The following is a 47089-nucleotide window of genomic DNA, read 5'->3' as shown; positions in this document are numbered from 1 at the left end:
GCAGAACCCTGCTCGGTGGTCTAAAGGCATCCGAAATTGGGACCCCGTGGGGGCCGTTTTCCTTAATCCTGAGCCTGCGCCGGAAATCATACTCGCCGCAGCTTAAAACTCAGCAGAGGCGACAACTACCTTGACACCCGCCGACACATCACCTGCGTGGACCTGCGTGGACCTGCGTGGACCTGCGTGGACCTGCCTAGACTTGCCCAGACTCGCCTGGGCGCCTAGCTTGCGTGGATTTGTGTGGATTTGGCGCAAGGGGCGCAAGGGGCGTGCGCGTGGGAGGGGCTGGGTGAGGGTGTGAAACGTGGGCGGTAACTGCAACACGGGGCGGCTCTCCCTCTGGTGGGAGGGAGAGCGCAGACCGCGATCTAGAAGGAATGCCCGTGGGGGGAGTAGGTGAGCGCCTGGAAAGCCGCCAGCCCCAGGATGGCAAGGGTGCCCAGTACGGAAAGAACCATCAGCATGCGGTGCACGGAGCTCTCTTTCCGTTGCTGCTGGTAGCCGAGGAGCTTGCCGAGGAGGACACCACCTAAAACGCCGCCGCCATGCCCCCAGTTGTTGATGCCGGGCATCACGAGCCCAAAGAGGACCAGGGAGATCAGCCACCCGTTGACCTCTTTGGAAACGGCCATCCCGTAGCGCCCGCCGCTGCTCTTCCCGAAGTAGTAGAGGGCGCCGATCAGGCCGCAGACGGAGGCGGAGGCTCCTATGGTGAAGGCAATCCCGGCCAGACAGGAGACGAGGTAACCCAACACACCGCTGAAGGTATAGATGATGAACATCCGGCTGGGACCGTACTCCATCGCCACCCAGGGGCCGATCTGGCGCAGGGCCATCATGTTGAACAGCAGGTGCAGGATGCCGCCGTGGAGATAGCTCGCCGAAACGAGGGTCCAGTAGCCGCCGATTTCCATCGGGACGGTCCCGGTCGCCCCCAACAGGAGGAGGCTTCGCTCCCCCGGAGAAAGAAAGCCAAAGGGGTTGAGGCTCATCCCCATGCCCCCCATCCTGTTATGGCTGATGGCCAGGGAGAGGACGAAGAAGATCACGTTGACGGTGATGATCGCCTTGACGAGCCCCTGGCCGTCGGGATCGACCCGGTTCAGGTCGGCCAGGGAGGCAAAAATGCCGGGGCGGCGGGCTCCGCACCAGGGGCAGCGGGCATCCGAGCTTCCGATGAGCCGGCCGCAATGTGAACAGTAGATGGCACGTCTGGGCATGTCGTTTCCTTCCTCGGCCCTTTCGAAGATCAGGTCGCTTCGAGCAGCAATAAAGCCGGATCCTCAAGGTAGTGGAGTACCTTTCCGAGGAAGCGGGCGGCATAGGCGCCGTCGGTGGCGCGGTGGTCAAAGGTGAGCGAAAGGGGGAGGATCTTCCGGATGGCAATCTTCCCGTGGTGGACCCATGGACGCTCGACGATGCGGCCGAACCCCAGGATGGCGACGTCTGGCCAGTTGATGATGGGGGTCGCGAAGGTCCCCCCGAAGTGGCCGTAGTTGGTGATGGTGAAGCTGCTGCCGCGGAGTTCCTCGAGGGCGATGGTCCGCTCCCGCGCCTTTCTGCCCAGCTCCTGCACTGCCTCGGCCAGCTCGATGATGCTCTTCTTGTCCACGTCCCGGATGACGGGTACCATGAGTCCCTCGGGGGTGTCAACCGCGATCCCGAAGTTGTACTCCTTCTTGAGACAGATGACCTCGGCCTCTTCGTCGATGGAGGCGTTCAGAAGCGGGTACTCGCGCAGGGCGTGCTGGGCCGCCTTTATGAAGAAGGGGAGGAAGGTGAGGTGGGCGCCACGGGATTCGACCACGCCCTGTTCCCGCATCCTCATCTCCCAGATCTCGGTTATGTCGGCCTCCTCCATACTGGTCACGAATGCGGTCAACCGTTGGGAGGCGAGCACGTTGCGGGCGATGGTCTTTCTCAGCCCCCGCAGCGGAAGCCCCTCTCCGGGACAGGCCGCCGGGACGGTGAGCGCCTCCGCCGTCTCTTCACGGTGATGCGTTTCCCCCTTCGCTTCCAGATCCTCCGGCCGGATGCAGCCGCGCGGCCCGCTCCCCCGGACGGTCCGGAGATCGATCCCGCGTTCCCGCGCGATCCGGCGCACCATGGGGGTGGCCAGACCTTCGAAGGGGCCAGTTGCGGGCCCCTCCTCGCCCTCGGCGGCGGGGGGCGAGGGCGCGGAACCATCCCCCCTCGGCACGGCGGGAGCCGAGGGAGCGTGTTCCTCCGCCTCCGGAAGCGATCCGACGATCCCTACCGACGGCCGGCGGGGCGGCTCTCCCCCTTCCCTTCCGACCTCACCCTCCTCGATCGAGAGCAGTGTTTCCCCAACCTTTACCGTCTCCCCCTCCTTGCGGTGGATCCGCACGATCCGGCCGGCCCGCGGGGAAGGAACCTCGACCACGGCCTTGTCGGTCTCCACCTCGAGCACCGCCTGGTGCTGCGTCACCCGGTCTCCCTCAGAAACCAGCCACTTGCGCAGTTCCACCTCGGCGATACCTTCGCCCAGATCGGGGAGTTTGAAATCAAAGGCCATGGATTCTCCTGTCGTCACCTAACCGGGTTGTTAAAGGTACTGGGAATTGTTGCCGGTCGCTGCATCCTTTACGCCCCCCTCCTGTCCCGCCCCTTCCCTGACGGTGGCGGGGGCGGGACGGGGGAGTGCCTAGTATTTGAGGACTTCTTCGACGGCGGCCTGGATCTGCTGTATCGAGGGAAGGTAGTGGTCGATCAGCTTGGCCAGGGGGACCGGGACGTCGGGGGCGGCCACCCGCTTGACCGGCCCCCGCAGAAAGAGGATCCCCGCGTCGGCCAGGGTCGCCGCTATCTCGGCCCCGACCCCGCAGGTCAGCGCCGCCTCGTGAACGATCACCGCCCGGCCGGTCTTCTTCACGGAGGCGAGTACGCTCTCCATGTCGAGGGGATTCAAGGTCAACATGTCGATGACTTCGGCATCGAACCCGGCAACCGCTTTCAGCACCCGCTCCAGCATGCTTCCCCAGGCGACAACGGTGACCTCGCGCCCCGGCCGCGCCACCCTGGCCCGGCCGAGCTCCACGAGGTATTCCCCCTCCGGGACCTCCTCCTTGATCATCCGGTAAAGCCGGGTCGGCTCCAGGAAGAGGACCGGGTCCGGGTCGCGCAGGGAGGCGAGCAAAAGCCCCTTCGCGTTGTACGGGCCGGAGGGGACCACCACCTTGAGACCGGGGGATTGGCAGAAGAGGGCCTCGGTGCTTTCTTCGTGAAGCTCGGGGGCCTTGATGCCGCCGCCGTAGGGGGTGCGAACCACCATGGGACAGCCGAAGCGCCCCCGCGAGCGGGAGCGCAGGCGTGCCCCGTGGGCGAAGAGCTGCTCAAAGGCGGAGTAGGTGAACCCCATGAACTGGATCTCGGGGACCGGCCTCAGGCCGCAAGCGGCCATGCCGATGGCGGCACCCATGATCCCGGATTCGCTGAGCGGGGTGTCCAGCACCCGCTCCGGGCCGAAACGATCCTGGAGCCCCTCGGTGACCCGGAAGACCCCCCCGTCGCGCCCGACATCCTCGCCGATGATCACCACCCGGTCGTCCCGCGCCATCTCCTGGGCCAGCGCCTGGTTGATGGCCTGTACCATGTTCAGCTGGGCCATGTCAGCGCTCCTTCCTTTGCCGCTGCTGGCGGAGGGTGAGTTCAGCCAGGGCACCGTCGAAAAGCTCGGCAGGATTCGGGGGAGGGATTTCCTCCATCTCCCGGACCGCCTGGTCGATGGCGGCGGTAGCCCACCCCCGGACCTCGCCGGCGGCCTCCGGTGTCCAGCGGCCTCGCGATTCCAGGTAACGCTCCATCCTCAAGAGGGGATCCCGGCTCCGCCACTTTTCCACCTCCTCCGGCGAGCGGTAGCGGCCGGCATCGTCGGCGGTGGTGTGATCCGCCATGCGGTAGGTCAGGCACTCGACCATGGTCGGTCCCTCCCCGCGCCGCGCCTTCTCGAGCGCACCGGAAACCGCGGCATAGATCGCCAGTACGTCGTTACCGTCGACCTGGATCCCCTCGAATCCGTACCCGACCGCCTTCTGGGCGAGCGTCGCCGAGGCGGTCTGCCCCTTCACGGGAACGGAGATGGCCCACTGGTTGTTCTGGCAGATGAAGACCACGGGTAGCCGGTAGACCCCGGCCATGTTCATCGCCTCGTGGAAGTCCCCCTTGGAAGTGGCGCCATCGCCGAAAAAGACCGCCACCGCGACCGGCTCGCGCCGATAGCGGACCGCCAGGGCGGCCCCCACCGCATGGGGGAGCTGGCTTCCCACCGCCACGCAGAAGGGGAAGATCCTGAACTGTTCGGGGATCCGCTGGGCCCGTTCATCGCCGGTCCAGTACTGGAGGAGCTGCGGGATCGGGAAGCCCAAGGTGAGATGCACCCCCATCTCCCGGAAGGAGGGGAAGATCCAGTCTTCCTTGGTGAGGGCGAAGGCGCTTCCGACCTGGGTGGCCTCCTGCCCCTTCACCGGTGGGTAGGTCCCCATCCGTCCTTCCCGCTGCAGGGAGACCGCCCGCTCATCGAAGACGCGGGTGAGCACCATGAAGCGGTACATCTCCCAGAGTCGATCGTCGGATAGCGGAGGAAGGAGGGCCAGATCCACGTCGCCGGAGGGGTCGAGGATGGCAAGCTGGCGTACCTGGAACGTCGCGATTACCGTGTCTGGCATGGTCAGGGCTCTCAGGGGGGATTTGTCGTGCTGTGCAAAAAGTGTATCACACCGTCATCGATAGCAAAGAGAGTAATGATAACGCCCTGATAGAGTCCCGCCCACTGAATGAGGGCCGCAGAGTGCTCCCTATGACTGACGCCGCTTGGCGGCAAACCGTGAGTAGAGGGCGGGAACCAGTGCGAAGAGGCCTAAAAGGGCGAAGGAACCAAGCACCCGCGGCGAGACGACGTCCCCCAGGGAGTGGATGCCGGCCAGCCCCGCGCCGGCGTTCACGTAGACGAAGCCGCCGGGGATGATGCCGATCAGGGTAGCCGCGGCGAAGGTCCCGAGCCTGATCCTGGTGAGCCCGGCGGCCAGGTTGATGAGGAAGAAGGGAAAGAGCGGCACCAGCCTCAGGAACAGGAGGTAGTTGAAGCCGCGGAGCTCAAGTTCCCTGTTGAGCCCCTCCAGGCGGGGTCCGAAGCGGTGGAGCACGGTGTCGCGCAAGAGATAACGAGCCACCAGGAAGGCGAGGGTTGCCCCGATGGTGGCAGCCGCCACCGCGTAGACGGTCCCGAGGAAGGAGCCGAAAAGGGCGCCGGCGGCAAGGGAAAGGATGGCGGCGCCGGGGAGGGAAAGGGCGGTCTGGAGGATGTAGATGGCGGCAAAGGCTGCCACGGTGAGGACCGGATGGGCGTCGTTGTAGCGGGTCACCGCCTCGCGGTTGGCCTTCAGCGACTCCAGGGTCAGGTATCGCCCGAGGTCGAAGTAGAAGAAGAGCCCCACCGAAAGCAGGGCGATCACGAGCAGGATGACTTTCTTTACCGGCAAGGGATTACTCCATTCTAGCGCCGCTGCCAGCGAAGCCAGGCAACCAGCAGCTTCTTCAGCCGGGGGGTGAGCCGGCTGCGGTTGTAGAGGTCGGCCAGTTTCCTGACGGCCTCGGCCTGGGTGGGATAGGGATGGATGGTCCTCCCGATGGCGGAGAGACCCGCCCCGGAGCCGATGGCCAGCGACAGCTCGTTGAGCATCTCTCCGGCGTGGCGCGCCACCAGGGTCGCCCCGAGGATGCGATCGCTCCCCTTCTTCAGGTGAACCCGGGCGAACCCCTCGGTCTCGCCGTCGAGGACCGCACGATCGACTCCGGCAAGGGGGACCGTCAGTGTGGCGACCTCGACCCCGCGGGCCGCCTCCTCCTCCGGGTAGCTTCCCACGTGGGCGATTTCGGGATCGGTGTAGGTGCACCAGGGGACGCTCAGCCGCGAGTTTCGCTGGCGTCCATGAAAAAGTGCGTTGGCGATCACGATCCTTGCCTGGGCGTCGGCCAGGTGGGTGAACTTCAGCCCCGGGCAGACGTCGCCCGCCGCGTACACGCGCCGGTTGGTCGTTCTCAAGAAGTCATCGACCACGACACCGCTTCGGCCGCAGGCGATCCCCGCGCTCTCAAGCCCCAGCCCCTCCAGGTTCGGGAGACGCCCGGCCCCCACCAGGATGGCATCGACCTCCAGCTCGACCCGTTCCCCTTCCCTCTCCAGGACCAGGGCCTTGCCCCCTTCCCGGCTCGCGACGGATGCGATGGTCGTGCGGAAGCGGACGTCGATCCCTTCGCGAAGGAAAGAGCGCAGCAGGAGCCCGGCGGCATCGGCGTCCTCCCGGGGAAGGAGCCGGCCGCCACGCTCGAGGATGGTGACCCGGCACCCGAACCGGGCGAAGACCTGGGCAAGCTCGCAGCCGATGGGACCGGCACCGATCACCGCCAGCCGCGGGGGGAGCGAAGTGAGGGTGAACACGGTCTCGTTGGTGAGATAGCCGGTGTCGGCGAGCCCCGGGATGTCGGGGGCGGCGGGTCGCCCTCCGGTGCAGAGCGCGGCGCGGGCGAAGAGGAGCCGGCGCCCGTCCACCTCGACCTCGTCTGGGGCGATGAAGCTTCCGCGGCCGAAGAAGACGTCCACCCCCAGTTCGTCCCGGAATCTCCGGGCGGAATCGTGGGGGCTCAGCTCCGCGCGCAGGCGGCGCATCCGCTCGACGGCTCTGCCGAAGGCGGCTTCACCCGCCCCACGCTCCGGGGGTGCTCCTCCCTGCGATTCCCAAAAAATCCGGGAGGAGTGGATGAGCGCCTTGGATGGAACACAGCCGACGTTCAGGCAGTCGCCCCCCAGCAGGTGGCGCTCGACGAGCGCGACCCTGGCGCCAAGCCCCGCGGCCCCGGCGGCGCAGACCAGGCCAGCGGTTCCCCCGCCGACCACGACCAGGTTGTAGCGCCCTGCCGGGACGGGGTTGACCCAGTCGGGGGGGTGGACGTTAGCGGTGAGGGTCCGGTTCTCTTCGGTGTCCGGTTGCACAAGGATCGGGTCGCTCATCGGGACCTCGGATACGTTGGGGGACAATAACGCAGTGGATGGCGGTTAACAACTGCTTTCTTATTAATGATATCACCCCATGCTCCCCCGCCTATGCAAACGCCAGAGGCTCGCGCGGTACCGTACGGCGGCAGCAACGATGAAGGCCTTTTCAATGGGGGGAATAATTGGGGTTAGTGAAGGAGGAGGAGGGGGAGGAGGGAAGGCGGTGTGGGAAAGGGAGGGGCCACGGGCGGGGGGGAAGTGGGGAAGAGAGCAGGGGGTGGGCAAAGGAAATAAAAAAAGGACGGCCCGGAGGCCGTCCATCAGAGTTCATTTGATGGCAACTGGTTTGGTGAGGATCAGGATGATCAGCTGGCCTTGAAGAGGGCGTAGGTGGCCATGCGGTCGGCGGAGAAGCTGACGTCGCCGGTGGCGGTCACCGTGGCGCTCGCCAGCTGGATCCAGGTTCCGGTGGTGGCGTCGTACCGGCAGACGATGACCGCTTGGCCGGTGGCCGCAGAACCGGCCGAAATTGTCACCGACAGGGCGGGAAGGACGCTGCTGACAGCTCCCGCCTCGACGGTCAGGTAGCTCAGGAACCCGGCCGGGGCGGTTCCCCTCGCGGTGGCCGAGAGGTTGCTCTCGTCGGCGGAATAGCTCACCTTGGTGTCGGTGGTACCGGAAACGACCGCGTGGCCGGCATCCTCCAGCAGGGTATGCCCAGCCAGCACCACCTGGTTACCGGAGGGGGCAGCGAGCGGCACCGCAGCCGCACCGGTGTACCCCCAGGAGTCGCTGGCCAGGGTACCCGTGGCCGCCACTATGGTGGTCGGCGGGGAGGGGGGGACGGTTCCGGCCACTCCGCTGTCCCGATCCCCCATCCCGCAACCGGCGAGTCCGGCGACCACCAGGGCCGCGAGAGCGAGTTTGGTCGCTTTCTTCATGTTGGTATCTCCCGGCCGCGGCTAGAACTTCAGCCTGAGCCCTACGGTGGCGTTGTGGCTGGCCAGCTTCAAGTCGGTGGAATTCGGCCAGTCCTTGCTGAGGGAGGCCCGGCTGGTCCCGAAGTAGCGATAGCCGACATCCAGCGACAGCCTGCGATTCAAGGCCACGTCCATCCCCCCCCCCAGCTGGTAGGCGAAGGCCACCGCGTCGTCGGAGTTGAAGATGTGGTAGTTGAGGGCGCCGGTGTTGGCGTCCACCCCCTTGGCGGTGCTGACGCTCACCGAGGAGAAGCCCATCCCGCCACCGAGGTAGGGGGTCACCGGGCTCTGGTTGTGGACGTCGAAGAAGCTGTTGAGCATGGCCGAGAAGGCGCCCACATGGCCGTCCACGTTGACGTAGTGGGTGCCGTAGGTGGCCTCGGAGACGTTGTTCATCTCACCCTCCTTGTAGGAGAGCTCCCCCTCCACCCTCACGAAGCCGAAATCGTACCCGGCGGTCCCCCCGATGTTGATGCCGGGATCGAACTGCACCAGGGCGGACTTGGTGGTGACCGGGTTGTAGGCGGTGGTGGTGATCGTGGTGTCCTGCGGGGTGGACGAACCGACAAAGAAAGAGAGGTATCCGCCGGGGTCGGGGGCATTGGCGAAGCTGACGACAGGTAGAGCCGCCACCGCCACGAAAGCGCAGAGCGCCGCAAGTTTTCTGCTGATGTTCATTGACCTTTCTCCTTGACTGGTTGAGGTTTGCCTCCCCTCGCCCCACGCAGTGGAGCGGACGAACGGGAGAAACGGCAGTATCTGAAGCGGACTCTGTCCCGACAACACCGTCGGCGGAAACCGAGGTGACAAGCCGGGCGCACTGCTCCCCATCGGGTGCCCCCCATGCGGGCGCACCTTTCCCTTGAGCCCGGAGGCGAATCCGAGGCGAAATGGTCCTGGACCGGCCGGCGAGGCCTGGCCCGGAGGGGAATGACGGGTGGGTGAGATCGGCTACTGCAATGGTCCTGCGTCTAGACCCGGAGGGGGGGAAGGTCGGGAGGGTGGTGGTGCCGGGTGAGGGCTGGGTGCAAGAACTGATTAAATGGCAACGTAACAGAGAAGCCGACGAAAGCGGGGCGAATTATAGTCATCTTCCTGTCACAATGGAACCATTTTTTTCGTAAAATCAGTCAATTAGATTCATCGAACAGTCACAAGGAAAAGGGGAGCACTGTCATTATACAACTTTAATTTTAAAGGAAGGCACAAAGGAAAGCTTGCGGGGATGAAGTTACCGTTGAATTGCGCTATCATTTTCATCATCATAACCTTTAGGGGTGCGATTAAGCCTTTCGAGGTGATCATGAGAAGCCGTAAAGCTGTACCAGACCCCACGGCCACCAGACGCCTGACCCACGCGCAACTGAAACCGATGGCAGATGAGGCACGTAAGGGGGCGCCTTTGTGTGAGTCGTGCGAGGATCTAACCAGGGCCCTCCAGCGCTATACGGACCTTTATGAATTCGCCCCGGTCGGCTACTTCACCCTCGACCGCAGCGGTGTCATCCGCGGTGCCAACATGGCCGCAGCCCGCTTGGTCGGCCGGGACCAGGGGACCCTGTTGGGGTGGAAGTTCGACCGCCTGGTCACCGAGGAGACCCGCGCCGAGTTCGACTCCCTGCTGGAACGGATCTCCCACGGGGAGGGCAGCGGCACCTGCGAAGTTTCCCTGCTCCCCAAAGAAGACAAACCGCTCATCGCCCGCATCGAGGCGACCAGCTGCGTGCAGGGGCTCGAGTTCCGGCTGGCGGTCCTCGACATCACCGACCGCCGGCGCTCGGAAGATGCCCTGCTGGTCTCCGAGGCGCGCTACCGGCGCCTCTTCGAGACCGCCAAGGACGGCATCATGGTGGTGGATGCCGAAACCGGCGAGATCAACGAGGTCAACCCGTTTCTGGGCGAGATGCTGGCCATCCCGCGCGAGGAGCTGCTCGGAAGAAAGCTCTGGGAGATCGAACATTTCTCCGGCTTCGCCGGCTCCCGCGACCACTTCGAAGCCCTCCAGCACCGCGAGTATCTCCACCACCAGGACCTCCCGATCCGGACCAGGGACGGCCGCCAGATCGTGGTCGAGGTGATGAGCACCAGCTACCAGGTGACCGATCACCGGGTGATCCAGTACAACATCAGGGACATCACCATCCGCAAGCAGGCCGAGGAGGCGCTGCTCAAAAGCGAGGAGCAGTGCCGCACCCTGATCAGCAACATCAACGAGTACGTCTACAGCGTCCGCTTCGAAAACGGAGCCATCCGCTCGGTCTATCACAGCCCCAAGTGCCTGGAGATCACCGGCTACACCCCCGAGGATTACTACGAGAACCCGTCGCTCTGGTTCACCATGATCCACCCGGACGACCGGGAGGTCGTGATCGGCTTCCTCAACGAAATCTTCGCCGGCAACGACCACGAGCCGATCCGGCACCGCATCATCCACAAAAACGGCAGCGAGCGGTGGATCCTCAACAACTGCGCCGTGCAGAGAAGCAGCACCGACCCTCAGGCCATCTCGCGGCTGGACGGGTTCATCCTCGACATCACCGACATCAAGCAGGCCGAGGAGAACATCTTCTTCCTGGCCCACCACGACCCGCTCACCAAGCTCCCCAACCGGAGCACCCTCTACGCCCGCATCGAGCAGGTCCTCTCGGTAGCCCAGAAGGCGAGACGCAACGTGGCGCTGCTCTTCCTCGACATCGACGGGTTCAAGCAGATCAACGACACCATGGGGCACGACGTCGGCGACACGCTGTTGCAGTCGATCGCCCGCAGGCTGAGCGACTGCACGCGCTCGTGCGACGTGGTGGCGCGGCTGGGGGGGGACGAGTTCGTGATCGTGCTTTGGGACTGCGGGGTGTCCGAGACCACCGTGGTGGCCGAGAAGATCATCAGCACCGGTTTTTCGCTGGAGGGTAACCAGGCGGCGGTCAACACCAGCATCGGGATCAGCATCTATCCCGACGACGGGAACGACTACCTGGAGCTCTTGAAGTGCGCCGACATCGCCATGTACCACGCCAAGAAGACGGGGGGAGGCAACTTCGCCTTCTTCACCCCCAAGCTCAACCAGCAGGCCCACCAGCGCTTCGCGGTGGAGGTTGAGCTGCGGCGGGCCATCGAGCACAACGAGTTCGTGCTGTACTACCAGCCCAAGGTGGACCTCTCCACCGGGAAGTTCAGCGGCATCGAGGCGCTGATCCGCTGGCAGCACCCGGTCCGGGGGCTGATCCACCCCGAGCAGTTCATCAGGATCGCCGAGGAGAGCGGCCTTTTGACCCAGATCAGCAAATGGATCATCAAGACCGTCACCCGCCAGATCCAGCAGTGGCAGCAGCAGGGAATCTCGCCGGTGTCGGTGGCGGTGAACCTTTCGGCCACCTTCTTCCAGCACCGCGACTTCGAGGACACCATCGAGCAGGCCCTTTTGGAGACCGGGATCCCTCCCGAATCGCTCGAGCTGGAGCTCACCGAGGCGACCATCATGAGCGACCCGCAGAAGGTGCTCGGGAGCATGGCGGCCATGAAGGCGCTCGGGCTGCAGCTTTCCATCGACGACTTCGGCACCGGCTACTCGAGCCTCAGCTATCTCAAGAAACTTCCGGTCGACAAGCTGAAGATCGACCAGTCCTTCATCCACAACATCGCAAGCGACGCGGACAACGCGGCGGTGGTGCGGGCGGTGATCAGCATCGGGCGGAGCATGCAGCTCAAGGTGATCGCCGAAGGGGTCGAAAACGCCTCCCAGCTCGCCTGGCTCCAGGCGGAGGGGAGCGAGGAGGCCCAAGGGTACTACTTCAGCCACCCCATTCCGGCCCCCGCGATCACCACCCTCCTCAAACAGAGGCCAAACTTCCTGCACAACCCGAGGGGAAGGATGCAGGGAAGACATTAGCATCGGGCCTCAGGACGCCGGCGGTAGGGCCAAGCCCCCCCGGGACAAAAGTAAACCTGATCAGCGATGATCGTTCCCCCCTTTTGACTAACCAGAAAAGAGAAAAGCCGGGCGGCGGCATGGCCTGCCCGGCTTTGTTCAGGTTTCTTCGGCGTTACCGGCTCTACACCACCGGCTACTCGTCGGCGCCTTCCATGTTCATGTCCCCCATCTCCATGTCACTGCCGGGGCCACAGCCATGCGCCATCATGCCCCCTTCCCCGTGGCCGTGATGCCCCATGTGCGCCTTCTGCATCTTCTCCATCTGCTTGGTCATTTCGGCCCGCTGATGTACCATACGGTCGACGATTTCCCCAAGCATGTCCACCTTCTTATCCCGCGGGGCACGTTTCATTTCCTCAACGCGCTTCATGAGATCGGCGTCCTGGGCCTCGAGCTTCTGGGTCATCTCCTGCATCATCTTCCGGTGCTCAGGCATCATGTCGTGACCTCCCCGCTCGCAGCCGCAGCGGTGTTCGTGCATGCACCCGCACCCCTCTTTCATGCAGCCGTGCATGCCTCTGCCCTGCATCCCTCTCCCGGGCATGCCGCATCCCATCTCGTCGCACCCATGGAAGATGGCTTCGAGATGCCGGTTGACCTCCTGGGACGGGACATCGCCTTTCGCCGCCAGCTCATCGAGCTGGCGCAGATGGGTCTTCACGTCCACCAGGTGCTGGTCCATCATCTTCTGCTTGTCCGGGGTCCTCCGCTCGGGCGGCATGCCGGCCATGGCACCGGCCCGATACTTCTCCATCTGCTCGGCACCGCGCCTCATCTCGCCCACCACGGTCCGCACAACGTCGGCCGGTACCATCTCCCGCTGGCCCGCCATCCGCTGCAGGGTGCGCCCGAAGATCATGACCTCCTTGTGGTAGGCCATCATCAGCATCATCTGGGGGTCGGACTTCCCCCCCATCGCCATCGGCCCGCCTCCGGCCCCGGCACCGTCCCCCCCTCCCCTCATGTCATAGCCGTCCGCGAAGCAGGACACCGCGCCGGCGGCCAAAACGGCAATCACAAGCAGCAATCTTCTCATCGCTTCCCCCTTTGATCTGGAATCTCGGTGCCTGGCGCCTTTCCGTCCGACAGGCGGGGGGGCACCGGGTACCGGAGCAAGTTTACCAGAAAGAGCGACCGCACGCTTTCCACGGTCACAACGGGCGCCGCCCCTGAATCAGGTTGACCACGATCAGGATGACGGCAAGTACCAACAACAGGTGAATGAAGCCACCCAGGGTGTAGCTGCTGACCAGCCCCAGGAGCCACAGGATCAGCAGGATTACCACGATGGTCCAAAGCATGATCTCCTCCTTACGGGCCTCATGGGCCCGTTGGACGGTTTGCCCCGCACCCCGGGAAGGTTCCGGCGATAGGGGTGAATTGAGTCAGGCGGACTGGCCGCCGGTGGACGCTCCTCCTCTCATCTTCCCACCCGAAGTTGGGTGATGCTGTGCAAGATGCCAAAGACGTTCAGAAGCCACAGGACAACAACGATGACCACTACCGCATTGAGAATGGATTTGATGGAAGCCGCCATGGGGATGTTCGTGTTGACCAGCCACAGCAGGACTCCCACCACGATCAGCACGAGTATCACCTGGATTAAGGGCATGACGAGGTGCCTCCTTCCCCTCCGCTCATGGCATCCCTCCCGCCTGGTTGCCGGCTGCAGGCGCAGCCGGCAGAGCGACCACAGTTACCGTCGCGAGGCGGTTGCTGCCGCGCACACGGCCGATGCACCCTGTGCGGCAGGGTAATCAGCTACCGCTACTCCCTCTCGACGTGCTTCTCAACCTTGCCGACGTTTTTCTGGATCTTCCCGGCGATCTTCTCGGCGGTTCCCTCGTTTTCCAGCGATACGTTGCGGGTTATCCGGCCGGCACCTTCTTTCACTTTGCCTTTTGTTTCATGCAGCATTCCTTTCGCTGTGTCCTTTGTGCTGGATTTCATGACTATTCCTCCCGGCTTGCGCCGCACTTCACGTTGGTGGCGACGACTGCCATCGCTCTGCCGGTCCAGGCTAGCCGGCGGAAACATTAAAAAATTTTATTGTATGCTGATTCCAGGGGCAGCGCCCCTTCTCTTATGCATGCCTCATTTTAGCACGCCGGGAGGGGGGCGGGAAAGGCGACGCGCGAAGCCGGCTGCGGTCGGATCCAGGCAGGCAAGGAAACAATCGGGGGGGCCGTTGACGGCGACCACCGCCGGCATGGCGCGATGGTCGGGCGGGAGGTGCGGCATGGTGGAAGACGAAATTGCCTACATCAGGATGGAGCCGCTGGCGCCTGGCGGGCATTGCCGGTTCGTCAAAAGCCCGCACTTCAAATGCACCATCGAACTACGCGACGGCAGCACGGTGGTGAGATGCGGCACCACCGAGCAGCACGCCTTGGCCAATGCCATCGCCTGTTACAAGACGATGTCGAAGCAAAGCGCGGAGCAGCCCGCCGGTTAGCCTGGGGCGTGGCCCGCCGGTCGCCACGGGTGGGGGACGCTTGGTGATGGTGGAAGCAGGGATGAGCGGAAGTGGACTGCGAGGGTGCGTGAGGGCCTCGGCGGCCTCTCAGACGAAGACGATCTTGTTCTTCCCTTCGGTCTTGGCGCGGTACAGGCCGTCATCGGCCCGCTTCATCATGGACTCGCAGGTATCTTCCGACCGGATCAGGGTCGCGCCGATACTGGCGGTGACCCTCACGATCTGGTCCTCGTGCCGGAACTGGATGTTGGCGATGCTGCTGGCGATCCTCTCCGCCAGCGCCACCAGGTCTTCTTCCGAGATGAGCGGGATGAGGAAGGCGAACTCCTCGCCGCCGTACCTGGCCGCCACGTCGTAATCGCGCAGGTTGGCCGCGAGCGCCTTGGCAGTGGTGGAAAGGACCAGGTCGCCGAACGGATGCCCGCAGCCGTCGTTGATCAACTTGAAGTCGTCGAGGTCGATCATCATGAGCCCCAGACGCAGACCGTCGCGGCGCGAGCGGGATACCTCCTCCTCGAAACGGGAGATGAAGAAGCGGCGGTTGTGAAGGCCGGTCAGTTCGTCGGTGATGGCCGCCTCCTGCAGGCTCTTCTGCGCCAGGTCCAGCTTGATCCCGAGCCGGTTCAGCATGAGGTAGGCCGAGCCAAGGAGCAGCAAAAGCGTGCCGACGGAAAGGGATATCAGCCAGACCCGGTTCACCACCAGGTTGTGCTGGGCATCCTGGTAGGGGATGTTGATGCAGATACCGCCCCGGACGTCCCCCAGCCGATAGTTCATGTTGGAGTGACATTTAAGACAGGGCTTCTCGATGATCAGGGGGGCCATGAAACGAAGGACGGGACCGGTGGAGCCCTTTTCGAGGGACCACGCCTCGGTCTCCCCCGCTTCGAACTTCTTCAACGAGTCGTATTCGAAACGGTCGGGGGCGTTTTGCTGGTCGACCAGCCGCAGACTGGTGATGTGGTAGGTGATGCCGACGTCCTGGTTGGAGATCTTGGAAATCTCGTAGGTCATCAGGAACGGGTTCTTCAGGGTGAGTAACTTACCGTCGGTGGTGGCGAGCTCCGCCCCGACCCCCATTTCCTTCAGGAAGCGGTTGGTCTCGACCCCGTCCTTTTTCTCGACGTAGACGCCGCCGTAGTTGGCGTTCCAACGGCGCACCTTGAGGATGAGGCTCAGATAGGCCCTGGCCTGCTGCTTGACAGCGGCATCCAGCAAAGCGGCATTTCTCACGTAGAAACCCGCGTACAGCAGGATGATCACGAGCGAGATGAGAAAGCAGAGCTTTAGATAGAAGCTGGTAAAGGGGTTGCGGGTACCGATAGCATCAAAATTCATGAACATAGCCGCCACACTACAAAACAGTCACCCTACACATAACAGCACCAACGGCGAAAAAAACAAAAGCCTACCGGCACGGGGGTGGGTAGGCTCAATGGTACTGCTCCTTCGGTAGCCCCTCGATCCATTCGTGCCAATGGACAGGTAGCTTTGCGTCACTGGGTTACCCCAGCTTTGCCGTTTCGGTAGCAACCTATTCAGTTGTCATCGTCCTATACGCCGACTTTAATAACAAGTCGATCTCTTTAATATTATAACTTTTTAACTACAGCAATACCGCACCGTTACCCATGATTCTTCCCAGACTCTCATGAGTGCCGACCGCCTCCGTTTCCCGGCGAGGGGAAAACTCCCCACCTGGCCTGCGGGAGAAGAGAGGGGCCCCGGCGCAAGAAAGCAAAGGGGCGGCCCCTTTCCGTGTGGCCGGCAATAGCCGCCTACTTAAGCGCCTTTTCGTCACAGGTCCCGGTGATCCCCAGCTCGCGGCACGCCTCGTTAAGCTTCCCCTGGATCTCGGCGCTTCCCATCCCGAGTTCCTGCTTCACCTTGGCCTCGGCCGCCTGGTCCCACTCCGCCTCATGCTCGCGCAGCTCCCCGCGGTTGAAGCGGTGGTCGAAGCGGTTGAAGAAGGCGAGCGAGAGGCGGCGCCGCTCCTTGTCCCAGATGTCGGCGGCCCGGTTCTTGAGCTCCAGCAGCTCCCGTGCCTTCGCTTTGGGGCCGCCGGCAACCGGCGCCGGCTTGGCCACGGCCGGGGCGGAAGGGGCCCGGTAAAGCTCCAGCAGCCGGTCGTTCGCCTTCACCGCCAGATCACTGGTCGGGAAGCGGTCGATGATGGCCTCGTAGAGCTCCCTCGCCCTGGCGAGCTGGTCCTGGCGTTCGGCCTTCCCGGCCTGGAGGTAGAGTGATTGGGCGGTTTCGGCCGGGGCCGGAGGGGGCTCGGCCAGCGCGGTCGCCGCGGTCAGGATGATGAGAAGTAGGGTTACTGCCATGCTGCGCTTCATTGGTCTCCCCTTTACGTTGTCAGCAGCCCATTCAGTCGCCCCCCCTTGCTTCGAAGGAAGCCCCACGGGCAGTGAAGGTAACGAACAGTTAATCGGTGCTCCCGTCGGCTCCCATGAGCGGTGCCTGGCCGGGGGCGGGCAAAAGTTCCGAGACGAGCATGCTCGCCACGATGAGGCCGGCCCCGACCAGGCCGTACTCCCCCAGCACCTCGTTGCCGAAGCGGTAGGCGTAGAGCGCGGCAAAGACCGGCTCGCAGCAGAAGATGAGCGCCGTGTGGGTCGGGCTCAGCACGCGCTGCATCGAGGTCTGCACCAAAAAGGCGAAGACGGTGGCAAAGAGGGCGCAGATCGCGATGGCCCAGCCGGTACCCGGGACGAGCACCAGCACCGCTTTCCCGCGCCCGAGCGCCACCAGGAGGCTCAGGGCGAAGACGGTGCCGATCTGGACGGCGGTGAGCCAGAAGACGTCGCTTCCCCCCTTGCGGGCGAACCGGCTGGTGAAAAGGAGATGAAGGGCGACGCAGACGGCGCAGATGGCGGCCAGCAGGTCCCCCGGGTTGAAGGTGAGTCCCTTGCCGTCCGTGCAGAGCAGAAAAAGCCCGACGGCGGCGATCATCACGCCGAGGCCGACCGGGAGGGTCACCTGCTGCCGAAAGAAAAGCGCCCCCAAAAGCGGGACCAGCACCACGTTAAGGCCGGTGAGAAACCCGGTGTTGGTGGCGCTGGTGTAGCAAAGGGCGACGGTCTGGAAGGCGAAGGCGAGGAAGAGGAGGATCCCGAGGATGGCGCCGTCAACCGCGGTGGCGCGGGTGAGACACCTTCTCTTTACCAGGCAGAGGAGGACCAAAAGGACGAATCCCAGGAAGAAGCGCTGGGCGAGGAAGACGAAGACGTCGACCTTGGCTACCGCATCCTTGACCACCGTGAAGGTGACGCCCCAGAAGAAGGTGGTGACGAGCAGCAGCAACGCCGCCATCCCTTTTTTCAGCATGAATAAAACCCCGTACCCGCCGTGAAATGGCCAGTTTTGATTTCCCGAAACCTGCTTGAGCAGGAGCCCCGCCAGCCGACCGCCCTGCTTGGGGACCGGCTGCCATGCGGCCTAATGGCCTGACCGCTTTACGATACCGGAACCTTTCCGCGGCCGCGCTCCCCCAGCGAAGTCAGCGATATCACACCCCCTGCCAGCTGGACCCGGCCAACCACTGAATAAGAAAGGGGTGTCGGCAAAGTTTGCCACATTCTTATCTTTTTCGCCTTCAAAAGCAAACAAAAAGCAAATGGTTGTACCAAAGCAATTGACATTACGGCAAAAGCTGTTTACAAGTAGTCCGTTCAAACAGCCAAAACAATTGTTTATTATCTCAAGATGGAGGTCGTGTCCATGAAGAAGTTACTTCTCCTGCTGTTGCCTGTGCTTGCTCTCACCCTGTCCGTCGTCTCTCCCGCCCTTGCCGCCCGCACCATTACCGTAGCCACCGATGCCACCTGGCCTCCGATGGAGATGGTGGACGCCAACAAGAACATCGTCGGCTACGACATCGACTTCCTCAACGCTGCGGCCAAGGAAGCAGGGTTCAAGGTGGTGTTCAAGAACACCGCCTGGGACGGCATCTTCGCCGGTCTCGACTCCGGCCAGTACGACGCGGTCATCTCCTCGGTGACCATCACTCCGGAGCGTCAGAAGAAGTATGACTTCTCCCTCCCCTACATCGATGCCGGCCAGATCCTCGTGGTCCCCAAAACTGACCGCGCCACCAAGCTGGCCGACATGAAAGGGAAGAAGGTCGGCGCCCAGATCGGCACCACCGGCGCCTTCGAGATCAAGAAGATCAAAGGGGTGGAACTAAAGACCTACGACGAGATCGGCCTCGCCTTCGAAGACATGGCCGCCGGCCGCATCCAGGGTGTCGTCTGCGACGAGCCGACTGCCATCATCTACGCGCTGCAGAAAAAGGAATACAAGGAGAAGTTCAAGATCGCCGGCAAGCCCTTCACCAAGGAGGCCTACGGCATCTGCGTGAAGAAGGGGAACAAGGAGCTGGTCTCCCTGCTCAACCGCGGCATCACCGCCGTCAAGAAGAAGAAGATCGACCAGCAGCTCAAGAAGAAGTGGCTGAAGTAGTCTTCGAGGAAGGCTCCGGGGATGGGGGATGCGCGGCAACCCTCCATCCCCGTCTCGTTTGAGAGGCGGGAACCGGAGAGCTGGCAGTGCCGGATACGCAAGAGCAGTGAAGGAATCGGACCGCATGCAAGAAAACGAAGCAAAGAAGATTGAAGTAGGGGATGGCGCCGCCATTCCCACCAAGAAGGACCTCGGGCTGTTCACGGCGTGGCGCATCGCCTTTTTCGGCGCCATCGCCATCCTCGGCGGGCTTACCTATGCCAAGCCCGACCCCTATCTCGACATTCTCAAGTTCGTCCCCGACGGTATCGTGGTCACCTTCAAGGTGACCGTGGGGGCGATCCTCCTCGCGCTGGTCATCGGCCTCATCGCCGGGCTGGGGCGGGTCGCCAACAACCGCCTCGCCAACGGGCTCGCCTCCCTCTACGTGGAGGTCATCCGCGGCATTCCGCTCCTGGTCCAGATCTTTTACATCTACTACGCCCTGGGGCGCTTCGTGAAGGTCCCCGACATGCTCTCCGCCATCGTCGCCATGGCCATCTGCTACGGCGCCTACATGGGAGAGGTCTTCCGGGCCGGGATCCAGTCGATCCCCAAGGGGCAGATGGAGGCGGCGCTCACCCTGGGGATGACCCGGGGCCAGGCCATGCGCCACGTCATCGTCCCCCAGGCGTTCAAGGTGGTGCTGCCGCCGGTCGGCAACGAGTTCATCGCGCTTTTGAAAGACTCCTCGCTGGTTTCCATCCTCGCGGTGGCGGACCTCTTGCGGCGCGGCCGCGAGTTCGCCTCCGAGTCCTTCACCTACTTCGAGACCTACACGGTGATCGCGCTGATCTATCTCATCATCACCCTGTTTTTCTCGAAGCTGATCGGAATCATGGAGGAGCGCATCAATGCCGGCAGGTAATACCCGCAAGATGGTGGAAGCACGTGAGGTGGTGAAGTACTACGGAAAGTTCAAGGCCCTCGACCGCGTTTCGGTCGACGTCCGCGAAGGGGAGAAGGTGGTCATCATCGGCCCCTCCGGCTCGGGGAAGAGCACCCTTTTGCGCGCCATGAACCGCCTGGAGGAGATCGATTCCGGGAGCATGGTCGTCAACGGCGTCGACCTCTACGCCCCCAAGACCGACATCACCAAGGTACGCGAGGAGGTCGGGATGGTCTTCCAGTCCTTCAACCTCTTCCCGCACAAGACCGTGATGGAGAACCTGACCCTCGCCCAGATGGTGGTGAGAAAGCGTCCCAAGGACGAGGCGACCGAGCGCGCCTCCCGGCTTTTGGCCAAGGTGGGGCTGACCGACAAGGCCGGCGCCTACCCGGGGCGTCTTTCCGGCGGGCAGCAGCAGCGGGTGGCCATCGCCCGCTCGCTGGCCATGGATCCCAAGATGATCCTCTTCGACGAGCCGACCTCGGCGCTTGACCCGGAGATGATCGGCGAGGTGCTCGAGGTCATGAAGGACCTGGCCCGGGAGGGGATGACCATGGTGGTGGTGACCCACGAGATGGGGTTCGCGCGCGAGGTGGCCGACCGCGTCCTGTTCATGGACCGGGGCGCCGTCCTCGAGGAGGGGACTCCGGAGCACTTCTTCACCGCCCCGACCCACCCCCGGACCCAGCTGTTTTTGAATCAGATTCTGTGATTTTGCAGTTGCAACAAGGTGGCGGGCATTGGCCTCGCCACCAAATTTTCAAGGAGGGCACCATGAAACCAAGCAGTAAACTCCTGGTCCTCGCGCTCGCCGGCGCGCTGACCGCCACCGCAGCTCCGGCACTGGCGCTGGAGAACGAATTCCACGGGATGTTCCAGTTGCAGTTCGACGACTCGAACTTCAACGGGACCGGCAACCTCGACGCCGCCGGGGCACGCTACACACCCGACGGGAAGCCGGCCGACGCCCACAACGCGAACTTCTTCGAACAGCGCGCACGTCTCGCCTACATCGCCAAGGCGAACCAGGACGTGAAGCTGGTCACCAAGTTCGAGCTCGATTACTCCTACTGGGGTAACTCCAGCTACACCACCCATCGCAACCAGGGTGGCGCGCTGGGCGCCGACACCGTCAACATCGAGACCAAGAACATCTACCTCGACCTCAACAACGCCTCCCTCGCCACCAACGCCAAATTCGGTATGCAGGGGGTCGACGACGCCTTCAAGGGGATCTTCTTCTCGGCCGACATGGCCGGTCTCCTCCTCACCCACGACTGCAAGCACCTGCCGGTCACCGCGTCCGTCGGTCTCTTCCGCTGGAACGACACCACCGGCAAGATCGACCCGTTCACCGCGCTCGGCCACGACGCCCGCGACATGGCTCTCTTCGACGGCAAGTACAAGATCAACGACAACACCAAGGTAGGCCTCGCCTACTACTTCGTGAACGCCACCCACGTGAACATCATGGACGGCAACGGTGACAACCTCATCGAGGACCTCACCGCCCACACCACCGGCCTGAACTTCCAGACCAACGTCGGCCCGGTCACCCTGGACGGCTTCGCCCTCTACCAGTTCGGCCACAACGGCAGCCTCAACCAGGACTTCTTCACCACCCCGGGGGCTAACAACGCCAGCAGGCACCGCAGCGCCTGGGCCGCCAACGTCGGCGCCCGCACCAAGGTCGGCACCGGCACCCTGAGGAGCGAGTTCCTCTACGTCTCCGGCGACAACGGCAACGGCCACACCACCAACGCCTTCTACACCCCGGCCAACTTCGCCTACAGCGAGTCCGGCTTCTGGAACAACGAGATGGTCATCCTGGGCCGTGACAAAAACGGTCTCACCAACGACTCCGCCATCGTGTTCGACGCCAACAACAAGAACCAGGGTGTATACTTTGGATCGATAGGGTACGATCACCCCTGCACCGACAAGATCACCGCCAGCGTGAACGCAGGCTTCGCCGCCATCGCGAGGGCCAACCAGTACACCTCGCTGAACGCCAAGACCGGTTCCCCGAACGCTTCCAGCTACCTCGGCACCGAGCTCAACGCCGAAGCGAACTACAAGTTCAACGACGCGGTGACCTTCTCCGCCCGTGGCGGTTACGTCTTCCTGGGCGGCTACTACGACAGCGTCGCCAAGAACGGCGATACCCCGGACAACCCGTGGGACGTCAAACTGCTCGTGAACTACACCTTCTAACCGGCGGCCGCCGGGGATAACCCCGGCGGCTCTCTTCCACCACTTTTCTACAGGAGGCTGCCATGAAGAAACTTGCTGTGATGATGCTGGCTGGTCTTATGCTTGCCGCTGCACCGGTCCACGCCCAAAGCTCCCCCGACAAGGACGAATGCCTGTTGGCCGCCAAGGGGTGCGCAGGTGAGGTAGATTCCATCCAGAAGCAGGTCAAGAAGCTGCAGAAGGAGATCAAGAAGGGGAACCGGGTCTACACCAAGGAAGAGCTCCAGACGCTCAAGCGCAAGCTCGACGAGGTGTCCGCGCTCCTCAACGACCTCAACAAGCCCGGCGGAGCCGGCGGTGGCGGTGGCGGCCGTTAAAAGCCGCTGATTTTCTTTTGCGGTATCGGCAAAAATACTTTAATGTTTCGCAGTCTGTAATCTCAACAAGGAGGGAGTGCTCATGACCATGAAGAAGTGTGCGGCTCTGTTGCTGGTCGGTCTGTTGGCCGCTGGCGGCTTCGGCTGCAAGAAGAAGGAAGAAGGGGGAGCCCCGGCCGCTAGCGGCAACACCGTGAAGATCGGCTTCCTGGGTGCATTGACCGGCGACGTCGCCATGTTTGGCAAGCCGACCCTGGAAGGGATGAAGATGGCCGCCGACGAGATCAACGCAGCCGGCGGTGTCAACGGCAAGAAGATCGAGATCGTCGAGGCCGACGACCGCGGCGACAAGCAGGAAGGCGCCTCGGTCACCCAGAAGCTCATCACCCGCGACGGCGTAGCCGCCATCGTCGGTGACCCGACCACCGGCATCACCAAGGTGGCCGCCCCCATCGCCCAGAAAGCCCAGGTGGTCCTGCTCTCCGCCGGCGCCACCGGCCCGGGCGTCGTCGAAAACGGCGACTTCATCTACCGCGACACCCTGCTCGACTCCGTCGCCATCCCGGCCTGCATCGACTTCTTCTCGAAGGACCTCGGCTACAAGAAAGTCGCCGTGATCACCTCCGACAACAACGACTACTCCGTCGGCCTTTCCCAGACCTTCCGCGATGCCGCCAAAGGGAAAGGTATCCAGATCGTGGCCGACGAGAAGGTCAAAGACGGCGACAAGGACTTCTCCGCCCAGATCACCAACATCAAGGCCAAGAACCCGGACGTCATCTTCTTCTCCGGCTACTACACCGAGGGCGCCCTCATCATGAAGGAAGCCCGCAAGCAGGGGCTCAAAGCCAACATGTTCGGCGGCGACGGCCTCTTCTCTCCGAAGTTCATCGAACTCGGCGGCCCGGCCGTCGAGGGCTCCATGTGCGCCCTGGGCTTCTCGCCTGAGCAGGCCTCCCCGACGACCGCCAAGTTCGTCGAGTCCTTCAAGAAGAAGTTCAACGGCCAGGAGCCGGGTCTGTTCGACGCCCAGGGCTACGACGCCGTCATGCTGCTTGCCGACGCCATGAAGCGCGCCCAGAGCAACGATCCGAAGGTCTTCAAGGCCGCTCTCGGCCAGACCAAGAACTTCGAAGGTGTCTCCGGCACCATCACCATCCGCGCCAACCGCGAGCCGATCAAGACTCCGCTGGCCCTGCTGGAAGTCAAGGGCGGCAAGTACGCCCTCAAGGCCAAGGTACCGGTCAAGATGGACTAAGCTGTAAACGCAAGGGAACTTTCCCAACGAAAAGGCCCGGCAGAGAAATCTGCCGGGCCTTTTTTTTATTGCTATAACCTCCCTCACCCGCCCTTCGGGCACCCTCTCCCCTAAAGGGGCGAGGGTAGATGTTCGGCCTTCGGGCACCCTCTCCCCTGAAGGGGCGAGGGGATTAACTATAGCTTTCGGGCAGCCCGTTTCATGAAGGGGCGAGGAAACGTAAGGCCCGCTTGGGGGTCACTTGACCTTCTGCTTCTCCATGTAGGCGCTGAAGCGGCGGACGTGCTCGCGCGCGATCCGGCGCGCCTCCTCGGAGTCCTTCCCCTCGATGGCGGCGATCAACTGCACCATGTCCTGGTGGTTCTCCCTCATGAGTTCCTCGTCCTTGGGGAGGAAGCTCTCGTAGTAGGTGTGGATGTTCCAGGAAAGGGACTCCAGCACCGAGATGAAGAGCGGGTTTCTGGTGGTCTCGGCGATCTTCAGGTGGATCTGTTCGTCGGTGGTGATGAAGCTGTCCCAGTGGTCGGGCCCCTGGGCCAGGTGCTCGGCGGCGGCCGCCAAAAGCGTCTTCAGCTTGGCCACGTCGTCGGCGTCGGCCCTGCGGGCGGCCAAGGCGGCGATGTCCCCCTCGAGCCCGATGCGGAACTCGGCGAGGTTTTGCAGGGAAACCTTCTTGTAACGGATCAAAAGCCCGAGGCTCGCGCTCACCTGCTCGGTCCCCACCCCTTTCACGATGGAGCCGCCGGCCACCCCTGTCCGGATCTCGATCAGTCCCTTCTGCTCGAGCACCCTGAGCGCCTCCCTCAACGTCCCCCGGCTCACCTGGAACCTCTCCTTGAGATCGCGCTCCGCGGGAAGCTGGTCCCCGGTCTTGAGCTTCCCGGTGACGATCGCCTCCTGGATCTGCTCGACTACATCCTGATACACCCTGCTCTGTTTTGCCTGACGGAACATCGACAAGTCCTTTCGCTGCTGCATTGATGAGGCTGCCGGTGGTACTCGGGCAACGGTACAACCTTTATATCAGGTGAAGATATCCTTTGCAATATCCAACATCTATGAGGGTAGTTGACAACCGGCTCCGATTGAGGTATCTAATGGTCCAACCATTATAACCATTCTACAGGAGTCTGCCATGCAAAGCGCGCTCAACGAGAAGATCGTCTCCCGGGGAAAAGAGTTCTTCACCACCATCAGCGGCGAGAAACCGTCGCTGTTCAACAAAGGGGCCTGGATGGGAAAGGTCATGGACTGGAGCATGCAGAACGAACAGTTCAAGGTCCAGATGTTCCGCTTCGTGGACGTATTCCCCTCGCTGACCACCAGCCGGCTTTTGACCGACCACATCCGTGAGTACTTCGGCGAGGAGAAGGATATGCCCTCGGTCCTCTCCTGGGGGGCCAAGGCGGCCGGCATGTTCGGCTCGCTGGGGGGCGCGGTGCTCAACAAGGTGCTTTCCTCCAACATCCAGGAGATGGCCCGCCAGTTCATCGTGGGGGAAAACACCAAGGAGGCGGTCAAGAACCTCGAGAAGCTGAGAAAGGACGGCTTCGCCTTCGTGGTCGACGTGCTGGGGGAGGCTACCCTCTCCGAGGCCGAGGCCGAGGCCTACACCAACACCTACCTCGAGCTTCTCGACGCGCTGAAGAAGGAGCAGGCCGGGTGGAAGCCGCTCGGCAACGGCGGCGGCTCCCTCGACTGGGGTCACGCACCCAAGGTGAACGTCGCCGTCAAGCCGACCGCCCTCTTCTGCCTCGCCAATCCCCAGGACTTCGAGGGCTCCGTGGTGGCCATCCTCGCCCGGCTGCGCCAGATCATGGTCAAGGTGGTGGACGTCGGCGGGTTCATGTGCATCGACATGGAGTCGTACCGCCACAAGGGGATCATCCTCGAGGCCTTCCGCCGTCTGAAGCTCGAGTACCGCAGCTACCCGCACCTGGGGATCGTGCTGCAGGCCTACCTGAAGGATACCGACCGCGACCTGGACGAGCTCCTCGCCTGGGCAAGAAAGGAAGGGGTGCAGATCTCCGTCCGCCTGGTTAAGGGGGCCTACTGGGACTACGAGACGGTGAAGGCGAAGCAAAACGACTGGGAGGTACCGGTCTGGACCATCAAGGCGGAAAGCGACGCCGCCTACGAGCGCCAGGCGAGAAAGATCCTGGAGAACCACGACATCTGCCACTTCGCCTGCGCCTCCCACAACATCCGCACCATCTCCTCCGTGATGGAGACCGCCCGCCAGCTGGGGGTGCCGGAGGAGCGCTACGAGTTCCAGGTCCTCTACGGGATGGCCGAGCCGGTGCGCCGCAGCATCCTCAAGGTGGCCGGCAGGATCCGCCTCTACTGCCCGTACGGCGACATGGTACCGGGGATGGGATACCTGGTGCGCCGCCTGCTGGAGAATACCGCCAACGAGTCGTTCCTCCGCCAGAGCTTCGCGGGCGACGCCGAGATCGAGCGGCTCCTCGAAGATCCGGTCCTCACCGTGAACAGGGAGAAGCAGGCGCGTCCGGTGCCCCCCTCCAACGCCTCCGAAGGGATTGCCCCCTTCAAGAACGAGGCGATGGTGGACTTCACCCGTCCCGACCACCGCGAGGCCTTCCCGAAGCAGATCGCGGCGGTGCGCGGCCAGCTCGGCAAGGTCTACCCCCTCTTCATCGACGGCAAAGAGGTCCGGATGGAGGAGGTGATCCCGACGGTCAACCCCAACCGCCCGTCCGAGGTGCTCGGCAGGGTCTGCCAGTCCGGGACCGCCGAGGTCGGCCGCGCGGTCGCCGCCGCCAAGGGGGCCTTCCCCGCCTGGCGTGACACCGCGCCCGAAAAGCGCGCCGAATACCTCCTCAAAGGGGCCGATGCCGCCCGCAAGCGCGCCTTCGAGCTCGCCGCCTGGCAGGTGCTCGAGATCGGGAAACAGTGGGACCAGGCCTACGCCGACGTCACCGAGGCGATCGACTTCCTCGAGTACTACGCCCGCGAGATGATCCGTCTCGGCAAGCCCTCCCGCGTGGGGAACGCCCCGGGCGAGCTTAACCACTACTTCTACGAGCCCAAGGGGGTGGCGGCGGTCATCGCCCCCTGGAACTTCCCGCTGGCCATCAGCATGGGTATGGTGTCGGCGGCCATCGTGGCCGGTAACACCGTGGTCTTCAAGCCCTCCGCACTCACCTCGATCATCGGCTGGCACCTGGTGGAGATCTTCCGCGAGGCGGGGCTCCCCGCCGGCGTCTTCAACTACACCCCGGGGCGCGGCTCGGTGATGGGGGACTACCTGGTCGACCACCCGGACATCAGCCTGATCGCCTTCACGGGCTCCATGGAGGTTGGCCTGAGGATCATCGAGCGGGCCGCCAAGGTCTACCCGGGGCAGCAGAACGTGAAGAAGATCGTCTGCGAGATGGGGGGCAAGAACGCCATCATCATCGACGACGACGCCGACCTCGACGAGGCGGTGCCGCACGTCCTCTACTCCGCCTTCGGTTTCCAGGGGCAGAAGTGCTCGGCCTGCTCCCGGGTCATCGTGGTGGACGCGGTCTACGACAAGTTCATCGAGCGGCTGGTCTCCATGGCCAAGGCGACCCAGGTCGGCCCCTCCGAGGACCCGACCTACTACATGGGGGCGGTAGCCGACGCCAACGCCCAGCGGACCATCATGGAGTACGCCTCCATCGGGAAGAAGGAGGGGCACCTCCTCTACGAGAGCCCGGTTCCGCAGGGTGAGGGATACTACGTCCCGATGACCATCATCGGCGGCATCCGCCCCGAGCACCGGATCGCCCAGGAGGAGATCTTCGGACCGGTGCTGGCGGTCATGCGGGTCAAGGACTTCGACCAGGCGATCGAGTGGGCCAACTCCACCCGCTTCGCCCTCACCGGCGGGGTCTTCAGCCGCAGCCCGGAACACCTCGATAAGGCCCGCCGCGAGTTCAGGGTGGGGAACCTCTACCTGAACCGGAACAACACCGGTGCCCTGGTCGGGCGCCAGCCGTTCGGCGGCTCCCGGATGTCCGGGGTCGGGACCAAGGCGGGCGGCCACGACTACCTCCTGCACTTCATGGACCCGCGCGTCATCACCGAGAACACCATGCGCCGCGGCTTCGCGCCGGTGGAAGCGGGGGATGATCTGCCGTAAGACAAGTAGACCGTGATGAAAAAAGAGACGCGGATGGAGCCGGGGCATTCCCCAGGGCACCATCCGCGTTTTTTCGTTTAAATCTCCCTCACCCGGCCTTCGGCCACCCTCTCCCCTAAAGGGGCGAGGGGATTTCTACAGCATGGCCCTTTACCGGGAGGGTGAGGGAATATTCCCAAGGTCCCAGCCGCCCCTGGCGTGTTTGGTGTAAACAAAAAGATGTTTACGGAAAACCTTGACGCGGGGGTGGCATTCTGGAATAATGGCCCGCCGGTCTGACCAATAGACCCCAGCCTATGCTAATGCTACCGGAGGGAAGATGAAAAAGTTAATCCTGCTGCTCGCCGTCACCCTTATCGCCGCACTCACCATCCCGGCCCTCGCCGCCGATGGCTCCTTCAACCGGGCCAAAAGCGCCGGCAAAATCGTCATCGGCCTCGATGACGCCTTCCCTCCCATGGGCTACCGCGATGACAAAGGGAAGCTCATCGGCTTCGACATCGACGCCGCCGAAGAAGTCGGCAAGCGCCTCGGGATCAAGATCGAGTGGCAGCCGACCGCCTGGGACGGCGTGATCCACTCCTTGAACGCCAAGAAGTTCGACTGCATCTGGAACGGCATGACCATCACCGACGAGCGCGCCAAGGAAGTGGCCTTCACCAAGCCGTACATCATGGACGGCCAGATCGCCGTGGTCCGCTTCAAGGACAAGCGCTTCAAGTCCCTCAAGGACCTCAAGAAGGTGAAGGTCGGCGCCCAGAAAGGCTCCTCCGCCCTGAGTGCCGTCAAGAAACTCCCCACCGCTCCGGCTGAGCTCAAAGAGTACGAGGACAACCCGAAGGCGCTCCTCGACCTGGAAGCCGCCCGCATCGACGTGGTGGTGATGGACAACGTCACCGGCCGCGACTTCATCGCCAAGCGCCCCGGGCAGTTCAAGGTACTCCCCGGCTTCATCAGCAAGGAACCGTTCGGGGTCGCCTTCCGCAAGGAAGACACCGCGCTGCGCACCAAGGTTCAGCAGACCCTCGACAAGATGGTCAAGGACGGCACCATGGCCAAGATCTCCCGCAAGTGGTTCGCCGAGGACATCACCAACCCGAAGAAGTGGTAGCCGGAAGCTCTCCGGTATGGTACAAAGGGTCCCGTCCTCTGCGACGGGTCCCGACTTTATTCCGCACTATGTGAAGGCAGTACTATGACTCTTTTAAGCAAACCATCCGGCAGGGTCGTCATCGCGACCCTGCTTTTTTTGTGGGCGCTCGCCCTTCCCTTCGCCGCCTGCGCCGCCCCCGTGGACCCCGACCAGGTTTTCAAGCAGGCCAACGACGTCATGGCGCAGGGGGATCTCCCCGCCGCCATTGCCGAGCTCCAGAAGATCCCCAGGCCGGCCAAGGGGGAGGACGGCGAGGCGTACGTCCGAAGCCGGATGCAGATCGCCAAGCTCCAGTTCTCTCTGGGGGAGATGGACAAGGCCAGCGCCGCCGCCAAGGATGTGCTCGCCCTGTATCCCGACAACAGCGAGGCGAAGAATTTCGCCGCCTCGGTGGCCGCCGCCCGCGAACCCGGCTACGTCACCTTCTTCAAGGATTGCCTCCGCTTCCTCCCTTCCCTTCTGAAGGGGGCGGTGACGACCCTGCTCCTCGTGCTCGGCACCATGCTGATCTCCCCCCTGGGGGGCCTTTTGATCGCGCTCGGGAGGATCAGCACCTTCCGCCCGGTCTCGGCCCTTTGCTGGTTCATCATCTGGTTCTTCCGCGGAACCCCCCTTTTGCTCCAGCTCTTCTTCATCTACTACGGCCTCCCCTCGCTGGGGATCACCCTCCCCCCCGCCACCGCCGCCATCATCGGCCTCGGGCTCAACTATTCGGCCTACCTGGGTGAGATCATCCGCGGCGGGATCCAGAGCATCGACCACGGCCAGATGGAGGCCGCCAAGGCGATCGGGATGACCTACCGCCAGGCGATGCGGCGGGTCATCATCCCGCAGACCTACAAGAGGCTCATGCCCCCCATCGGCAACGAGTTCATCGCCCTCATCAAGGACACCGCCCTGGTATCCACCATCGCCATGGTGGAGCTCATGCGCTCGGCCGACCAGCTCTTCAACACCTACTTCAACGTGACGGCGCTGGTGCTGGCCGCCCTGGTCTACCTCGCCTTCACCACCCTCTTCACCTTCATCTTCGAAAAGATCGAGTACCGTGCGGGGATTTATGAACACCGATAGAAAGCCGCTCATAGAGCTTCAGGGGATCACCAAGCGCTTCAATAGCCTGACCGCCGTCAACGGGGTCTCGCTCTCCGTCTACCCCGGCGAAAAGCTCGTCATCATCGGCCCCTCCGGTTCGGGAAAATCGACCCTGCTCCGCTCAATCAACTTCCTGGAGGAGATCGACGAGGGGAGCGTCCGCTTCGAAGGGCGCGAGGCGGGCTACCACCGGCGCCACGGCAAGCTCCACCTCGACAAGCAGTCGGTGATCTGCCCCCTCAGGGCCGAGATCGGCATGGTCTTCCAGCACTTCCACCTCTTTCCCCACATGACCGTGCTCGGCAACGTCATGGAGGGGCCGCTCACCGTCCAGAAGAAGCCCGCCGCGGAGGCCCGGCAGATCGCCCTCGACATGCTCGCCAAGGTAGGTCTCTCCGACAAGCGCGACGTCTACCCCGCCACCCTTTCCGGGGGACAGAAACAGCGGGTGGCCATCGCCCGGGCGCTCGCCATGCGCCCCAAGCTCATGCTCTTCGACGAGCCGACCTCGGCGCTCGACCCGGAGCTCGTGGGGGAAGTCTTCGACACCATCCACGCCCTGGCCGACGAGGGGATGACCATGATCATCGTCACCCACCACATGGGGTTCGCGCGCGAGCTCGCCGACCGGGTGATATTCATGGAGAAGGGAAACTTCATCGCGCAGGGAACGCCGCAGGAGTTCTTCGACAACCAGGGGGGTAACGAGAGGATCAAGAGCTTTTTAAGCAGGCTGATCTAACCCGCCCCCTCGCCCCTTTAAAAGCTACCCTCACCCGGCCTTCGGCCACCCTCTCCCCTGAAGGGGCGAGGGTATGGATGGGGTCGGCCCTGGCAGTGGCAGGACGAGAGAGTGTTTTGCCGGACAAAACTCTCAAGGCCTGCCGAGTCGGGGAGCTTCGCAGGGGGCGGATAAATGGTCCAAAAATGCTAAGCATGCGAACTATCACTATAATTAAGATTAGCTTATTTTGGTAAGACCAAATAATTGTCTTGCCCAGCGGCGCCAAAACGTGGTAGAAAGCCCCGTTTGTTTAAATAGAGTATACAGTGCCGTCCGCGTCTTCATCTCTCTGTAATGTCGAGAGAAAATTGGGTTGGAAACGGAAGGCGCTGGGCGAGACGACAAAATACCGGCCAGACCGGAGACCACTCCTGACAAAGGACCGTCAATGTTCCTACAGCAACTGATTAACGGGGTAGCCCTTGGGAGCACGTACGCACTGATAGCTCTCGGCTACACCATGGTGTACGGCATCATCACCCTCATCAACTTTGCCCACGGCGAGATCTTCATGGCCGGCGCCTTCGTCGGGCTCCTCCTCATCACCTACTTCAAGCTCAACATCTTCGTGGCGATGATCCTCTCCATGAGCTTCTGCATGATCCTCGGGGTGGTGATCGAGCTGGTGGCCTACCGCAGGCTGCGCCGCTCGTCGAGGCTCTCGGCGCTCATCTCCGCCATCGGGGTTTCCATCTTCCTCTCCTCGCTGGCCCTCATGATCTTCGGCGCCGACGCCAAGGCCTTCCCGGACGATGCCTTCCCGCTCCGGCAGATCAAGATCGGCAGCGCCGAGGTCTCCACCCTCCAGCTCTCCATCATCGGCATCTCGGCCCTGTTGATGCTCGCCCTCGAGTTCATCGTCCAGAAGACCAAGATCGGCAAGGCGATGCGGGCCACTTCCGAGGATTACACCGCCGCCGCGCTGATGGGGATCAACGTCAACCGGGTCATCTCCTTCACCTTCGCCCTCGGTTCCGCACTGGCGGCCGCCGGCGGCATGCTGGTGGGCCTCCTCTTCAACGCCGTCACCTTCAACATGGGGCTCATGGCCGGCCTCAAAGCCTTCGCAGCCGCCGTCCTGGGCGGGATCGGCTCCATCCCGGGCGCCATGCTCGGAGGGGTTCTCCTCGGGGTTACCGAGGTCTTCGGGGTCGCCATCGGCTACTCCTCCTACCGGGACGCGATTGCCTTCACCATTCTCGTCCTGGTGCTCCTGCTGAAGCCCACCGGCCTCCTCGGCCAGAAAATCCAGAAAAAGGTTTAACGATATGGGTCACTTCCTTCAGAGCATCGTCGGGTCCGTCGACCCGTATACCCTCCAGATCATCGTCAACATCGGGATCGCCATCCCGCTCGCCCTCGGCCTGAACGTGATTACCGGCCTCACCGGGCAGCTCTCGCTGGGACACGCGGCGTTCATGAGCATCGGGGCGTTCATCGGCGCCATCCTCACCAACCGGCTCGGGCTCCCCTTCGAGCTGAACCTGATCCTGACCGGCCTCTTGACCGCGCTGATCGGCGTCTTGATCGGCTTCCCGATCCTGCGGCTGACCGGTGACTACCTGGCCATCTGCACCCTGGGCTTCGCCGAGATCGTCAAGGTCGTCTTCCTCAACCTGGACATCACCAACAGGGCGCTCGGCCTGCAGGTAGTGCCGGCCAAGACCTCGATCCCGATGCCGATCTACGTCTGGGTGGTCGCCATCATCTCCATCGTGTTCGTCACCTTCCTGCAGTCCTCCCGCCTGGGCCGCGCCATGAAGGCGATCCGCGAGGACGAGATCGCGGCAGAGGCCATGGGCATCAACCTGGCAATTTACAAGGTGAAGTCCTTCGCCATCGGCACCTTCCTGGCCGGTATCGGCGGCTGCCTCTACGCCCACTTCATCAACTACATCAACCCTTCCGACTTCGGCTTCCTGAAGTCGGTCGATATCCTCAGCATGGTGGTACTCGGCGGCCTGGGGAGCATCCCCGGCACCGTGTTCGGCGCCGCCGTCCTCTCCGCCGCACCGGAGTTTCTCCGCTTCATGTCGCAGTACCGGATGCTCGTCTACGGCGCGCTCTTGGTCTGTCTCATGGTCTTCCGCCCCAACGGTCTTCTGGGCGGTGTCAACTTCACCGGGATGCTGATGAAGGCGCTGGGCCGCAGGGCAAGCGAAACCCTGGCCCCGGATCCGAAGCGGCGCGAGCTGTAAGGGCCTTCGCGGCCTCACCTTACCGAAGGAATTTTTCCGCATGGCAAGCATACTGAAACTCGACAAAGTAACCATCCGCTTCGGCGGCCTCGTGGCGGTCGACAAGGTCGATCTCACCGTCGAGGAAGGGAGCATCCAGGCCCTGATCGGCCCCAACGGCGCCGGCAAGAGCACCCTCTTCAACCTGATCACCGGGATCTACGCCCCGACCGAAGGGGAGATCCGCTTCGGCGGGAACCTCATCAGCGGCAGGAAGACCCACCAGATCGCCGCCCAGGGGGTAGGCAGGACCTTCCAGAACATCCGTCTCTTCAACGAGCTGTCCGTCCTGGAAAACGTGCTGATCGGTGCCCACACCCAGGGTAACTGGGATCTCCTCGGCACCCTGATGGCGCCGACTCCCTGGATGAAGAAGAAGGAAGCCGAGCTGGTCGATCTTGCCATGGAGTGCCTCCATCGCGTGGAGCTGACCGGCAAGGCGGCCGAACTGGCCAGCAACCTCTCCTACGGGCAGCAGCGCCGCCTGGAGATCGCCCGCGCCCTGGCCCTCAGGCCGAAGATCATCCTCCTCGACGAGCCGGCCGCCGGCATGAACCCGTTCGAGAAGCAGGCGCTCATGGATATCGTGAAGAAGATCAGGGCCACCGGCGTCACCGTATTCCTGGTTGAGCACGACATGAAGTTCGTCATGGGGATCTCCGACCGGATCGCGGTCCTCGACTACGGGGTCAAAATCGCCGACGGGACACCGGAAGAGGTACGCGCCAACCCGAAGGTCATCGAAGCCTACCTCGGCAAGGCGGCGGCAGCGCACTAACGACTGCATCAACGGCATTAACTGCAGTTCCAGGTTCTACGTTCTAGGTTCTACGTTAGAATCTGACGGCAAAGCAGAAACAGTAGGGCTTGTTACCAAATATTAAGCGTCTAGGTTTTAGATTCTTGTTCTGCGGCAGTTTTTCGATCAGGTTTTCAACGTAGAACGTAGGACATAGAACGTAGAACCGGTTCTTGAGGATTCCCATGCTCGTTGTTGAACAACTTTCGGTAAATTACAAGGCGATCAAGGCCCTCACTGAGGTCAACTGCGAGGTCAAGCAGGGCGAGATCGTCGCCCTCATCGGCGCCAACGGCGCCGGGAAGACCACCATCCTCAACACCATCTCCGGTATCGTCCCCGCCGCCAGCGGGCGGATCACCTTCGAGGGTAAAGACATCACCCAGGTCCCGGCCCACGACATCGTGAAGCTCGGCATCTGCCAGGTCCCCGAGGGGCGCCGCGTCTTCTCGAAGATGAGCGTGCTGGAGAACCTGGAGATGGGCGCCTACTCGAAAAACGACAAGAAGATGATGCAGGAGGGGATCGAGCGCGCCTTCCAGATGTTCCCGCGCCTTGCCGAGCGCCGCAAGCAGCTCGCCAAGACCCTTTCCGGCGGCGAACAGCAGATGCTCGCCATGGGGCGCGCCCTGATGACCAACCCGCGCCTGCTCCTGCTCGACGAGCCCTCCATGGGCCTCGCCCCGATGCTGGTCGAGAAGATCTTCGAGGTGGTAACCGAGATCAACAAGACCGGCACCACCATCATGCTGGTCGAGCAGAACGCCCACATGGCCCTCTCCATCGCCAACCGGGCCTACGTCCTGGAGACCGGCGAGGTCGTCTTGAAAGGTGACGCCAAGGAACTGGCCGCCAACCCCGAGGTACGGAAGGCCTACCTGGGTGAATAAGGTGCCACGCCCCTCCGCACATCAACCGCTGGTGAACCCCTACTTGGCTGTCCTGGTAGGGGTTTTTGCCGTCTCCTTCTCGGCTCTCTTCGTCCGCCTCTGCAGCGCCCCGCCGCTCATCATCGCGAGCTACCGGCTCATCTTCACCTTTCTTTTGCTGCTGCCGGCCGGCCTCGCCAGCCGCTTCTCCGGCATCCGGGAGATGAATCTCCGTCAGTTCCTCCTCTCCGCAGGTAGCGGCCTCTTCCTGGCGCTCCACTTCGTCACCTGGTTCACCTCGCTCAAATACACCTCGATCGCCAGCTCGGTGGTGATCGTCACCACCCAGCCGGTCTTCGTGGTCCTGGGGTCTTGGCTCTTCTACAAGGAGAAGGTCCCCCGGAAGGCCGTTTACGGCGGCCTGCTGGCCATCTCCGGGAGCTTCGTGATCGGCGCCGGGGACTTCAGGACCGGGATGGAGGCCTTCGCCGGCGATCTGCTGGCGCTGGCCGCCGCCATCTTCATCTCCGGCTACATCCTCATCGGACGGCGGCTTCGCGGGAGCGTCGAGCTCTCCGGCTACACCCTGGTCACCTATGGCGCAAGCTCCGTGGTGCTGGCGGTAGCCACGCTGGCGGCCCGGGTCCCCTTCTATCCTTACCCCGCCACCGACTGGGCACTCTTCTTCGGGCTGGCCGCCGTCTGCACCGTCCTCGGCCACACCACCTTCAACTGGGCGCTCCGCTACGTGCAGGCGTCGGTCGTCTCGGTGAGCATCCTGGGCGAGCCGCTCGGGGCCATCGTCTGGGCCTCCATCTTCCTGAAAGAGTATCCGACCATCCGCCAGCTCATCGGGGGCTCCATCATCTTCACGGGGCTCTTCATCTTCACCCGCGTCTCCGCCCGCTTTAATAAGAGCCGGGAGGCGCTCACCGTGTCCGCGACGGAAGCATCATGAACGCCTATCTCAATTTCTTCATCAGCGTCTGGATCAAGTTCTTCTTCCTCCTCACCCCCTTCTTCGTCCTCTCGGTCTTTCTTTCCATGACCCAGGAGATGGCAGGAAGAGAACGGCGTAAACTCGCCGTGCGGGTGACCCTGGCGGTGCTTCTCGCCTGCTTCACCCTCTACTTCTTCGGCAACCACCTCTTCTCGCTGTTCGGCATCACCCTCGACTCCTTCCGGATCGGGGCTGGGGTTCTCCTCTTCCTCTCGGCGGTCCAGATGGTGCAGGGGGAGGCAGTGGCGGCGCCGGGCGAACGGCAGGACGACATCTCGGTGGTCCCGCTGGCGATTCCCATCACGGTGGGGCCCGCGACCACCGGTGCGCTGATGGTCATGGGGGCGGATCTTCAGGAGAACTGGCAGGTACTCGCGGGGTGCGCCGCGCTGGCAGCGGCGGTAGTCTGCATCGGGGTCATACTCTTTTGCGCCTCGGCTATCGAGCACGTCATCGGGAGAAAGGGGATAACCATCCTGAGCAAGCTGACCGGCCTGATGCTGGCCGCCATCGCGGCGCAGCTGGTCTTCACCGGGATCAAGAACTTCCTGCACCTCGGGTAGAGACAACGAAGGGGACTGGCTCCGTAAGGTGCCAGTCCCCTTTTTGTTCTTATTCCCTCTCCCCCCGGAGAGGGGCAGGGTGGAGGGAAGATGGCAGAGAAAAACCTCCCTCACCAGGCCTTCGGCCACCCTCTCCCCTGAAGGGGCGAGGGTATACCTAGTTACGGCCTTCGGCCACGCACTGCCCTGAGAAGGGCGGCAGGATGAAAGTTTATGGTTTCATGGCCACCGCCAACTCGCCGAGCGTCTCGATGGCCCGCTCCACCTTTTCGGACCAGTACCCCGCGTTGAGACGGATACAGTTTTGGTACTTCTGCCGGGGACTGAAGGCCGGGCCGGGGGCGATGGTGATGCCAGCCTTGAGCGCCTGCTCGTAGAGCGCCAGGGAATCAACGTAGGAGGGAAACTCCACCCAGAGGGCGAATCCACCCGCAGGGTTGGAGACCCTGGTTCCCTCCGGGAAATAGCGCCCCACGGCCTGGGTCACCTGCTGGATCTGCCGCGCGTGGATGCGCCTGAGGCTCCGCAGATGGTGATCGTAGCCGCCGTTGGCCAGGAACTCGGCGATGGCGAGCTGCGGCGGCGTGGCGTCGGCGATGGTGATCACCCCTTTCAGCCGCTCGATCTCGGCCTGATAGCGTCCCGGCGCGATCCACCCGACGCGGTAGCCGGGGGCAAGCGTCTTGGAGAAGGACGAGCAGAGGAGGACCGAGCCGTCCTTGTCGTAGGACTTGGCCACCCGCGGGCGCTCAGGGGAGAAACTGAGGTCCCCGTTCAGGTCGTCCTCGATGAGCGGCACCTCGTGCGAGGAGAGGAGCTCCACCAGTTCCTTCTTTCTCTCGTCGGGCATCAGGCACCCGAGGGGATTGGAGAAATTGGTGACCGCCAGGCAGGCGCTGATCCTGTTGTGCTCAAGCGCGTAGCGAAGGGCGTCGATGCTCATCCCGTCCCGGGGATGGGTCGGGATCTCCAGGGCTTTCAGGCCGTACAGTTCCAGCGCCTGCAGAAAGTTGTAGTAGGAAGGAGACTCGATGGCCACCGTGTCCCCTGGACGGCAGGTCGCGAGGAGCGCCAGGTTCACCGCCTCCATGCAGCCGCAGGTAGTTACGATCTGGTCGGGAGTGAGGGTACAGCCGGCGTAGACCAGGCGGCGGGCGACCTGTACCCGGAGCTTTTCGCACCCCGGCGGGCTCTCGTAGGAGACGCTCTGCTCCCGGTAGCGCCTCGCCTCGGTGGAGAGCATCCGGTTCAGGCGGTCGATGGGGAGATGCTCCGGGTTCGGGATGGCGGCCCCCAAGGGCACCAGCGAACGGTCCCGCATGTCGCGCATGATCATGCTGGAGAGTTCCTTGATGCTCACCTTGGTAGGGAGCGAGCGGGCGATGGACATGGAGGGCTCGGCGGGGATGTTCCCCCGGCGCGCGAGCACGTAGTAGCCGGACTGGGGGCGGGCCTCGATGAGACGGCGATCCTCCAGGACTCCGTACGCCTCCATCACTGTATTGATGCTGACGCTCAGCTGCCGGCTCAAGGCGCGCACCGATGGTATGCGGGAGCCGGGGCCGAAAGTTCCCTCCTCTATCAGGTGGGCCACCTTCCCGGCCACCTCCTCATAGAGCGGGACTTTCAAACTGTTAGTCTGGATCATGGTCTCCATGGCGTGACATCCTATCGCGTGAACTGACAGTGGAAAAGCAACAGTTGCCGTCATAATATACGGTTACAGTTTCTCTATTGTCAAACTGTTACGGTAACAATTGTAATTTGATGTATCTGTCACTCTCGACTTTCCTCCGCTATAGTTGCCATCATCACAATGAGGTGACCGCCGCAAAGAGCGGCAAACAAGGGGGAGAGCCATGGAAATCGTGCTCGATGACGGCGCGGTACTGGGGATTGACGGCAGGCACGGGCTCTGTGCCGTGCGATGTCTGGAAGGGGCTTTGTACGTGACCCGCACCGGCGACCCGAGGGATTACTGCCTCGGCCCGGGCGAACAGATGGAGATCGGGAAGCGGGATCACGTGGTGGTCGAAGCGTGGGGCGCAGCGCGCCTTAAATGCACCGCCGCCGATGCCAAGGCCTCACGCTCCCGCGGCGCGGAGGTGTGGCACCTGGTCGGCTCGGCATAACCGTCACGTTAAACGGTTGTCGAAACGGCAACAACTGCCCTACGTCGCGCCCCAAGCGTACCCCGCCCCTTCAAGGGGAGGGACAGGGTGAGGATGGGTGAATAAGATAAGTAGGGTGGGCACTCCGTGCCCACGCGAGTCCGAAAGAGACCGGTGGGCAGGAGGCTGCCCACCCTACAAAGGGAGAGCCGGATGGAAGCAAAGCTCAGCAAAAGCGCGCAGAAAGTACAGGACGCCCTCACCGCACTGGGCCTCTCCTGCCAGGTGGAGGAGCGTTCGTCGAGCACCCGCAGCGCCGATGAGGCGGCCCAGGTGGTCGGCTGCGACGTGGGGCAGATCGTCAAGTCCCTGCTCTTCCGCGGCGAGGTGACCGGCCAGCCGCTTTTCGTGCTTGCCAGCGGACGCAACCGGGTCTGCGTCGAAAAACTCGCGGCCCTGGCCGGTGAGCCGATCGGCAAGGCCGACGCCTCCTTCGTCCGCGAGAAGACCGGGTTCGCCATCGGCGGCGTGGCTCCCTTGGGGCATCCCGAGAAACTTGCCACCATCGTCGACGAGGACCTTTTGCAGTATCCCGAACTCTGGGCGGCGGCGGGGACCCCGGCGGCACTCTTCCGGCTCACCCCGAAGGAGCTCACCGTCATCACCGACGGCCGGGTCGCTTCGGTTCGGGAGACGACATGACCACCGTCGCATCGCTCGATAGGGATCCCGCCCGGGAGGCGAGGCTCGGGGTCATCTGCGGCCTCGCGGCTTACCTGGTCTGGGGCTTCTTCCCGATCTTCTTCAAGCTGGTCTCCCAGGTTCCGCCCCTGGAGGTCGTGGCCCACCGGGTCGTGTGGTCGCTGGTCTTCCTGACGGTCCTGGTTACCGTCAACGGCCGCTGGGGAGACATCCGTAGCGCCTTCGCAACCCGCAAGACGCTGGCCACGCTCTGCGCCACCACCGTCCTCATCGCGACCAACTGGCTGGTCTTCATCTATGCCATCGGCAAGGGGGAGGTGCTCCAGTCGAGCCTCGGCTACTTCATGACCCCGCTCGTGAACATCGTGCTCGGCTTCGTCTTTCTTCACGAGCGGATGAAGCGTGGGCAGGCCATCGGGGTCATGCTAGCCGTCGTCGGCCTCACCCTTTCGGCCCTCCGGCTGGGGACCATCCCCTGGATCGCGCTCGCCCTGGCGGCCACCTTCGGGCTCTACGGCCTGCTGCGCAAAACGGTGCCGGTCGACTCTCTGGTCGGGCTCTCGGTGGAAACCTTCCTGGCCGGTCCGGTGGCGGCGAGCTACCTGGTGTACCTGGGAGTCACCGGGCAGGGGGCCTTCCTGGCCGGATCGATGAAAGACAGCACGGTCCTCTTCCTCTCCGGGGTGGTCACTGCCGTTCCGCTTTTGATCTTCACCGCGGCAGCCAAGCGCTTAAGGCTCATGACCATCGGCTTTCTCCAGTACATCACGCCGAGCATCCATTTCCTCTTGGCAGTATGCCTCTATGGGGAGGAGTTCAACGCCACCCACCTGGTGACCTTCCTCTGCGTCTGGAGCGGCCTGGCCGTCTATTCCTGGTCCGCAATCGCCCTCGCCCGCAAGCCCGCCGTCGCGGGCGCACGCATGGAGACAGCCGTCGAATGAGCGAGGCCGCGGAGGAAACAAGCTCCGGCGCCGTGATCGCCGAGCGCTCATCATGCCTGGCGGACGGGGTGAAGGTCGCCTGGCCGATCTGTCTCGGCTTCATCCCGATCGGCCTCTCCTTCGGCGTGCTGGCGCAGAAGGCGGGGCTTGGCCCGGTACACGTGCTCCTGATGTCGACGGTCGTCTTTGCCGGGAGTTCCCAGTTCATCGCCGTCTCCATGCTGCAGGGAGGCGCCTCGGCCGCCGCCATCGTGGCCACCACCCTGGTCGTGAACCTGCGGCATCTCCTGATGAGCTCCGCCATGTCGGTACGCTTTCCCGGCGTCGGCAAGCGCTTCCTGGCCCTCTTCGCCTACGGCGTCACCGACGAGAGCTTTGCCGTCAACATGGCCTGCTTCCGCAAGGAAGGGTGGGACCGCTGGCGCGCCCTGGCGGTCAATCACATCACCAACCTCTGCTGGATCGCCAGCACCGTCGCCGGGGTCTACATCGGCGACCTGGTCCCCGCCGGCGCCTTCGGGATCGATTTTGCCCTCCCCGCCATGTTCATCTGCCTCCTGATCTTCCAGTTCCGGGAGCGGCTCCACATGGTGACCGCCCTCATCGCCGCCCTTCTCTCGGTCTCCTTATCCGTGGTCTTCACCGGGAACGGTCATGTCATCACCGCCTCCTGCGCGGCGGCCACCATCGGCTTCCTCATCAAAAGGCGGGGGAAGAGGAGGGGCGATGCCTGATACCGGTTACCTCTTGGTCATCGCCGGGATGGGGCTAGCCACCTACCTCCCCCGCATGCTCCCCCTGACCGTGCTGGCCAACCGGAAGCTTCCGCGCTGGCTGACCGACTGGCTCGATCTCATCCCGGTCTCCATCCTGAGCGCGCTCCTGGCGCCGGGGCTGGTGACCTCCGGGACCCCGCGGGTGCTCGACCTCTCCAAGCCCGACCTCCTGGCCGCCATCCCCACCATCCTCTTTGCCCTAAAGACACGGTCGCTGGCGGGAACGGTGATCGTTGGGATGGGGCTCTACTGGGCGATCACGGCCTTGAAGTAAGAAGGGTAAGCCCTTGGTGAGGGCCTAAACGTAAAAAGGCGCCGGGCATTTCTGCCGGGCGCCTTTTTTGCGCTATGGCTCTTCGGAAAGCTAATTGTCTTCGGCGAGCAGCGTCCGATCGTTCTGGAAGCTCGTACGCCTGATCTCGTGGAACTTCTCGAGGAGCCGGTCCACGGTGAGCGCCTTCTTCTCCTCCCCTTCCACGTCGAAGATGATCTCCCCCTTGTCCATCATCAGGAGCCGGTTGCCGAACTCGATGGCGTGGCTCATGTTGTGGGTGATCATCATGGCGGTGAGCTTGTACTCCTCGATGAACTTGTTGGTGAGCTCCAAAACGATCTCGGCGTTCTTGGGGTCGAGCGCCGCGGTGTGCTCATCCAGCAGGACCAGGTCCGGCTTGGAAAGAACCACCATGAGGAGAGTCAGCGCCTGGCGCTGGCCGCCCGAGAACATGGCCAGGTTTTCCTTCATCCGGTTCTCCAGCCCCATCTTGAGCTGGGTGAGCTCCTGCCTGAAGAGCTCCCGTTTCGCGTGGTTCAGGCTCCGCCTGAGCCACTTGAACCCCTTCCGGTAGGTGATCATCATGTTGTCTTCCAGGCTCATGTTGGAGGCGGTTCCCAACAGGGGATTCTGGAAGATCCTGCCGATATGCTTGGCCCTTTTGTACTCGGGCTCCCTCGTTACGTTCTTGTCGTTCAAGAAGATGGAGCCGATAGTCGGGGTGATGGTCCCGGCGATCAGGTTGAAGAGGGTAGACTTGCCGGCGCCGTTGGAGCCGATGACGGTGATGAAATCACCCTCCTTGACCTTGAGGTTGATGTTGGAGATGGCCACGTTCTCGTTGACCGTCCCCTGGCCGAAGATCATGCGTACGTCTTTTAACTCAATCATTTTTCACCACTGCCTTAGCGGGCCTCTTGAATTTCCTGCTCTGGGTCACGACCAGGAGCACGATGATCAGGATACCCTTGATAAGATTCAGATCGTTCGGCGTCATGTTGATGAGATAGCCGTAGTAGCGCCCCACGTACAGGACGCCGTGGAAGCAGATGGAACCGAGCAGCGCGCAGAGGGTGAGGACGCTGATGCGGTTGCTCTTCATGATCAGGAACTCGCCGATCATGACCGAGGCGAGACCGGAGATGATGATCCCCTGCCCGAGGCCGACGTCGGCAAAGCCCAGGTACTGGGCGGCGAAGGCGCCGGAGAGCGCCACCAGGCCGTTGGAGAGGCCGAGGCCGATCGCCTTCAAGGTCTTCGGGTTCACCCCCTGGGAGACGACCATCTGCTCGTTGTTCCCCATCGCCCCGATGGTGAGCCCCAAGTCGGTGCGGAAGAAGAGGTCGAGGAGGAACTTGAGGATGAGAGCCACCAGCACGAAGAAGACCAGCGACTGGTAGTCGTCCGGCACGATCCCGTCGAGCTTTTGGTTGACCACGGTGAGTACGGTGTCGACGTTCAGAAGCGGCACGTTGGCGCGGTTGCCGAGCACCCGGATGTTGACCGAGTAGAGCATGGTCATGGTCAGGATACCGGCCAAGAGGTTCGGCACCTTCAGGTGGTTGTGGATGAGCGCCGTAATGTAGCCGGCGATGACGCCGCCTGCGAAGGCGAGCAGGAGAGCCAGCCAGAGATTCACCCCGGCCAGGATGCAGGTGGCCATGATCGCCGCGCCGAGCGGGAACGAGCCGTCCACCGTGAGGTCAGGGAAATCGAGCACCCGGAAAGATATGAACACCCCGAGCACCATGATCCCGTAAATGAGTCCTTCTACGAAGATACCTTCAATCATGACGACGCTGTTTCCTTGTTCTTCTGCCGCTAAAAAGTCCCCCTTTGGAAAAGGGGGATTTAGGGGGATTTATTCCTCCCGGAAAACCACCAATCCCCCCGTGCCCCCCTTTGTCAAAGGGGGGAGGGAGGAGACGTTGGATTGAGCGGAGGGTTGTTACCTCAGGCGATGGGTTACTTCTTTACCAGCTTGCCGTTCTGGACGACCTTGTTGGCGGTCTTGACGAGGTTGGCCGGAACGGTCAGCCCCAGCTTCTTAGCCACGTCCAGGTTGATCAGCAGGTCGACGTCGGATGCCTTGGTCATGAAGCGGGTCGGCATCTGGTCGGGACGCTTCCCTTTGAGGATCTCGGCTACCATCTTGCCGGTGACGCGGCCCATCTTGTAGTAGTCGAAGCCCCAGGCAGCCAGCACCGGGAATTTTTCGGCGGAGCTCGGGTCGGCCGACATGACCGGCACCTTGTTCTTCATCGCGACGTCAGTCACGGCGGAGAGGGCGGAGACCACGGTGTTGTCGGTGGAGATGTAGAGGGCGTCAACCCTCCGGACGATCGCCTGTACTGCCTCTTTTACTTCCGAGGACTTGGAGACGGTGGTCTCGACGTACTCGATGTGGAGATCCTTGCAGGCCTGCTTCACGACACCCGCCAGCACCACCGCGTTCTCCTCGGAGCTGGTGTAGATGTGGCCAAGGCGCTTCACCTTCTTCATCTTGAGGAGCAGTTCGATCTGCTGTTTGACCGGGGTCATGTCGGAGACGCCGGTCACGTAGCGGGAGCTCTTGGTGAGGGACTTCACCAGACCGGCCTTGACCGGGTCGGTGACGGCGGAGAAGACGACCGGGGTGGTCTTCAGGGTGTTGACCAGGGCCTGGGCGGTGGGGGTAGCGATGCCGACCGCCACGGCGACTTTTTCGGACTTGAACTTGTTGGCGATGGAGGCGGCGGTGTTGGAGTCGCCGTTGGCATTCTGGAGGTCGTACTGGACGTTCACCTTCTCGGCGGCCAGCTCGTCCTGGATCCCTTTCTCGACGGCGTCGAGGGCGGGATGGGAAACGATCTTCGAGACTCCGATCAGAGCCTTGCCACCAGGGGCGGCAACGGCCGAAGAAACAGAGAGGGCGACTGCAAGTACGGCGGATGCCAGAGTAACTAGTTTTCTCACGGGTCAACTCCTATTCCATTGTATTTTCCAGCCAGTGATCTAAAAGGTCCTCTGGTCAGAATGTCATGCCAATCGTGCGAGAATAGCACCGCACCAGATACTGCGTCAACGGCTTTATCAGCCGCAACGAACAATTGGTTGCCGCGACCAAATAGCACGAAACTCAGGAAAAGCTGCCGGGCTTCTATCGCAACCACGACAAGGTCCAGCACCGCACGCTGCCCTTCAGCTTTCGGCTCGATGCCGGGTCCCGTTCCATCCGCAACAAAACAGCAAGGGTTGCATTCGGAGAAATTATAGTTAGTATTTGCTAATGCGTTACAGCAAACGGCCGCCCGCGCGGCGGAAGGGGGTGACACCAAATGTCCATGCTATTCATCACAATCGATCTTATGGGAAAAGATGCCGTTTTCATCAGCAACTGCTATCGCTACCACAGCGGTTTGGCCAACCTCGCGTTGTACCGGAACCCGCCCCCCGGCTTACCCAGCCTTGAGCAGGCCAAGGAGAGAATCGACGCCCTGCAATCGGCCTTTGAGGGTGGGACGACTGGTAATCGCGTGCATATCGAGTTGCGAAACATAGCTCGTCGCGACGTCACCGACATGTTCAAAAGGATCATCAGCTACTTGCAGTCCGTGGCAACCGACGAGGATATCCCCGCACTCATCCAGGCTGGTTTTGGGGTCAGGCGCTTTTTCGCCCACAAGAAATCTGCTGCAGCACCGGTAAGTTGAAACCTCCGCCGCATCGGCCGCCTGCCCTCCGACTCCCGGAGGGCAGGTGCTCCCACCACACCACCTCGCTTTACTTTGTCTTCCGGCCTCCAACGTCAGTGCGCCCTCCCCGTTTCGGCCGAATTGGTCACCAACTTTTCTCTCGACATGGTCTTGCTTGAACTCACAGGTAACAATCATTGGCTCGTCCATCGCCTAGCTTGGACTTTTGATGCTGACGGTACCTCCCGCGCTGGCCATGCTGCCTCCTGTTCAACCCGACGTCACGACTTGAGATCCCGATCACCGGTCCTGCGATGCCGATCATCAGTCCTGTAATGCCGATCATCAGTCCTGCAATGCCGATCATCAGTCCTGCAATGCCGATCATCAGTCCTGCGATACCGATCATCTGTCCTGCGATACCGATCATCAGTCCTTCGATACCTATCATCAGTCCTGCGATACCCATTGCCCCTCCTGACATCACGGTCCTCTGTCCCAAAGACCTCGACCTCAGCCTTAACCATTCCTGCCGTAGCACCGGGAAAGGTCGTTTCTGACTCCGCGAAGACGCTCGCACTTACTACCGAACCCATGGTTGAGGTGACGATCCCTTTCAGAGGAGTAAATGCAGCCATCCGACGACTCGCTGTCTGGTCCACTTCGGCAATTGTCGTCATTGAAATAGCTGAAAGAGGCAATCTCAGGACTGACCAAAGCTGTCGCAGGACCAACCATGCCTATCACAGGACCGACCATGCCTATCGCAGGACCAACCCATCCGCCACACCTGGTTTAACGCCGTGGCGAAGAGACCGGCCGGCTCCTTGAGGACGGGGAGGTCGCGGACGCTGAGTTGTAATGGCAGGGGTGGCGAGGAGTTTCTCCACCTTATGGATGGTGTGCTTTTCGGAGAGGAGCGCCACCATGTACAGATTGAGACTAAAGCTATCTGCCTCCGCCTCACGTGCCAGGCCGGCATGCAGTCGTTTCGGAAGGCGAAGGGGAAACTTCACGCTATAACGGCTTTCCGTCATCGCCGCCGGCAAAGGGACTTCGATGCCATCTTCAATTGCCCCGGTTTTTCCAGTACTACTGTGATGGCACATGAGGTATATTCCGCAGGGGCCGGATGCCCTGGCGGCATGATGACTTTAACGGGAGGGATACGACAGGTGAAAATCGGAAGGAATGATTTATGCCCCTGCGGCAGTGGAATCAAGTACAAGAAGTGCTGTGCCGGCAAGCAGGACGCCGGGGGACACCCTTCCATGGGTGAGGTGATGGGAGAATTGCGCGAGGTTCTCGAAGGGCAGAGCTTCGGGTCCATAGAAGAGGTCAACGCCTTCCTCCGCCAACACATGGAGCGGCGCAGCCAAGCGCCTATCGACGACTTCCACGGCCTTTCATCGGAACAGATGCACCGGTTGCTCTATTTCCCCTTCGAAACTCCCGAACTGTTCGCCTTTCCCTCCCGCCTCGACATCGCCCCGGAGGCCCCGATCATGGCGCTCTTCAACCTGCTGGCCGACGGTATCGGCGAAGATGGGCTGAAGGCCACCGCCACCGGCAACCTCCCGCGGAACTTCTGCCGCGAAACGGCTCTTGCCTACCTGGGAGACGAGGGATACCGTCACCGGACACGATATGGCGGCATCAACAGCGAGCCGGATTTTTCGGAGCTCCATGTCAGCAGGATAATCGCGGAGTCGGCCGGATTGGTCCGAAAGTACAAAGGAAAGTTCATCCTCAGCCTGGAATGCCGGAAGATAATGAAGGAAGCGGGGGCATCGGGAATCTACCCCCGGCTGTTCCGCGCCTTCGCGAGGGAGTACAACTGGGGATACCAGGACCGGTATGAGGAAGTGGCGATCGTCCAGCAATCGTTTCTGTTCACCATCTACCTGTTGCAGCGCTATGGCAGCGATTGGCGGACTTCGGACTTTTACGCAGAAAACTTCCTCCGCGCGTTCCCGATGGCGGTCAGGGAAGTTCCGCCGTCACCGTACTGGAGCCAGGAGGAAACCATCACTCGCTGCTACACGCTCCGCGCCTTGGAGAGGTTCGCCGAGTTCGCAGGCCTGGTCGAGATCGAGCGCGACCCGAAGGACAAGTACTCAGACCACTTCCGCCTGCGCAAACTGGCCCTCGTTGACCATGTTGTCCATTTGCAGGTGTAAAGGAACCAGACACTGCGGGGAAGGTAAAAGCCTGTCATCAGCCCAGCCGACTACTCCCTCCCCTTCAAGGGGAGGGCCGGGGTGAGGATGGGTGAATTAAGATTCCCGCTCCTGCGCGGCCAGCGCATCCTCCATCTCTTTCAGAAGTTTCCTGTCTTCCCCAAGGTCCGGATG

At 62.6% G+C, this 47089-nt stretch carries 48 protein-coding genes and 1 riboswitch (1 of these 49 cut by a window edge); of the genes, 25 read left to right on the top strand and 23 right to left on the bottom strand.

All coding sequences use genetic code 11. The features are described from left to right. Positions 1-371: 371 nt before the first annotated feature. From ACYVL5_RS09570 to ACYVL5_RS09535, 8 genes are all read right to left on the bottom strand, one after another. Positions 372-1223, bottom strand: coding sequence for a rhomboid family intramembrane serine protease (locus tag ACYVL5_RS09570; RefSeq protein WP_460595336.1), 852 nt, complete (start codon positions 1221-1223; stop codon positions 372-374). 29 nt (positions 1224-1252) lie between these two features. Then, positions 1253-2539: a dihydrolipoamide acetyltransferase family protein gene (locus ACYVL5_RS09565; RefSeq protein ID WP_460595335.1), complete on the bottom strand. Its 1287-nt coding sequence runs from the start codon at positions 2537-2539 to the stop codon at positions 1253-1255. A gap of 129 nt (positions 2540-2668) precedes the next feature. After that, positions 2669-3631, bottom strand: coding sequence for an alpha-ketoacid dehydrogenase subunit beta (locus ACYVL5_RS09560; RefSeq protein WP_460595334.1), 963 nt, complete (start codon positions 3629-3631; stop codon positions 2669-2671). Between the two features lies 1 nt (position 3632). Continuing rightward, a complete protein-coding gene (gene pdhA / locus ACYVL5_RS09555) occupies positions 3633-4688 on the bottom strand; it encodes a thiamine pyrophosphate-dependent dehydrogenase E1 component subunit alpha (RefSeq protein ID WP_460595333.1) in 1056 nt (351 codons plus the stop codon). Between the two features lie 129 nt (positions 4689-4817). After that, positions 4818-5501, bottom strand: a complete 684-nt coding sequence (locus tag ACYVL5_RS09550) for a TVP38/TMEM64 family protein (protein ID WP_460595332.1) — start codon at positions 5499-5501, stop codon at positions 4818-4820. 14 nt (positions 5502-5515) lie between these two features. Continuing rightward, positions 5516-7030 carry a mercuric reductase gene (locus ACYVL5_RS09545; protein ID WP_460595331.1) on the bottom strand — a complete coding sequence of 505 codons (1515 nt, stop codon included), beginning with the start codon at positions 7028-7030 and terminating at the stop codon, positions 5516-5518. 350 nt (positions 7031-7380) lie between these two features. After that, entirely contained in the window at positions 7381-7956 is a 576-nt protein-coding gene (locus ACYVL5_RS09540) for a hypothetical protein (protein ID WP_460595330.1), read from the bottom strand. Between the two features lie 21 nt (positions 7957-7977). Next, the gene (locus ACYVL5_RS09535; RefSeq protein ID WP_460595329.1) at positions 7978-8673 is read right to left on the bottom strand and encodes an outer membrane protein; all 696 of its coding nucleotides are present in this window, start codon (positions 8671-8673) and stop codon (positions 7978-7980) included. Between the two features lie 724 nt (positions 8674-9397). Between ACYVL5_RS09535 and ACYVL5_RS09530 the strand changes: the two genes are divergently transcribed. Then, positions 9398-11884, top strand: coding sequence for a sensor domain-containing protein (locus ACYVL5_RS09530; RefSeq protein ID WP_460595328.1), 2487 nt, complete (start codon positions 9398-9400; stop codon positions 11882-11884). A gap of 175 nt (positions 11885-12059) precedes the next feature. On the opposite strand, the gene ACYVL5_RS09525 is transcribed toward ACYVL5_RS09530, so the two are convergent. The 4 genes from ACYVL5_RS09525 to ACYVL5_RS09510 form a co-directional block, all read right to left on the bottom strand. Continuing rightward, positions 12060-12962: a hypothetical protein gene (locus ACYVL5_RS09525; protein WP_460595327.1), complete on the bottom strand. Its 903-nt coding sequence runs from the start codon at positions 12960-12962 to the stop codon at positions 12060-12062. Positions 12963-13077: 115 nt separating this feature from the next. After that, positions 13078-13227: a lmo0937 family membrane protein gene (locus ACYVL5_RS09520; protein WP_250676807.1), complete on the bottom strand. Its 150-nt coding sequence runs from the start codon at positions 13225-13227 to the stop codon at positions 13078-13080. A gap of 119 nt (positions 13228-13346) precedes the next feature. After that, positions 13347-13538 (bottom strand): Thivi_2564 family membrane protein, encoded by a 192-nt coding sequence (locus tag ACYVL5_RS09515; protein WP_460595326.1) that lies wholly within the window; start codon positions 13536-13538, stop codon positions 13347-13349. 155 nt (positions 13539-13693) lie between these two features. Then, a complete protein-coding gene (locus ACYVL5_RS09510; RefSeq protein WP_460595325.1) occupies positions 13694-13876 on the bottom strand; it encodes a CsbD family protein in 183 nt (60 codons plus the stop codon). Between the two features lie 289 nt (positions 13877-14165). On the opposite strand from ACYVL5_RS09510, the gene ACYVL5_RS09505 reads away from it, so the two are divergent. After that, positions 14166-14381, top strand: coding sequence for a hypothetical protein (locus ACYVL5_RS09505; RefSeq protein ID WP_460595324.1), 216 nt, complete (start codon positions 14166-14168; stop codon positions 14379-14381). A gap of 108 nt (positions 14382-14489) precedes the next feature. On the opposite strand, the gene ACYVL5_RS09500 is transcribed toward ACYVL5_RS09505, so the two are convergent. The 3 genes from ACYVL5_RS09500 to ACYVL5_RS09490 all read right to left on the bottom strand — a co-directional run bounded on the left by ACYVL5_RS09500 (position 14490) and on the right by ACYVL5_RS09490 (position 17735). After that, positions 14490-15740 (bottom strand): diguanylate cyclase, encoded by a 1251-nt coding sequence (locus tag ACYVL5_RS09500; RefSeq protein WP_460595323.1) that lies wholly within the window; start codon positions 15738-15740, stop codon positions 14490-14492. Between the two features lie 110 nt (positions 15741-15850). Further along, positions 15851-15932: riboswitch (cyclic di-GMP riboswitch) on the bottom strand. Between the two features lie 248 nt (positions 15933-16180). Beyond that, entirely contained in the window at positions 16181-16732 is a 552-nt protein-coding gene (locus tag ACYVL5_RS09495; RefSeq protein WP_460595322.1) for a hypothetical protein, read from the bottom strand. Between the two features lie 100 nt (positions 16733-16832). Continuing rightward, positions 16833-17735, bottom strand: coding sequence for a DMT family transporter (locus ACYVL5_RS09490; protein WP_460595321.1), 903 nt, complete (start codon positions 17733-17735; stop codon positions 16833-16835). Between the two features lie 393 nt (positions 17736-18128). Here ACYVL5_RS09490 and ACYVL5_RS09485 point away from each other — a divergent pair, with 393 nt between their 5' ends. The 6 genes from ACYVL5_RS09485 to ACYVL5_RS09460 all read left to right on the top strand — a co-directional run bounded on the left by ACYVL5_RS09485 (position 18129) and on the right by ACYVL5_RS09460 (position 23625). Then, positions 18129-18869, top strand: coding sequence for a basic amino acid ABC transporter substrate-binding protein (locus ACYVL5_RS09485; protein WP_460595320.1), 741 nt, complete (start codon positions 18129-18131; stop codon positions 18867-18869). Positions 18870-18993: 124 nt separating this feature from the next. Continuing rightward, complete coding sequence (locus ACYVL5_RS09480; protein ID WP_460595319.1) at positions 18994-19776, top strand: amino acid ABC transporter permease; 783 nt, start codon at positions 18994-18996, stop codon at positions 19774-19776. Further along, positions 19763-20509 carry an amino acid ABC transporter ATP-binding protein gene (locus ACYVL5_RS09475; RefSeq protein ID WP_460595318.1) on the top strand — a complete coding sequence of 249 codons (747 nt, stop codon included), beginning with the start codon at positions 19763-19765 and terminating at the stop codon, positions 20507-20509. Before ACYVL5_RS09480 ends, ACYVL5_RS09475 begins: the two co-directional genes overlap by 14 nt. Before the next feature lie 62 nt (positions 20510-20571). Continuing rightward, positions 20572-22011, top strand: a complete 1440-nt coding sequence (locus ACYVL5_RS09470) for a hypothetical protein (protein WP_460595317.1) — start codon at positions 20572-20574, stop codon at positions 22009-22011. A 62-nt stretch (positions 22012-22073) separates the two neighbouring features. Next, complete coding sequence (locus ACYVL5_RS09465; protein WP_460595316.1) at positions 22074-22367, top strand: coiled-coil domain-containing protein; 294 nt, start codon at positions 22074-22076, stop codon at positions 22365-22367. Between the two features lie 82 nt (positions 22368-22449). Then, positions 22450-23625: an ABC transporter substrate-binding protein gene (locus tag ACYVL5_RS09460; protein ID WP_460595315.1), complete on the top strand. Its 1176-nt coding sequence runs from the start codon at positions 22450-22452 to the stop codon at positions 23623-23625. Positions 23626-23862: 237 nt separating this feature from the next. Here the strand turns inward: ACYVL5_RS09460 and ACYVL5_RS09455 are convergent, their stop codons facing one another. Next, complete coding sequence (locus ACYVL5_RS09455) at positions 23863-24579, bottom strand: FadR/GntR family transcriptional regulator (RefSeq protein ID WP_460595314.1); 717 nt, start codon at positions 24577-24579, stop codon at positions 23863-23865. Positions 24580-24760: 181 nt separating this feature from the next. Between ACYVL5_RS09455 and pruA the strand changes: the two genes are divergently transcribed. The 10 genes from pruA (at position 24761) to ACYVL5_RS09405 (ending at position 36254) form a co-directional block, all read left to right on the top strand. After that, positions 24761-27754 carry an L-glutamate gamma-semialdehyde dehydrogenase gene (gene pruA, locus ACYVL5_RS09450; protein WP_460595313.1) on the top strand — a complete coding sequence of 998 codons (2994 nt, stop codon included), beginning with the start codon at positions 24761-24763 and terminating at the stop codon, positions 27752-27754. A gap of 319 nt (positions 27755-28073) precedes the next feature. Next, entirely contained in the window at positions 28074-28865 is a 792-nt protein-coding gene (locus ACYVL5_RS09445; RefSeq protein ID WP_460595312.1) for an amino acid ABC transporter substrate-binding protein, read from the top strand. A gap of 84 nt (positions 28866-28949) precedes the next feature. Next, positions 28950-29981, top strand: coding sequence for an ABC transporter permease subunit (locus ACYVL5_RS09440; protein ID WP_460595311.1), 1032 nt, complete (start codon positions 28950-28952; stop codon positions 29979-29981). Beyond that, complete coding sequence (locus ACYVL5_RS09435) at positions 29968-30744, top strand: amino acid ABC transporter ATP-binding protein (protein ID WP_460595310.1); 777 nt, start codon at positions 29968-29970, stop codon at positions 30742-30744. The genes ACYVL5_RS09440 and ACYVL5_RS09435 overlap by 14 nt, the downstream gene beginning before the upstream one ends. Positions 30745-31174: 430 nt before the next feature. Next, on the top strand, positions 31175-32050 hold the full coding sequence (locus tag ACYVL5_RS09430; protein ID WP_460595309.1) for a branched-chain amino acid ABC transporter permease: 876 nt from the start codon (positions 31175-31177) through the stop codon (positions 32048-32050). Between the two features lie 4 nt (positions 32051-32054). After that, the gene (locus tag ACYVL5_RS09425; RefSeq protein ID WP_460595308.1) at positions 32055-32984 is read left to right on the top strand and encodes a branched-chain amino acid ABC transporter permease; all 930 of its coding nucleotides are present in this window, start codon (positions 32055-32057) and stop codon (positions 32982-32984) included. Positions 32985-33024: 40 nt separating this feature from the next. Beyond that, the gene (locus tag ACYVL5_RS09420) at positions 33025-33801 is read left to right on the top strand and encodes an ABC transporter ATP-binding protein (RefSeq protein ID WP_460595307.1); all 777 of its coding nucleotides are present in this window, start codon (positions 33025-33027) and stop codon (positions 33799-33801) included. Positions 33802-34007: 206 nt separating this feature from the next. Continuing rightward, entirely contained in the window at positions 34008-34712 is a 705-nt protein-coding gene (locus ACYVL5_RS09415; protein ID WP_460595306.1) for an ABC transporter ATP-binding protein, read from the top strand. Positions 34713-34755: 43 nt separating this feature from the next. Further along, positions 34756-35649 carry a DMT family transporter gene (locus ACYVL5_RS09410; protein ID WP_460595305.1) on the top strand — a complete coding sequence of 298 codons (894 nt, stop codon included), beginning with the start codon at positions 34756-34758 and terminating at the stop codon, positions 35647-35649. Then, entirely contained in the window at positions 35646-36254 is a 609-nt protein-coding gene (locus ACYVL5_RS09405; RefSeq protein WP_460595304.1) for a MarC family protein, read from the top strand. The genes ACYVL5_RS09410 and ACYVL5_RS09405 overlap by 4 nt, the downstream gene beginning before the upstream one ends. A gap of 211 nt (positions 36255-36465) precedes the next feature. On the opposite strand, the gene ACYVL5_RS09400 is transcribed toward ACYVL5_RS09405, so the two are convergent. After that, entirely contained in the window at positions 36466-37911 is a 1446-nt protein-coding gene (locus tag ACYVL5_RS09400) for an aminotransferase-like domain-containing protein (RefSeq protein WP_460595303.1), read from the bottom strand. A 202-nt stretch (positions 37912-38113) separates the two neighbouring features. On the opposite strand from ACYVL5_RS09400, the gene ACYVL5_RS09395 reads away from it, so the two are divergent. The 5 genes from ACYVL5_RS09395 to ACYVL5_RS09375 all read left to right on the top strand — a co-directional run bounded on the left by ACYVL5_RS09395 (position 38114) and on the right by ACYVL5_RS09375 (position 41061). After that, positions 38114-38386, top strand: coding sequence for a DUF2917 domain-containing protein (locus ACYVL5_RS09395; RefSeq protein WP_460595302.1), 273 nt, complete (start codon positions 38114-38116; stop codon positions 38384-38386). 192 nt (positions 38387-38578) lie between these two features. Then, positions 38579-39067, top strand: coding sequence for a YbaK/EbsC family protein (locus ACYVL5_RS09390; RefSeq protein ID WP_460595301.1), 489 nt, complete (start codon positions 38579-38581; stop codon positions 39065-39067). Continuing rightward, entirely contained in the window at positions 39064-40011 is a 948-nt protein-coding gene (gene rarD, locus ACYVL5_RS09385; RefSeq protein ID WP_460595300.1) for an EamA family transporter, read from the top strand. The genes ACYVL5_RS09390 and rarD overlap by 4 nt, the downstream gene beginning before the upstream one ends. Beyond that, positions 40008-40745 carry an AzlC family ABC transporter permease gene (locus tag ACYVL5_RS09380; protein WP_460595299.1) on the top strand — a complete coding sequence of 246 codons (738 nt, stop codon included), beginning with the start codon at positions 40008-40010 and terminating at the stop codon, positions 40743-40745. The genes rarD and ACYVL5_RS09380 overlap by 4 nt, the downstream gene beginning before the upstream one ends. Then, on the top strand, positions 40738-41061 hold the full coding sequence (locus ACYVL5_RS09375; protein WP_460595298.1) for an AzlD domain-containing protein: 324 nt from the start codon (positions 40738-40740) through the stop codon (positions 41059-41061). The genes ACYVL5_RS09380 and ACYVL5_RS09375 overlap by 8 nt, the downstream gene beginning before the upstream one ends. 90 nt (positions 41062-41151) lie before the next feature. Here ACYVL5_RS09375 and ACYVL5_RS09370 read toward each other — a convergent pair whose 3' ends face one another. The 3 genes from ACYVL5_RS09370 to ACYVL5_RS09360 form a co-directional block, all read right to left on the bottom strand. Continuing rightward, a complete protein-coding gene (locus ACYVL5_RS09370) occupies positions 41152-41952 on the bottom strand; it encodes an ABC transporter ATP-binding protein (protein WP_460595297.1) in 801 nt (266 codons plus the stop codon). After that, on the bottom strand, positions 41945-42853 hold the full coding sequence (locus ACYVL5_RS09365) for an ABC transporter permease (protein ID WP_460595296.1): 909 nt from the start codon (positions 42851-42853) through the stop codon (positions 41945-41947). The genes ACYVL5_RS09370 and ACYVL5_RS09365 overlap by 8 nt, the downstream gene beginning before the upstream one ends. 173 nt (positions 42854-43026) lie before the next feature. After that, entirely contained in the window at positions 43027-44016 is a 990-nt protein-coding gene (locus tag ACYVL5_RS09360; RefSeq protein WP_460595295.1) for an ABC transporter substrate-binding protein, read from the bottom strand. A 362-nt stretch (positions 44017-44378) separates the two neighbouring features. Between ACYVL5_RS09360 and ACYVL5_RS09355 the strand changes: the two genes are divergently transcribed. Beyond that, positions 44379-44753 (top strand): hypothetical protein, encoded by a 375-nt coding sequence (locus ACYVL5_RS09355; RefSeq protein ID WP_460595294.1) that lies wholly within the window; start codon positions 44379-44381, stop codon positions 44751-44753. A 163-nt stretch (positions 44754-44916) separates the two neighbouring features. Here the strand turns inward: ACYVL5_RS09355 and ACYVL5_RS09350 are convergent, their stop codons facing one another. Further along, positions 44917-45204 (bottom strand): hypothetical protein, encoded by a 288-nt coding sequence (locus tag ACYVL5_RS09350; protein WP_460595293.1) that lies wholly within the window; start codon positions 45202-45204, stop codon positions 44917-44919. 292 nt (positions 45205-45496) lie between these two features. Further along, positions 45497-45772 (bottom strand): toxin-antitoxin system HicB family antitoxin, encoded by a 276-nt coding sequence (locus ACYVL5_RS09345; RefSeq protein WP_460595339.1) that lies wholly within the window; start codon positions 45770-45772, stop codon positions 45497-45499. Positions 45773-45910: 138 nt separating this feature from the next. On the opposite strand from ACYVL5_RS09345, the gene ACYVL5_RS09340 reads away from it, so the two are divergent. Beyond that, on the top strand, positions 45911-46915 hold the full coding sequence (locus tag ACYVL5_RS09340; protein WP_460595292.1) for a YecA family protein: 1005 nt from the start codon (positions 45911-45913) through the stop codon (positions 46913-46915). A 96-nt stretch (positions 46916-47011) separates the two neighbouring features. Here the strand turns inward: ACYVL5_RS09340 and ACYVL5_RS09335 are convergent, their stop codons facing one another. Further along, a protein-coding gene (locus ACYVL5_RS09335; protein ID WP_460595291.1) for a tetratricopeptide repeat protein crosses the window boundary here: on the bottom strand, positions 47012-47089 show its final stretch. Its footprint extends 1683 nt past the window's final position; 78 of the gene's 1761 nt are visible here — the last part of the coding sequence; its start codon lies beyond the right edge, outside the window; it ends in the stop codon at positions 47012-47014.

The sequence above is a fragment of the Geomonas sp. Red276 genome, assembly GCF_054784495.1.
The sequence above is the reverse complement of the archived record's forward strand: the minus strand, read 5'-3'. Positions and strand labels throughout refer to the sequence as shown.

What these genes read in the sequence shown, in the direction of transcription:
- ACYVL5_RS09495 (WP_460595322.1), bottom strand. Translation starts at nt 16,732, where the DNA reads ATGGCAGTAACCCTACTTCTCATCATCCTGACCGCGGCGACCGCGCTG.
- ACYVL5_RS09485 (WP_460595320.1), top strand. Translation starts at nt 18,129, where the DNA reads ATGAAGAAGTTACTTCTCCTGCTGTTGCCTGTGCTTGCTCTCACCCTG.
- ACYVL5_RS09525 (WP_460595327.1), bottom strand. Translation starts at nt 12,962, where the DNA reads ATGAGAAGATTGCTGCTTGTGATTGCCGTTTTGGCCGCCGGCGCGGTG.
- ACYVL5_RS09545 (WP_460595331.1), bottom strand. Translation starts at nt 7,030, where the DNA reads ATGAGCGACCCGATCCTTGTGCAACCGGACACCGAAGAGAACCGGACC.
- pdhA (WP_460595333.1), bottom strand. Translation starts at nt 4,688, where the DNA reads ATGCCAGACACGGTAATCGCGACGTTCCAGGTACGCCAGCTTGCCATC.
- ACYVL5_RS09460 (WP_460595315.1), top strand. Translation starts at nt 22,450, where the DNA reads ATGACCATGAAGAAGTGTGCGGCTCTGTTGCTGGTCGGTCTGTTGGCC.
- ACYVL5_RS09365 (WP_460595296.1), bottom strand. Translation starts at nt 42,853, where the DNA reads ATGATTGAAGGTATCTTCGTAGAAGGACTCATTTACGGGATCATGGTG.
- ACYVL5_RS09475 (WP_460595318.1), top strand. Translation starts at nt 19,763, where the DNA reads ATGCCGGCAGGTAATACCCGCAAGATGGTGGAAGCACGTGAGGTGGTG.
- ACYVL5_RS09480 (WP_460595319.1), top strand. Translation starts at nt 18,994, where the DNA reads ATGCAAGAAAACGAAGCAAAGAAGATTGAAGTAGGGGATGGCGCCGCC.
- rarD (WP_460595300.1), top strand. Translation starts at nt 39,064, where the DNA reads ATGACCACCGTCGCATCGCTCGATAGGGATCCCGCCCGGGAGGCGAGG.
- ACYVL5_RS09465 (WP_460595316.1), top strand. Translation starts at nt 22,074, where the DNA reads ATGAAGAAACTTGCTGTGATGATGCTGGCTGGTCTTATGCTTGCCGCT.
- ACYVL5_RS09445 (WP_460595312.1), top strand. Translation starts at nt 28,074, where the DNA reads ATGAAAAAGTTAATCCTGCTGCTCGCCGTCACCCTTATCGCCGCACTC.
- ACYVL5_RS09405 (WP_460595304.1), top strand. Translation starts at nt 35,646, where the DNA reads ATGAACGCCTATCTCAATTTCTTCATCAGCGTCTGGATCAAGTTCTTC.
- ACYVL5_RS09400 (WP_460595303.1), bottom strand. Translation starts at nt 37,911, where the DNA reads ATGGAGACCATGATCCAGACTAACAGTTTGAAAGTCCCGCTCTATGAG.
- ACYVL5_RS09535 (WP_460595329.1), bottom strand. Translation starts at nt 8,673, where the DNA reads ATGAACATCAGCAGAAAACTTGCGGCGCTCTGCGCTTTCGTGGCGGTG.
- ACYVL5_RS09490 (WP_460595321.1), bottom strand. Translation starts at nt 17,735, where the DNA reads ATGCTGAAAAAAGGGATGGCGGCGTTGCTGCTGCTCGTCACCACCTTC.
- ACYVL5_RS09540 (WP_460595330.1), bottom strand. Translation starts at nt 7,956, where the DNA reads ATGAAGAAAGCGACCAAACTCGCTCTCGCGGCCCTGGTGGTCGCCGGA.
- ACYVL5_RS09390 (WP_460595301.1), top strand. Translation starts at nt 38,579, where the DNA reads ATGGAAGCAAAGCTCAGCAAAAGCGCGCAGAAAGTACAGGACGCCCTC.
- ACYVL5_RS09350 (WP_460595293.1), bottom strand. Translation starts at nt 45,204, where the DNA reads ATGGGTATCGCAGGACTGATGATAGGTATCGAAGGACTGATGATCGGT.
- ACYVL5_RS09375 (WP_460595298.1), top strand. Translation starts at nt 40,738, where the DNA reads ATGCCTGATACCGGTTACCTCTTGGTCATCGCCGGGATGGGGCTAGCC.
- pruA (WP_460595313.1), top strand. Translation starts at nt 24,761, where the DNA reads ATGCAAAGCGCGCTCAACGAGAAGATCGTCTCCCGGGGAAAAGAGTTC.
- ACYVL5_RS09355 (WP_460595294.1), top strand. Translation starts at nt 44,379, where the DNA reads ATGTCCATGCTATTCATCACAATCGATCTTATGGGAAAAGATGCCGTT.
- ACYVL5_RS09420 (WP_460595307.1), top strand. Translation starts at nt 33,025, where the DNA reads ATGGCAAGCATACTGAAACTCGACAAAGTAACCATCCGCTTCGGCGGC.
- ACYVL5_RS09470 (WP_460595317.1), top strand. Translation starts at nt 20,572, where the DNA reads ATGAAACCAAGCAGTAAACTCCTGGTCCTCGCGCTCGCCGGCGCGCTG.
- ACYVL5_RS09560 (WP_460595334.1), bottom strand. Translation starts at nt 3,631, where the DNA reads ATGGCCCAGCTGAACATGGTACAGGCCATCAACCAGGCGCTGGCCCAG.
- ACYVL5_RS09395 (WP_460595302.1), top strand. Translation starts at nt 38,114, where the DNA reads ATGGAAATCGTGCTCGATGACGGCGCGGTACTGGGGATTGACGGCAGG.
- ACYVL5_RS09455 (WP_460595314.1), bottom strand. Translation starts at nt 24,579, where the DNA reads ATGTTCCGTCAGGCAAAACAGAGCAGGGTGTATCAGGATGTAGTCGAG.
- ACYVL5_RS09565 (WP_460595335.1), bottom strand. Translation starts at nt 2,539, where the DNA reads ATGGCCTTTGATTTCAAACTCCCCGATCTGGGCGAAGGTATCGCCGAG.
- ACYVL5_RS09510 (WP_460595325.1), bottom strand. Translation starts at nt 13,876, where the DNA reads ATGAAATCCAGCACAAAGGACACAGCGAAAGGAATGCTGCATGAAACA.
- ACYVL5_RS09370 (WP_460595297.1), bottom strand. Translation starts at nt 41,952, where the DNA reads ATGATTGAGTTAAAAGACGTACGCATGATCTTCGGCCAGGGGACGGTC.
- ACYVL5_RS09515 (WP_460595326.1), bottom strand. Translation starts at nt 13,538, where the DNA reads ATGCCCTTAATCCAGGTGATACTCGTGCTGATCGTGGTGGGAGTCCTG.
- ACYVL5_RS09380 (WP_460595299.1), top strand. Translation starts at nt 40,008, where the DNA reads ATGAGCGAGGCCGCGGAGGAAACAAGCTCCGGCGCCGTGATCGCCGAG.
- ACYVL5_RS09440 (WP_460595311.1), top strand. Translation starts at nt 28,950, where the DNA reads ATGACTCTTTTAAGCAAACCATCCGGCAGGGTCGTCATCGCGACCCTG.
- ACYVL5_RS09345 (WP_460595339.1), bottom strand. Translation starts at nt 45,772, where the DNA reads ATGACGGAAAGCCGTTATAGCGTGAAGTTTCCCCTTCGCCTTCCGAAA.
- ACYVL5_RS09500 (WP_460595323.1), bottom strand. Translation starts at nt 15,740, where the DNA reads ATGAATTTTGATGCTATCGGTACCCGCAACCCCTTTACCAGCTTCTAT.
- ACYVL5_RS09415 (WP_460595306.1), top strand. Translation starts at nt 34,008, where the DNA reads ATGCTCGTTGTTGAACAACTTTCGGTAAATTACAAGGCGATCAAGGCC.
- ACYVL5_RS09520 (WP_250676807.1), bottom strand. Translation starts at nt 13,227, where the DNA reads ATGCTTTGGACCATCGTGGTAATCCTGCTGATCCTGTGGCTCCTGGGG.
- ACYVL5_RS09435 (WP_460595310.1), top strand. Translation starts at nt 29,968, where the DNA reads ATGAACACCGATAGAAAGCCGCTCATAGAGCTTCAGGGGATCACCAAG.
- ACYVL5_RS09505 (WP_460595324.1), top strand. Translation starts at nt 14,166, where the DNA reads ATGGTGGAAGACGAAATTGCCTACATCAGGATGGAGCCGCTGGCGCCT.
- ACYVL5_RS09430 (WP_460595309.1), top strand. Translation starts at nt 31,175, where the DNA reads ATGTTCCTACAGCAACTGATTAACGGGGTAGCCCTTGGGAGCACGTAC.
- ACYVL5_RS09570 (WP_460595336.1), bottom strand. Translation starts at nt 1,223, where the DNA reads ATGCCCAGACGTGCCATCTACTGTTCACATTGCGGCCGGCTCATCGGA.
- ACYVL5_RS09425 (WP_460595308.1), top strand. Translation starts at nt 32,055, where the DNA reads ATGGGTCACTTCCTTCAGAGCATCGTCGGGTCCGTCGACCCGTATACC.